Here is a 56,819-nt window from a genome sequence, read left to right as displayed (position 1 = left end):
CCAGGGCGGCCTCTCGCTGCCCGACCGCGACTATTACCTGAAAGAAGATGCTCGCTCGAAAGCCTTGCGCACGGCTTACGAGAATTATCTGGTGAACACCTTCAAAATGCTGGGCGACAACGAGGCCACGGCCAAGGCTAACGCCGCCACCGTGCAGCGCATCGAAACGCGCCTAGCCAAAGCCAGCAAAGGCCGCGTGGACCTGCGCGACCCCTACGCCAACTACAATAAGATGACGGTGGCTGAAGCCAACACCGCTTATCCCAACTTAGCTATTCCGATGATGCTGAAGGAAAACGGCCTCGGTGCAGCTAAAGAAGTGATTGTGGGCCAACCCGATTTCCTTAAGGAAGTTAGCAACATGCTGAAGGAGGAGTCCATTGCCGACCAGAAGCAGTACCTGCGCTGGCACCTGGTGAGCAGCGTGACGGCTGCTCTGCCCAAGGCGTACGGCGATGAAGCCTTCAAATTCAGCCAGACGCTGACCGGCGCCAAGAAGCAGCAGCCCCGCTGGAAGCGCATGCTGGCCTCTACGGACCGTGCGTTGGGCGAGGCCTTCGGCCAGCTCTACGTAGACAAGGCTTTCTCGCCCGCTGCCAAGGCCCGCGCCAAGCAGATGATTGAAAACCTGCGCGTAGCCTACGGCGAGCGCATTATGGCTACCGACTGGATGAGCGCCGCCACCAAGAAGGAAGCCCTGAAAAAGCTCAATGCCTTCGTGGTGAAAATTGGCTATCCTGACAAGTGGAAGGACTATTCGAGCCTGAACGTGAGCCGCGAGTCGTACCTGAACAACGTGCTGGCCGCCCGCGTGTGGGCCAACGAGGACCAGCTCAAGCACTTCGGCAAGCCAATTGACCGCAACGAGTGGGGCATGACACCGCCTACGGTGAATGCCTACTATAATCCCCCGATGAACGAAATCGTGTTCCCGGCCGGCATTCTGCAGCCCCCGTTCTTCGACCCCAAGGCCGATGACGCGGTGAACTACGGCGGCATTGGCGCCGTGATTGGCCACGAGATGACCCACGGCTTCGATGACCAGGGCCGGCAGTACGACGCCGAAGGAAACCTGAAAGATTGGTGGACCAAAGAGGACGCCGAGAAATTCAACGCCAAAGCGGCCGTTATTGGCAAGCAGTTCGATGCCTTCTCGCCCCTGGATTCGGTGCACGTGAACGGCAAACTAACCATGGGCGAGAACCTCGCCGACCTTGGCGGCCTCACCATTGCTTACCAGGCGTTTGAGAAGACTCCGCAGGCCAAAGCTGGTCAGAAAATCGACGGCTTTACACCGGAGCAGCGCTTCTTCCTGGCTTACGGCCAGATTTGGCGCACCAACGTCCGCGACGAGTACATCCGACAGCAGGTGCAGACCGACCCGCACTCGCCGGCCCAGTACCGTACCAACGGCCCGCTCATGAACATGCCGGAGTTCTACAAAGCCTTCGGCTGTCAGGACGGCAACAAGATGATGCGCGCCGCCGCTGACCGCTCTAAAATCTGGTAATCCGGACGGCTGCTGCACGCAGCAGAGTGTATAGAACGTCAGGCTGAAGTTTTTGCATCACCGCTACCGCAGGAGTAATTAGTAACTCTCGCAGTAGAGGTGATGCAAAAACTTCAGCCTGACGTTCTTTTTTATGCTTTCAGGAACAGTGAAGGCTTACCATGTGTAATTGCCAAAAATTCATTACTTCTTTTAGTTTGCTGCCTTTTTATGGCTGATTGTGCCGGTCGTAACTTGCAGCTATTAGCATTTGCCTCTTTTTATTGAACAGATGAATCAACATTCTTTTATGCGGGGTGCGGCTTTGTCGGCCGCCGTATTGGCCCTGACGGCTGGCGCGGTCCAGGCCCAAACCAAGATTAAAACGAAATCCAGCAGCGCGGGCAAGCAGAAGGTCGCCGTTTCGGCGCCCACCGGCGGCACCGGTATTTCCCTGGCCAACCTCGACCGCTCGGTATCCCCTTGTGATAACTTCTTTCAGTTTGCGTCGGGTACCTGGCTGAAAAACAACCCCATTCCAGCCGCCGAAACGCGCTGGGGTGCCTTTAACGAATTGGCCGACCGCAATCAGGCCATCGAGCGCCGCATTCTGGAAAAGGCGGCTAACGACCGAATGGCCCGGCCCGGCACCAACCTGCAAAAGGTGGGCGACTTCTACGCGGCAGCCATGGACAGCGTGGCCATCGAAAAAGCGGGCCTGAAATACCTCCAGCCTCGCCTCAACCAGATTGCGGCCATCAACGACCTGCCCACCATGCAGCACTACCTGGCCGACCCGCGCTCGTTCGGAACCGGCTGGTACGGCTTTGGCATCAGCCAGGACAGCAAGAACAGCACCCAGTACGCCGTGCGAATGGGCCAGGGCGGCCTCACGCTACCCGACCGCGACTACTACCTAAAGGATGACCCGCGCTCGAAAGCCATCCGGGCGGCCTACCAGACCTATCAGGTCAACGTCTTCAAAATGCTGGGCGATGACCAAGCCACGGCCGAGAAAAACGCGGCTGCTGTTACCCGCATCGAAACGCGGCTGGCCAAAGCCGCCCGTAGCCGCGTGGCCCTGCGCGACCGTGAGAGCAACTACAATAAGCTCACGGTAGAGCAAGCTGCCACCGACTATCCAAACCTGAACATTCCGTTGCTACTCAAGGACAGCGGCCTCAATGGGGTGAAGGAAATCATTGTGGGCCAGCCCGAATTCTTGAAAGAGGTCAGTGTTATGTTCAAGGAAGAGCCGTTGGCCGACCAGAAGCAGTACCTGCGCTGGCACCTGGTGTCGGGGGTGACGTCGGCGCTGCCCAAGGCGTATGGCGACGAGGCCTTCAAATTCAGCCAGACCCTAACCGGCGCCAAGCAGCAGCAGCCCCGCTGGAAGCGCGCCCTGCGTGCCACCGACGGCGCCCTAGGCGAGGCCTTCGGCCAATTGTACGTCGATGAAGCCTTTTCGCCCGAGGCCAAAGCCCGCGCCAAAGCCATGGTGGAAAACCTGCGCCAGGCCTACGCCGAGCGTATTCAGGCCACAGAATGGATGAGCGCGGCCACCAAAGCCGAAGCCCTGAAAAAGCTCAACGCCTTCGCCGTAAAAATCGGTTATCCCGACAAATGGAAGGATTATTCGGCCCTGAAAATCTCGCGCGAAAGCGCCCTGAGCAACCTCTTTGCCACGGCCGAATGGGCCAACCGCGACAACCTGAGCAAGTACGGCAAGCCCATTGACCGGGGCGAGTGGGGTATGACGCCGCCTACGGTGAACGCCTACTACAACTCCAGTATGAACGAGATTGTGTTCCCGGCCGGCATTCTGCAGCCCCCATTCTACGACCCCAAAGCGGATGACGCGGTGAACTACGGCGGCATCGGTGCCGTGATTGGCCACGAGATGACCCACGGCTTTGATGACCAGGGCCGCAAATCGGACGCCAGTGGCAACCTGCGCGACTGGTGGACCAAGGAAGATGCGGAGAAGTTCACGGCCAAAGCGGCCGTGGTAGGCAAGCAGTTCGACGCCTTCACCCCCCTGGATTCGGTGCACGTAAATGGTGCCCTGACTATGGGCGAGAACCTCGCCGACCTTGGCGGCCTCACCATTGCGCACCAGGCTTTTATGAAGACGGTACAGTACAAGGCTGGCAAGTCGATTGATGGCTTTACGCCGGAGCAGCGCTTCTTCCTAGGCTATGCCCAAATCTGGCGTTCGAACCAGCGCCCGGAGGCCCTGCGCCAGCAAATCCAGACCGACCCGCACTCGCCCGGCCAGTTCCGAACCAACGGCCCGCTGCAGAATATGCCGGAGTTCCACGCGGCCTTCGGCTGCAAGGAAGGCGACAAGATGGTGCGTCCTGCTGCCGACCGCGCTAAAATTTGGTAAGGCATTTGCATAGTCTGCCATGAATCGTGAGTGAGAGCCTATTCTCCCTCTGATAGAAGAAGGTCCGTTTCCTCTGGAAGCGGGCCTTTTTTGCGTGAATGGCTGAGCACGAAAGAGCCTTCTACGGTTCAGGTTGTGGGTTTTCGAGGTGGATTCTAGCTTTGAAGCCCCTTCATATATGCCTTGCTTCATGCACCACCTCGTCTATTCCAGCACTGCTGCCCCTCACCTGACCGAAGCTGATTTGCAGCAGCAACTGGTGCACTGGCGCACTACCAATGCCCGCCTGCACATCACCGGTCTGTTGCTTTATAGCGCTGAAGGTCAGGTAATGCAGGTGCTGGAAGGCGATGCCGATTTGGTGCATCGGCTTTACTCCATAATTGCTGCCGACATCCGCCACCGCGATGTGGTGACGCTGGCCGACGGCCCCGTTCCCGGCCGTGCCTTCGCCGATTGGTCGATGCAATTCCGCAGTGTGGCCCCCGCCGATTTTTCCCGCCTTGTGCCCCAGGCTGATGCAGCGCCGGAGCACGTTCGCAACCTGGTGCCGTTGTTAGAGGCCTTCATGGCGGAGGAGCCTTTGGGCTTTTAAGTTTGCCAGTCATTCGAAGTACCGCGAAGAGCCTGCTCACCGGTGCGCCATTGGTGAATTACGGCAAAATGTTCAAGCCTGAGCAGGTCCTTCGCGGTGTTTAACATGACTGGCAGGCTCAACACCAACCCTTCAAAGCTCACTTCACCACTTCTACTTTCATCGGAATATCCGTCACGGGCCACTTGTCGGATTCCACGGGCTCGTTGGCGATTTTATCGACTACATCCTGGCCTTCGATGACTTCGCCAAACACCGTGTACTTGCCGTCTAGAGAAGGCACGCCGCCTTCGGTAGCGTAGGCTTTTACCTGGGCCGGGGTGAGCTTGCGGCCGGCCATTGCCTGCGACTGATTGGGCGCTAGCTTTTCGCCTACTACAAAGTAAAAATCGGTGTTGGAAGACAGGTGGCCGGGGTTCTGCTCGTCGTCGTAGCGGGCCATGCCCAGGGCCCCTTTGTGGTGAAAGTGCCCGGACCGGAACTCCGGGGGCAAGCGGTAGCGCTTCAGCCGAATGGTGCGAGCCTCGTAGGTCTGCCCGCCCTGCACGGCAAAGTCCTTTACCACGCGGTTGAACATGGTCTCGTTGAATACTCCCTTGCGAGCCAGCAGCAGGAAATTGGCCTTGTGAATGGGCGTGTCATCGTACAGCTTCACCCGAATATTGCCCAGGCGGGTTTTCACGAGCACTTCGGAGCCGGGGTATTGCTGGCCGTAGGCTAGCAAAGCGGCCGGCGCGGTGCTGTCGGTAAGCGTGCCGAGGTCGGGGCCGGGAAGCACCGGGGCAGTTTTGGCGGGTACGGTGGCGGGCGGTGCCTGGTTGCAGGCGGCCAGCAGCGCCAGGAAAAGGAAGCGTTTCATGATACAAAATAAGCCCGGCTCCACCGTTTGGCGGGGCCGGGCTACGTTTGGAAATAGCTGGCGTTTCGTCGTCAGCGCCGTATGGGCTTCGTGCTGGCGTTATTGTTCGACGATGAGACGCCAGTTGTTGCGCCCTACTTGGGCCGGTAGGCTCTCAAATCCTTCTCCAGGCCCAGCTTCTTGGCGATATCGGCAAACATTTCGGGGTCGAAGTCGTCCTCGCCGGGTGAGTTGAGCTGTGGTTCTTCTTCCAGGACGGGGTAGGGGACGCCCTTTTTGGCGCCTTCAATCACCACCAGCTCCGACCCGTCTTCGGGGTGCTGGCCGTTCCAGATAAAGCCGGCTTCCTTGTAGGCATTGGGCGAGAAGGTGTAGAGCTCACGGTGCAGGCCGTGCTTCATAAACTCGCGGGCCTCGGGAAACATCTTGTTCGAGAGGTTGGGCACGGGCATAATTTTCTTCACGTCGACGCCGGTCAGTTTTTCCAGGGCCAGGGCGTAGGCATACACGTGCAAGCCGCCACGCACCAGCAGATAGCCCACCATGGTGCGGGCGCAGGGGTCGGTCACCATCTGGTACACCCGCATTTTGTTGGCGCGGGCGCCGCATTCCAGAAAGAAGTTGTGCAGCAGGTCGAGGCGCAGGTTACCCGAGCTAAACACGTTGTCGCCAGTCCAGGGCCGGCCCAGCGAATCCTGCGGCAGCGCAGCCTGGCCACTGGCAATGAAGTGGTGAGTGTTGCGGGCGTCGGCGGCGCCGGCCAGCGGGCCGGGTACGGGGTCAGTGCCACGCTTGCTGGTACCAGTCAGCAGCAGGTTGATGGCGTAGCTTACCGCTTCGATGTGCGAATACTCCTCGGCCGCAATGGCTGCCGTGAGCGAGTAGAACGGCCGCAGCCGGTCGCGTCCCCGGAAGTTGAATGACTGGAACGTGTAGTTCATCAGCGTACTCATCTCCCCAAACTTACCGCCCAGCAGCTCCTGCACAGCGGCAGCGTCATTGGCGGAGGGATTCTTGGGCTTTGGCAGGTCGAGAGCCAGCTCGTCGAGGCGCAGTATCATAAGCGGAAGAGTAAGGGGGTGAAAAATGAAATAGCCAGCCCCGCATTGCGCGGAACTGGCTATTCATACGGTCGTTTTTTTGGCGCGACTATTACCTAATTTATTGCCTCAACGGTAGTTAAAGGCACTTTTTGGTGCAAATTCCACGGCGCTTGTCCGCTAGCACTAGTTGCCCTTCTGCTTAACTTTTTCGCTGCCGTCCTTGCCTTTGGTCTTAACCTTGAGCTTATCGGTGGCGGGCTCGGCCGGAGTGGTGGGGGCGGTGGCCGGGGTAGGCTCGGGGTCTTCCACGGGCGTCACTTCCATGTCTTTGGCCGACTTTATCTGGTCGACTTCCTCCACCTTTTTTACCTTCTGCTGCGCCAGCAGCAGCTGGTCCTGCACGAGGGTCCCTTTCTTCCAGGCCGAAAGTTCGGTGCTGAGCTTTTCCTTTTCCTCCTTCGACGGTTTGCCGGGGTGCATTAGGGCGTTGAGGTCGGGTTTGCCCGCATCCTGCCAGGCCGAAAGCCAGAGCGACGACACCAGCGTGGGCGCACCCTTGAGGCGGTAGTCCACCATGCCGCCCACGGCTTTATTATACTCTTCGGCGTACTTATCGGAATAGCGGCGGGTGGTTTTGCCGTACTTGTGCGAGAACGTGAAGCGCACCTCCGGCTTCATGGTTTTATCAATCTTGGCGGCGCGGTCAAAGGTTTCGCCCAGGAAGCCGTAGCTCTTGCCAAGCGTCGTCCAGATTTCGTTCAGCGGGTCCTTGATGTACTTCGCCGATTCGCCATCGAGCTTGTATTCGGTGATGAATTTTTCCGGCAGCTGGCTTTCCCAGAGGCTGTGCAGGCCCTTTTGGTCCGTCAGCTGGCCGTCGTAGTTCACGGTGGTGTGCAGCGGCACAAAGGCATCGCCCACATAGTGGCTCAGCTCGGCCGAGTACTTAATGATGCCTACCGTGTCGCGCTGGCGGAAGGCCTCCGTCAGGTTGTCCTTCATTTCCATGATGACCCACGGCACGGTACCGTACTTCTTGAGCGTGTCGGCCGTGAATTTGGCCACGGCTTCGTCGTACTTGCGCGGCACCTTGCCGAAGGGGTCGTCTTCGGAGTAGTGGTCCATGTCGATGAAGTGCTTGGGGCCCTCGCTGGGGTCGTCATTGCGGCGCTCATCGGGCGCCGTGCACAGCCGCACAATTTCCGGCATGTTGCGGTAATAGAACCCTTGCATGGCCGAGGGCAGCTCATACACCGCAATCTGGGTGATGGTGCGGTGACCGAAGAAACCCCAGCCGCTGGCGGTGCCGTGGGCCAGAATGAGGGCCGCGAGCAGCAGCGGCAACAACGTTTTTTTCATGAATTCGGGAATGATTACAGCGCAAAGGACAGTTAACCTGCCCAAAGTTCGGCAATGGCCGCCACATTCAACTCACCCCTGCGTACCCGGCCGCGGCCGACTGTACCTTCGCTCCTCGTATCGTTGCTATGAACCTCGCTCATTTCTCCTGCCTGGCTCTTCTGAGCCTGCTAGCCGCCCCGGCCGCCGCCCAGATTTACACCATTCCGCCTGGAGCCTACCGTACGGCGGCCGCCTATCACCGTCGTCAGCCCCAGCCCGCTGGCTCCGATGCTACCTACCCCGACAAGCGCGGCAATGTGGTGGTCGTGGTGCCGCGCGGCGCGAAGAGCGTGAAGCTGCGCATTCCGCCGGACAGCGTGTGGGGCTACGTCTCGGATAAAGGCCGCACGTCTCGTATTTACCGCGGCCAGGACTACCGGGTGGAGTATGCCGATACGCTCAGCATCTACTCTCAAAGCTTTAATGCCGTAAATTCGCCTACGGGCGGGGCCAGCAGCACCGCCCCACAATATTACTTCAGCCGGGGCCTCACCGGGCTCTTGTTTCCCCTCACGCCGCGCTACCTGCGCGAGGCCTACCAAGCCAGTAATCCCGCCTTTGCCGAAGCCGTGGGCAAACTACGGATAGATAGAAGCCTAGGCGATTTCGACAAAAAAACCGGCCTCTTCCGCGTTACCACCATCTATCGAGAATCCTTGAAATAGCAGAAGGGTTGAGGGTTTTCGTAAGGGTTGAGTTTTGAGGGTTGAATGTTGAGTTTGCGAAGGACCTTCTCAGGCAAATTCAACCCTCAAAACTCAACCCCCAACACTTCTAAGCTGTACGGAGCCGGCCAAGGTTTTGCGGCGGTCGAGCAACTCGGCCAGTTTCTCGTAGATAAACTGCGCGGCCTGGGCCCGCAGCTTGTCGCTGGTGCCGCTGAACTGCTGGCGGTATTCGTAGGCGTGACCTCCCAGCAGGATGGTGACGAAGACCGTGCCTACGGGCTTGTCGGGCGTTTCGGCGCCGCCGGGGCCGCACAGGCCCGTCACGGCCACGCACACATCGGCGGCCGGTAGGTGGCGGTGCAGGCCCAGGGCCATTTCGTTGGTGGTTTGCTGGCTTTCGGCTGAGTATGTTGCTAGGGTTTCTTTTTTCACGCCCAGCAGCTTCTGCTTGGCTTCGATGTGGTAGGTGACCACCGAGCCGAGCAATACCTCGCTCACGCCGGTAGCGGGGGCCAGCTGTGACGCTACCAGCCCGCAGGTGCAGCTTTCAGCCAGGGCCAAGGTGAGCTTATGCTCCAGAAACTGCTGGACCAAGGCATTCAAATCGGGCGTTTTCATAGAATCAGGATGACGTGGCAGCCTTTGCATACGCCACCACCAACGGGCCGGGTTGCAGACGAGCTTTGCGTATTTCGTGGCTCGAACCGCCAAATTGCGTACTTTGGTAATGCAATCACCCTATCTATTCTGGTGAAAAAATGGCTACTCTGCGGCGGGCTGCTACTCGGCCGGGCGGTGTCGGTGCAGGCAGTGCCGCTGCCGCCCGCGCCTGATAGCTTGCGCGCCTTGCTGGGGCAGGCGCTGCCCGATACACCGGCCCGTACCGCTGCGCTGCTACGCGTGACGCGGGCCTACGCCCAGGCCGTGGACCCCCGTACCGTGCCCTACGCCCAGGCCGCCGCTGCCCAAGCCCGGCAGCTAGCCGATGCTATAAGCCAGGGCCGGGCCCTCGATGTCCTGGGCCGCTACTATTCCCAAACCTATGACGATGCCCGGGCGCTACCCCTATTGCGCCAGGCCGAGCCGCTGCTGGCCGAAGTGCCGCCCGCCGAGCGGGTCAGCCACCTGACGCACCTGGCCGATGCCTACGCGGCCCTGCGTAGGCCCGGCCCGGCCCGCAGCCTGTACGGCCGAGCCTATGCGCTGGTAGCAACGGTGCCCCCGGCGCAGCGTGGTGCTCTGCAAGCCGATTTGCTTAATTCGCTGGGGGCGCTGACGCTGGAAAATGAGCAGTACGACTCGGCTGCTTACTTTTTGTATGCGGCGCTACGGCGGCAGCAGCAATTGGGCCGGGTGCAGGCCGAGGCCGAAACCATGTTGAATGTGGCAGCCCTGCATTATTTCCGCAAGCAGTTTGGGCCAGCCACCCGCTTTGCCCGTCAGGCCCTGGCCCGCCAGCGCCAGCTGCACGATACCCTGGCCCTGGCCCAGACCTACAACTACCTGGGCACGCTAGCCCGCGAGCAGCCCGACAGTCTGCGCGCTGCTCTCACCTACTTCCGCGCTGCCGGCCGGCAGTGGCGCCGCAACCACCAGGAGGCGCAGCTCCAGCTTGTTTTCAATAACCTGGCCACCACCTACCGGCTGTTGAAGGAAGCCGATTCGACCGAGGTAAACTACCGGCGGGCCCTGGCCGTGCAGCAGCAACACAACCAGATTACCAGCATCGAGCTGGGCCGTACCCAAACCAACCTGGCGGGCCTGCTGGTCATTCAGCACCGGTTGGCCGAGGCACAGCAACTGGGCCGCTCGGCCTTGCAGCTGGCCGAGCACGACCACCAGCCCACCGATGCCATTGAGGCACTGGCCGTGCTGCGCGACGTGGCCCTGGCGCGCCACGATTACCCCACGGCCTACCACCTGCTCGAACGCCAGCAGGAACTGGGGCAGACCGAAAGCCGCCGCCAGAATGAGCGGCTGGTGGAGGAGCTGCGCGTGGGCTACGAAACCGAGCAGGCTGAACAGCAGGTGGCCCTCCTGACCCAGCAGCAGGAAGTGGCCCGGCTGCGCCAGCAGCGTACTACCGTTGCCACCATCGCTGCGCTGCTGCTGTTGGCTGGGGCAGCGGCCGGCGGCGTGTTGCTCTACCGGCGGCGCCAGCGGCGGCAGGAGCGGGCGTTGCGCCAGCGCCTGGCCGCCGACCTGCACGACGACGTGGGCTCGCTCCTGACCCAGGTGGCGCTGGAGGGTGCCCTGCTGCGTCATGAGCAGCCGACCCCAACGCAGCTCACCCGTGTCAACCGCCTGGTGGCGGCCTCGCAGCAGGCCGTGCGCCAGTTGCGCGACGTGGCCTGGAGCGTGGACTCGGCCAACAACTCATTTGCCGCCTTGCTCGAGCGCCTGCGCGACCACGCCCACGAAGTGCTGCCCCTGGCCGGGGTAGAGGTCGACTTTCAGCTGGAAACCGCTGCCCTGTCGGGCGAGCCGCTGAGCCTGGCGGCCCTGCAAGCGCTGTACCTCATCTACAAAGAGGCCTTGCACAACGTGGTGAAGCACGCCTGCCCGGTGGCCACCACCGTGGTCATCAGCCTGGGGCGCGAGGGGCAGAGCCTGCGGCTGGTGGTGGAAGACGATGGCCCCGGCCTGCCCACCGCCGGCCCCCGTGCCGCCGGGCACGGCCTGCTCAACATGCGCCGCCGGGCCGGGGAGCTGGGCGGCGAAGTGCGCTACGAGCCCGCCCCGGCGGGTGGCCTGCGCGTGGTGGTGCGCCTGCCCCTGGCCAGCCGGTTTCGGCGGGTGCGGTTGCCGTTAGGCAGGGCCCGGCACACCGGCCGAGCCTGACATGATTATGTCATTGCGGCCCAAAGCTCGGGGCCCGAGCTTTGGGCCGAATCACTGTTTCTTTCGCCCATGCTTGCCATTGCCATCATCGAAGACCAGGCCGCCATTCGCGAGTCGCTGGCCGAATACCTGGACGCCCAGCCGGAGTTTCGCTGCGTTCTCGCCGCCGAGTCGGTCGAGCGCTTTCTGGCCTGCATCGGTGATGTCAACCCCAGTCCCCGGCTGGTGCTTTCTGACATTGGCTTGCCGGGCGGCCGCTCGGGCATTGAGGGGCTGCCGCTCATTCGCCAGCGCCTGCCCCAGGCCGAAGTGGTGATGCTAAGTGTGTTTGTCGATGCCGAGCGGGTGTTTGAGGCCCTGCGCGCCGGGGCCGTGGGCTACCTCGAAAAGAGCACCATGCCCGAGCAGGTGAAAGAGGCGCTGCTACAGGTGGCGGCGGGCGGCTCGCCGATGTCGCCGGCCGTGGCCCGGCACGTGGTGCGCTACTTCCAGCCGCGCCGCCCCGACGAGGAGCTGCTAAGCCCGCGCGAGCAGCAGATTGTACGGGCCATCGAAGACGGGCTAAGCTACAAGCTTATTGCCGCCAAGCTGGGCATTAGTGTCGAGACCGTGCGCAACCACATCCGCCACGTCTACGCCAAGCTACAGGTCAATTCCAAGCTGGAAGCCCTGGCCGAGCTGCGCCGCCGCGGGCGCTGACCCAGCCAGCCCGGCATGACACGTTTATGTCATTGTGCTCCCTGGGCTCCGGGCCGTGCTTTGCTGAAAAATCATCCTTCAGCTATGAAAAAAGCATTTACCTCCTTCGGGTCCCGTGCGGCCCGGTGCGTATGGTCAGTCGGCGGCTTATTGGGCGCGGTGCTGCTGGGCGGGCCAGCCGGGGCCCAGTCGGTGGGCATTGGCACGACGACGCCCGACCCGGCGGCAGTGCTCGACATTTCTTCCACTGGCAAGGGACTGCTCATTCCGCGCCTCGATTCGGCCAGCCGCGTGGCCATTGCCAACCCACCCGATGGCCTGATGGTGTTCCAGACCAATTTCCGCAAGGGCTTCTGGTATGCGCTGAGCGGCATCTGGGTGTACATTCCGAACAGCATCTCGGTGCCCGGCGACAACCTGGGCAACCACCAGGCCACCCAGCCAATAACCTTCCAAACGCCCGACGGCGACAAGGTGCTCCTGAGCAACATGGGCGTCAACGGGTCCAAAATCAGCCACGGTGCTGGCTGGAGCTTCGACAGCTATGCCGGCCCGGGCCAGGGTAGCGCTGCGGCTCAGGGGCAGTTCCGTTTCCTGACCACTCCCGCTGCCGGCGGCTACGCCGAGCGCTTGCGCATCGCGCCCGGCGGCAACGTAGGCATCGGCACCAGCAACCCCAATTATGCGCTCGACGTGAACGGCACGGTCAACGCCGCGAACGCTCTGTTTGTGGATGGGGCCAGCCTGAACACGGGCCTGACGCGGGCGCTACGCTTTGGGGGCGGCGGCAGCGGCGAGGCCATTGCCTCGAATCGGCCGGCGGGCAGCGTAAACCGGTTCGGGCTTGATTTCTACACCAACAACTTGCCCCGCCTCAGTGTGGTGGTAAACGGCAACGTGGGCATTGGCACTCAGAATCCGAGTGCGCGTCTCGAAGTGAACGGGTCGGCTTACATCAACGCCGAAAACAGCGGCTTGGTAGTGGATGGGGGCGGCCAGCGCCGGGTGGGGCTAATGAAATACGCGGGCCGCGAGGGTGGCATCTGGCGGGCGGGCAATACAAGATTCGAAATCGGCCGCGTGAACGCCACCGACCTAACGGCTGCCAACGGCACCAATACCTTCGTTACGGACCTGTATGTGGCTGGCAACGGCAATGTGGGAGTGGGCAACACGGCGCCCCAGCAAAAGCTGGACGTGAGCGGCGACATCACCACCGAAAACCTGATACTGCGCAATTTCAACTCCAACCAATCCACGCTGCTCGCCATCCGGGGCAGCGACGGCCGCATTGGCCAGCCCTTAACAACGTCTGCGTCGTTTTCCCTGCCTGCTATAAGGTCAAGCTCGGTTGTTTTTAATCACAATCTAGGGTTTAGGCCAGTGCTGATGCTGAGTATAGAAACGAACGATACGCCAGAGGCCAACGGTTTTTTGAAGTCACCTATTTCGGTTTCCTATCAGCATATTGATAATAACAGCCTAAGAATCTACGTGTACAACTCGGATTCAAACGTGTTCAATACCTCGGATTTTGTGGTGCATGCAGTGGTGATACGATGAGCCGCTCGCAGCTCCGGTCGTAAGTTGCAGGCCCGTTTGGACCAAACCGGACGGGCCTGCTTTTTTCTACACTATGACCACGCAAGAAGAATTTGAAGCCGCCAGCCAGCGCGCCCAGCAACTGCCCAGCAAGCCCTCCAACACGGTGCTGCTCCAACTCTACGCCCTCTACAAGCAAGCCACCGAAGGCGACATCGCCGGCGACCGGCCCGGCGGCTTCGACTTCAAAGCCATTGCCAAATACGACGCCTGGAACGGCCTGAAGGGCACTAGCAAAGAGGCCGCCCGCCAGCAATACGTGGAGCTGGTGAGCGAGCTGGCGGGGTAGGGTGCCGCGCCGTATGAACGTCATGCCGAGCGCAGCGAAGCATCTTGCCCGCCACTACTAAATCTTTTGATTGGGATTAGTGGTGGCGGGCAAGATGCTTCGCTGCGCTCGGCATGACGTTTCTTTTTTTTCCTGACTACCCAATCCCACAATGGATATCTCCCGCAAGAAGCCGCCGTACCCCATCACGCCCGGCCTGCGCCAGTACCTGCGCGCCTACGACCGCGAAACCCAGCTGCCCGTCACCTACGCCGATTTGCGGCAGTTCACGGGCTCGTTTCCGCTGCTGGACCGGGCGGGGAAGGACACGCTGTGGCAAACGGTGTTCTTCGAGCCCCAGACGCTGCGCGAGCTCAGCCAGGGCCTCACCGAGGTGTATGCGCTGCTGAAAACGGCCGGCGACCTGTCGTTCTCGAAGCACCTGGTGGCCGACCGGGTGGATTACTGCGAGTTTGGCAACTCGCGGCCGTTTCGGGTGCGCATCGTGAACCAGCTCAACGACAACTACGACTACTTCTACGTGAAGCAGGCCGATGCCTCGCGCCTCTACGGCCTGGAGCTGGAGCACCTGCTCTCGCCCAACTCCATGAACTTTCTGGTGAGCGGCGACACGCTGATTGAGGAGCACATTGTGGGCATTCCCGGCGACGACTACATCCGGCACCACCTCAGCCTGCCCCACCTCAACCAGGTGCGCATTGCCAAGGAGTTTGTAAAGTTTAACGAGCGCTGCTTCGTGCGGCTGCTCGGCGATATGCGGGCCTACAACTACGTCATCGCCGTGACGCCCGACTTCGAAAACGAGCAGTACCGCGTCAAGGCCATCGACTTCGACCAGCAGAGCTACGAGGGCCGCCGGGTGATGTACCTGCCCCAGTTTTTCAAGGACAACGCGGCCGTGGTGGCCATGTGCGCCCGCCACCTCAAGCCCGAAGCCATTCGGCAGTACCAGACCGAGGAGCGCGCCCTCATGGCCCGCCGCGCCCGCGCCGAGCGCCACCGCCTGCGCGACCTGCTGGACGTGATGCGCCAGCACGACCTGGCCCCACCCGAAAAAGTAGCCCAGCTCAAGGCCGAGCTCAACCGCTACCACCGCACCACGGCCTTCGACAAGTGCGACTCGATGGGCGACGTGGTGCGCCAGAACCTGTGGCAGATGCTGGGCGCCAACGGTGCGTTTCGCCACGGCGGGTAGGGGCAATAGCATTACGTAATTACCAACCGATGAACCTTCCTCCCTTTCCGCGCTTTCCGGAGCTAACCTCAGGCGTTGTGACCCTGCGCCAGGTTTCGTCGGCGGATGCGTCCAGCCTGTTTGAAATTACCTTCTATGATGCCCGCCCGGCCCGCGATTTGGCGGAGGCGGCGGAAATGGAAGAAAAAATCAGCGCCGACTACCAGGCTGGCTCCGGCATCCAGTGGGTTATTGTCCGCACCGCAACGGCGGAGGTGGTCGGCACGGTAAGTTTCCACGGGGGCTTTGCCCACGGAATTGGTGAGCTGGGCTGCGTGCTAAAACCCGCCTACCGGGGCCAGGGCCTGATGAGCGAGGCAATAAAGCTGGCCATCGGGTTCGGCTTGCGCACCATGCACCTGACCCAAATAACCGCCATTACCACCCGGCAGAACGGCGCGGCCATCAACCTGCTCGAACGGTTGGGTTTTCGCAAAACGGCCGACCTCGCTGCTGATAACCTGGCCTATTGCTTTGCCTAACGCGGCCCGTTGCGCTGCCTCACGTGCACGGGGGCCTGCCTGTGCCTGGAAGCAAATGGGTAAACATCCTACCACGAAAACGCCCCGGCCGCACAAAGCAGCCGGGGCGTTTTACTGGCAAGCGCCTGCCGCCCTAGTTGGGCAGCCCAGGCTCCAGGGCCTCAATGGCCGCGACCAGGGCGGTGGCTTCGGCGCTGGTTTGGCGGGCCATTTCGAGCTTGAACTCGAGCACGATTTTGTCGTCGCTGCCGTGGGTTTCGCTTTGGTTCACGAGCTGGTTGCGGCGACGGATGAAGGTGCCCATGTCGTCTTCGGTGTCGCGCTTCTCCTTGCCTTCGGGCAGGGTGAGCAGGTCGGCTTGCGCAGTAGTGACCTTGGTGTTGAGCCGGGTGATTTCGGCCTTGCGGGCAACGGGGTCGCCGTAGGTCTGTAACGTGAACGCCAGGGCGCTCACGTCGGCTGCCGCTTCGTCGCGGCGCAGGCGCATCGGCACAAGCACTGCGGCGCAATCGGCCTTGGTTTCGAGCGCGGTGAGGGAATAGGTTCCGGCCATAAGTAAAAGGGGGGTTGACTAGTGAAGAAGCAAGGTATATGAATTTTTTTAAGCAGCATATTCGACGGCTATTTTGGCTAGTTCATCGGCCAATACATCCGCCTCGGCGCGCAAGCCGGCCAGCCGGGCGCGGAGCAGGGCCGTGGGCACGGGGCCGCTGCGCTCGTCCCATTCGGCGCGGGCCCCGTTGAGCAGCCGCGTGAGCTGCACCTGCTGGTCTTCGCGGGTACGGGGCGGCAGGGGCGGCTCCTCGGCTTCGACGGTGGCCAGCGTGGCGGGCAGGGCCTGGGCCGCTCCCAGGCGAGCGCGGGCAGCGGCGGCGCGGGCCGGCAGGTCGTAGGTGAGGCGCAGCTGCCCGCGCAGGGCCTGGGCCTGGCACTGGAGCAGGCGGTGGCGCAGGGGCTGCAAGTCGGGCGGCGGCAGGGACGTAGGCGGGGCCTGGCTGGCCGCCCGAATGGCCTGGAGGCGCGGTATGGCGTGGGCGGGCAGCAGGCGCACGCCGGTTTCGGCTTGGGCTACCTGCACTTGCAGCAGGCCCAGCAGGCGGGCCATGTCGGCTTGCGACAGGCCGAAGTAGGCCCGCATTTCGGCCAGCAGCCCCGTATTATTCGGCGAAACAATAGAAATCATGCAGTAGGGATAGCACCCTGACCCTGGTGCCTGGCTTAAAATGAGTTGGTAAGGTAGAGAGGGTTTGTTATTAACCTGCGCAGGGGTTGAAAATTAATAACCAGTGTGTGTTATTAATTTCTAGTTCCTCTTCGTTTTAATAACAACCCGAAAGCCCGTGCTACTTGCTCTTTATCTTTAGCCACATATTTTCATTTTTGCTTTTTCAGATGCGCACACTTACTCATTTCCATTCTACCCCACTGACCCGCCTGCTGGCGGCCCTATTGCTGGCCCTCTGGCTAGGTGCCCCGGCCCACGCCACCACCCCGCCACCCACCACCGGCCGCCCCCTGGCCGAAGCCCTCAACCCCGACGGCACCCTGCGGCCCGGTGCCAACGGCTCCTTCGATGCCCGGCAGTTCCGGATGGGCACCGCGCCGGATGGGCGGCCGGTGTTTCGGCCGGCTGGTACTACGGGGGCGGGGGATGAGCGGTGGGCCGATGGGTTTGGCCACCCCACCGGTACCGATACCGACGTGCGCGTCGTCGTGCGGGCCGGCAATGATATTTACATCGGTGGCAATTTCTCGGTGGTAGGCTCTGCCGCTGCTAGCCGGGTCGCTCGGTGGAATGGTAGTTCCTGGGCTAATCTAAGTTCGGGAGTAACCGGGGCCAACAGCGTGGTTTTCGCTTTGGCCGTAGCTCCTAATGGGGACTTGTATGCAGGTGGCCATTTCACCCAGGCTGGTGGAGTATTGGCTAACAATGTAGCCAAATGGAATGGTACTACATGGAGCGCATTGGGCACTAGCACAAGCAACGGGGTGAGTGCTGACGTAAAGGCACTGACCGTGGCCAGCAATGGAGACGTATATGTGGGTGGATATTTTAGTCACACAGGCGGGTCTCTTCAGACTGGAGTATCAGCTAGTAACATTGCCAAGTGGAATGGTACGGCTTGGAGCGCTTTGGGAACAGGTATAAATCAAGGCGTAAGCAGTACAGTCAATGCATTGGCTACAGCCGCTAACGGGGATTTGTATGTAGGAGGATTCTTCACTTTCGCTGGGGCTACTTCCGCTAGCGGCATCGCTAAATGGAACGGTACTACTTGGAGCGCTTTGGGTACAAGCGCTACCAGCCCGGTTGACCAAGTTTATGCGTTAGCCATTGCTGGTAATGGCGATGTGTACGTGGGCGCACAGGCTAGTTCCGCTAGTGGATTGGCGCTCAGTAGTGTATTCAAATGGGATGGTGCTTCCTGGAGCAGCTTGGCGATGGGGGGAGGAGCTACTTTTGCATTATCTATTGCCGCCAATGGCGATTTATATGTAGGTGGTCAGTTTAACCAGGCCGGAATGGTAACTGCCTATAACGTTGCTAAATGGAACGGCACGGCCTGGAGCGCGTTGGGCTCGCGCATCATCACCAGCTACTGCTTTGGCTTGGCGGTAGCCGCCAACGGCGATTTATACACTGGCGGGGCATTCAACCAGATAGGCGGATTTCCCTTTACCAACGTGATGCGGTGGAATGGCACCGCTTGGAACGGCCTCGGTGCCGGGAACGGAGTGAGCAGCCCGGTGTATGCGGTGGCCGTGGCGACCAATGGCAATGTGTACATAGGCGGGAGCTTTAAACAAGTGGGCGGGGTGCTAGCAAATTATGTAGCCCGGTGGGATGGCGTTGCGTGGAGTTCGCTCGGTACGGGCAGCGCCAATGGAGTTGGTTCTGCCAATGGCAACATCTCTTCCGTCTATTCGTTGGCCATCGCCAGTAACGGCGACGTGTATGTAGGAGGCTCTTTTGCGGAAGCCGGTGGAATCACGGCGAATAACGTGGCCAAGTGGAACGGAACCGTTTGGAGCAGCATGAACACGGGCACTACTACTGGCTTGAATGGTGATGTGCATGCGGTGGCGGTGGCGAGCAACGGCGACGTGTATGCCGGTGGCGATTTTAACTTCCGCCTTGGCTCAACCGTAATTCGCGGGGTAGCTCATTGGGCCGGAACAGCTTGGGGTGCCGTGGGTACAGGTACCGTTGGCAGCAGTATGGATGGTTCCGTTCAAGCCCTGGCTATTGCTGGCAACGGAGATGTGTATATAGGCGGAAACTTCACTCAGGTTGGCGGGATAACTGCCAATCGAATAGCAAAGTGGAATGGTACGGCTTGGAATTCATTGGGCACCGGCCCGGCCAATGGCATCACCAATTACGCAGCCAGTGTGTACGCTATTGCTCTTGCGAGCAACGGCGATGTTTATGTAGGCGGTGGTTTCACCCAGGCCGGCGGTATTTCTGCCAACCTCATAGCCAAGTGGAATGGCACAGTTTGGAGTGCTTTGGGGGGAGGCTTCGCCGGAAATGTAGGTTTTGTCAATAATTACGTCGCTACACTAGCCATAGCTGCCAACGGGGATTTGTATGCGGGCGGCATCTTCAACCTGTCTGGTACAACCGCCGTCAACTACGTGGGGCGATGGAATGGTACGGATTGGAGCAACCTTGGTACCAGCACTAACCTAAATGTTCTGGCAATGAGTTTTGGCCCAACTGGCAAATTGTGTATGGGCGGCGCTTTCTCCACTACCGGCGACGGCAGCAGAGTGATGGCCAATTTCGGCATCTACGACCCCGCCGCGCCGCTGGCCACGGCTGCCGCCAAAGCCATTCCCGTCGCGCAGCTCTTCCCCAACCCGGCCCACGGCACGGCCACGCTGCGCCTGCCCGCCGGCGCCCCCCGCCAGCCCCTGACGCTGAGCGACGCGTTGGGCCGGGTAGTGCGCCGCTACCCCGCCCCGGCCACCGCCGAGGCCGAGCTGGACCTGCGCGGCCTGCCCGCCGGCACCTACGTGGTGCGTTGCGGCGAGCTCACACAGCGCCTGGTGGTGGAGTAGAGGCGCTGGCAGTTCTGTTGCGCTCATTTAAGTAAAATATCTCCAATACCTCTTTCCATGACCCGATTCTTCCTCTATGCCCTGGTCTTGCTGCTGGGCCTGAACACGCCAGCGCTGGCCACGGCACCGCCCCCTGCTACGGGTCGCCCCCTGGCCGAGGCCCTCAACCCCGACGGCACGCTGCGCCCCGGCGCCAACGGCTCCTTCGATGCCCGGCAGTTCCGGATGCAGACCGCGCCGGATGGGCGGCCGGTGTTTCGGCCGGCCGGGACCACGGGGGCGGGGGATGAGCGGTGGCAGGACGGGTTTGGGGTACTGAATGGAACCGATGGGACAGTGCGTGCCGTGGTTCAGGCAGGAGCCGCTATCTACATCGGCGGCGATTTTACGGCTGTTGGAAGCATTGCGGCCCGCGGCATAGCCCGCTGGAACGGCACGGCCTGGAGCAGCCTAGGCACGGGCACCGCCAACGGCGTAAACGGCCCGGTTTATGCCTTGGCAGTGGCTGGCAACGGGGACGTGTACGCCGGTGGCTACTTCTCGCGGGCGGGTGGAGTATCGGCCACCAACGTAGCGAAGTGGAACGGCACGGCGTGGAGCAGAATGGGAGCAGGTATGTCTGGCGGGGCCACCAACGGCGTATTGGCGCTGGCCGTGACCGGCAGTGGGGACGTGTACGCCGGCGGCGATTTTAGGCTGGCCGGCGGAATAGCGGCCAACTACATCGCCAAGTGGAACGGCACGGCGTGGAGCAGCTTGGGCACCGGCGCCGATAATGGGACCAACTATTATGTGAAGGCCTTAGCAGTGGCGGGCAATGGGGATGTGTACATAGGCGGGCTATTCTCGCAGGCTGGCAGCGTAGCGGCCAACCGGGTAGCCAAGTGGAATGGCACGGCATGGAGCAGCATGGGCAACTGGTTTAACAGCACCGTCCATGCGTTGGTCGTAGCCGGCAACGGGGACGTGTATGCGGGCGGGGAATTCTGGCAAACTGGCGTGTCAACAGTCGCCAAATGGAACGGTACTGCTTGGAGTGCCTTGGGCAGCGGAACAAGCAACAGCGTTTACGCCTTGGCGGTGGCTGGCAATGGGGATGTGTACGTAGGCGGAACCTTCACACAGGCTGGCAGTGTGGCGGCCAACCGGGTAGCCAAGTGGAACGGCACCACTTGGAGCAGCCTGGGCACGGGCGCGGCCAACGGAGTGGCTGGTGATGTCAATGGGTTGGCGGTGGCCGGCAACGGGGACGTGTACGCGGGCGGACAATTCCCGCAAACCGGCGGCGTCGAAGTCAATTACATTGGCAAATGGAATGGCTCGGCCTGGAATGCCCTCAACACGGGTACTGCCAACGGAGTAGACGGTACCGTCTTAACGGTAGCGGTGGCCAGCAATGGCGACGCATTCATAGGGGGCACCTTTGCGCGGGTCGGCGGGATAGCGGCCAACAACGTCGCCAAGTGGAACGGCACGGCCTGGAGCAGCCTGGGCACGGGCACCGCCAACGGGGTGAATGGCTATGTTTACGCCCTGGCGGTGGCCGGCAATGGGGACGTATATGCCGGCGGCCTCTTCACGCAGGCCGGTGTAGCGTCGGCCTATTCAGTAGCCAAGTGGAACGGCACCACTTGGAGCAGCCTGGGCACCGGAATGTCCGCTAGTGTCAGGGCCCTGGCGGTGGCCAGCAATGGCGACGTGTACGCCGGCGGACAATTCACGCAAGCCGACAACGTAATAGCCTATTCTGTGGCCAAGTGGAACGGAACCACTTGGAGCAGCTTGGGCACGGGCGCGGCCAACGGACTACGAAACGCCACGGTACTCGCGCTGGTTGTAGCCGGCAATGGGGATGTGTACGTAGGCGGAACCTTCACACAGGCCGGTGGGATAGCGGCCAACAACGTGGCAAAATGGGACGGTACCGCCTGGAGCAACCTGGGCACGGGACTGGTGACTGGGGTGAGCAACGGCGCGGTGTATGCACTGGCCATAGCTGGCAACGGCGACGTATATGCAGGCGGTAACTTCTCGCAGGCCGGCAGCGTGATGGCCAATAGCATTGCCAAATGGAACGGTACAGCCTGGAGCAACCTGGGGCCTAACACCGCCGGATTAGGTGACAATGTCCTCGCGCTGGCGGTAGCCAGCAACGGGGACGTGTACGCAGGTGGTCAATTCACACAGGCTGGCGGAGCAGCGGTCAATTACGTTGGCAAGTGGAATGGCACGGCTTGGAGCAGCTTGGGCACGAGCACCAACGGCCAGGTAAATAAACTGGCTGTTGGACCAACCGGTAAGCTCTATGCTGGCGGCATCTTCACCTCCACCGGCGACTACAGCAAGGCCATGGTCCACTTCGCTATCTACGACCCCAACACCCCCCTGGGTACCACCGCTGCTAAAGCCGCCCCTGCCGCGCAGCTCTTTCCCAACCCGGCGCACGGCACGGCTACGCTGCGGCTGCCCGCCGGCGCCCCCCGCCTCCCGCTTATCCTCACCGATGCGCTGGGCCGCACGGTGCGCCGCTACCCCGCCCCGGCTGCTTCGGCGGATGCTGAGCTGGACCTGCGCGGCCTGCCCGCCGGTGCCTACGTGGTGCGCTGCGGCGAATTCACCCAGCGCCTGGTGGTGGAGTAGGGCACTTAACTTGACCGAAACGAAAAAGCCCGCTGGCCAAATTGGTCAGCGGGCTTTTTCGTTTGCGCTTCTACACACGAACCGGATGTGGCCAGCTTGTGCCTCCATATAAGAAACCTATCTTTCCATTCTTATTCACTTTTCCGGCCGACTACAGATGAAACGAAAGCTACTGCCCACCCTATTCGTCCTGCTATTGGTCCTGCTGGGCCCGGCCCGCGCCGCCACGCCACCGCCTGCTCCCGGCCACTCCCTGGCCGAAGCCCTCAATCCCGACGGCACGTTGCGCCCTGGCCTAAATGGCTCCTTCGATGTCCGGCAGTTCCGCGTGAGTACCGCGCCCGATGGCCGGCCGGTGTTTCGACCACTTGGTACGACCGGTGCCGGGGATGAGCGGTGGCAAAGTGGGTTTAGCCTGTTTAACGGGGCCGATACCGCCATAAAAACCATTGTGCAGTCGGGTACTGATATTTACGTTGGCGGCAGCTTTACCTCGGTGGGCGGCGTAAAGGCCAGCTACGTAGCCAAATGGGATGGTAGCGCTTGGAGTAGCCTGGGCACGGGCATGGCAAATGGTGGCGCAGAGGGCACGGTGATGACGTTGGCAGTAGCTGTCAATGGAGATGTGTACGCGGGGGGCGACTTTATCCAAGCCGGCGGCATCGCGGCCAACTACGTGGCCAAATGGAATGGTACCACCTGGAGCAGTTTAGGTACTGGTGCCGCCAATGGCGTAAATGGCAGCGTTTTGTCATTGGCCATCGCCGGAAATGGCGATGTACTGGTCGGGGGCGATTTTACCCAGGCCGGTGGGATATCTGCCGGGCACGTAGCCCGCTGGAACGGCAGTGTGTGGAGCACTTTGGGAACGGGTGCTTCCAATGGGGTAGATACGGGCGTAATGGCCCTGGCCGTGGCTGGCAACGGTGATATATATGTTGGCGGCTACCCTCGAATTGCCGGTTTAATAACGGTCAACAATGTAGCAAAGTGGAATGGCACCACCTGGAGCCCCCTGAATGGCGGCGTGAATGGTGACGTGAGGGTAATGACAGTAACCAGCAGTGGCGAGTTGTACGTCGGAGGGACGTTCTCACAAGCTGGCGGCACCGCTGCCAGCAACGTGGCCAAATGGAACGGTAGTGCCTGGAGCAGCTTGGGTACCGGCACGAATAACGGCGTGAATGGCGGCGTAATGGCCTTAGCTGTCGCTAGCAATGGCGATGTATATGTTGGCGGCAGCTTCTCGCAGGCGGGTGGCGCTGCTGCCAACCGCATAGCCCGCTGGAACACTACCACGTGGAGCACGCTGGGCACTGGTGCCACTAATGGAGCCAACAGCGATGTGTTTGCCCTGAAGCTAGGAAGCAATGGCGATGTATACATAGGCGGGGATTTTACTCAGGCCGGTGGTGCGGCTACCAGCTTCCTGACCAAATGGAATGGTACCGCCTGGAGCAGCTTGGGTAGCGCTGCTGTAAGCAACGGCCTGAACCGTCAAATTAATGCCTTGACAGTAGCCGCTAATGGGGATGTGTATGTGGGTGGATACTTCACCCAAGCCGGCGGAACCGCGGCCAACTACATCGCCAAATGGAATGGAACTACCTGGAGCAGCTTGGGCAGCGGTGTGGCCAATGGCTTGAACGGCGAGGTCTTTGCCCTGACAATAGGGAGCAACGGGGATGTATACGCCGGCGGCAACTTTACGCAAGCGGGTGGGCTTCCGGCCAATTATATAGCGCGATGGAACGGCAGCGCCTGGAGTAGTATGGGCACTGGCCCGTCCAATGGCGTGAACTATTTTGTCAGGACGCTGGCGGTGGCCAGCAACGGCGACTTATACGCAGGCGGCAACTTTTCCCAGGCCGGCGGCACCGCTGCCAACAATGTGGCCAAGTGGAATGGTACTACTTGGAGCAGCCTGGGTACAGGTACGGCAAATGGAGTCGATGTTGGCGTCATTGCTTTGGCTGTAGCCGGCAACAGCGAGGTGTATGTCGGCGGGTATTTCACCCAGGCTGGGGGCATCGCTGCTAACTATATAGCCAAGTGGAATGGCACAGCTTGGAGTAACCTAGGCACTGGCCTGAATAGTAACGTGCTGGGGCTGGCGGCGGCTGGCAACGGGAACGTGTATGTGAGTGGTAGCTTCACCCAGGCCGGTGGAATAGCCGCTAACAGGGTGGCCCGATGGGATGGCACCACTTGGAATAGCATGGGCACGGGCACGGCCAATGGAGTAAACAGTTATGTTGTGGCGCTGGCAACAGCCAGCAACGGCGATGTGTATGTAGGTAGCAGCTACTTAAGCCAGGCAGGTGGAATCCCAGTCAACCAAGTAGCCAAATGGAACGGCACCGCTTGGAGTCCATTAGGAACCGGGGTAAACCGGCAGGTCTACGCCTTGGCTACTGCCCCTACGGGAAAAATATACGTCGGAGGCGATTTTACAACGACCGGTGACGGCAGCAAGCTCATGGCCCGCTTTGCCATCTACGACCCCAACGCCCCGCTGGCCACCGCCGCTGCCAAAGCCACTCCTGCCGCGCAACTCTTTCCCAACCCGGCCCACGGCGCGGCCACCCTGCGCCTGCCCGCCGGCGCCCCGCGCCCGCCCCTGACGCTGACCGATGCGCTAGGCCGGGTGGTGCGCCGCTATCCTGCCTCGGCCACGGCCGAGGCCGAGTTAGACCTGCGCAGCCTGCCCGCCGGTACCTACGTGGTGCGCTGCGGGGCCTACTCCCAGCGCCTGGTAGTGGAGTAGGGGAATAAGGCTGGCTGCTAATTCGTTTTTCTTGGGGCTGCTTTCGGCGCCCTTCTCTTTTCCACAACAACAACTAATGAAAAAGAACCTATTGTGCTCCTTGCTTTCGCTGCTGCTGGTGCTGGGCCTGTACAGCCCGGCCCATGCCACGGCCCCGCCGACCACCGGCCGCCCCCTGGGCGAAGCCCTCAACCCCGACGGTACGCTGCGCCCCGGCCTAAACGGTTCCTTCGATGCCCGGCAGTTCCGCATGGGCACCGCACCCGATGGGCGGCCGGTGTTTCGACCACTTGGCACGACCGGGGCCGGGGATGAGCGCTGGGCCGATGGGTTTGGGCTGAATGGTGCTGATGGGGTGGTAATAGCCGTGGTGCGGGCGGGTACTGATATCTACATCGGGGGCCAGTTTACGGTCGTCGGTGGGGTAGAAGCGAACCGGATTGCCAAATGGAACGGGACGGCCTGGAGTAGCCTGGGCACGGGCAACAGCAACGGCGTAGGTGACCCCTTAAACAGCAACCTTTACGGCAGCAGCGTCAATGCGCTGGCGGTGGCCAGTAACGGGGATGTATACGTGGGCGGCAAATTCGACCAAGCTGGCGGAGCAGCAGCCAACAACGTGGCCAAATGGAACGGCAGTGCGTGGAGTAGCCTGGGCACGGGCGCCGGCAACGGCGTAGATAACCTCGTCAATGTGCTGGCCGTGTCGAGCAGCGGGGCGGTATATGTAGGCGGCGGTTTCACGCAGGCCGGCGGGCTGGCCGCAAACCGCGTGGCCAAATGGAACGGCACGGCCTGGAGCAGCTTGGGTACGGGCGCCAGCAACGGCGTGAACAGTGGCGTCAATGCGCTGGCGGTGGCCAGTAACGGGGATGTATATATAGGCGGTTATTTCTCCCAGGCTGGTGGAGTGACTGCCAATTCCGTTGCCAAATGGAACGGCACGGTGTGGAGCAGCCTGGGCACGGGTAATGGCGTGGACGGCCCGGTCATCGCGCTGGCCATGTCGAGCAGCGGGGAGGTATATATAGGCGGTTTTTTCTCCCAGGTTGATGGAGTGGCCGCCATCTGTGTAGCCAAATGGAATGGGACGGCGTGGAGCAGCCTGGGCACGGGCAACGGCGTAGGCGGCCCCGTCAATGCGCTGGCGGTGTCGGGTAGCGGGGAGGTGTACGTAGGTTATACCTTTATACAGGCTGGCGGGGTGAACACGAACCGCGTGGCCAAATGGAATGGCACGGCGTGGAGTACTTTGGGTACCACCGGCAACGGCGTGCCCGGCCTCGTTAGCGCGTTAGCTGTGGCGGGTAGTGGAGAAGTATACGTGGGCGGTTTTTTCTCCCAGGTTGATGGAGTGGTCGCAAGCCGCGTTGCCAAATGGAGCGGCACAGCCTGGAGCAGCCTGGGCACGGGCAACGGCGTGGACGACTTTATTACCGCGCTGGCGGTGGCAAGCAACGGGGAGGTATATGTAGGTGGTAATTTTATGCGGGTCGGCGGAGTAGCTGCCAATCACATTGCCAAATGGAATGGGACGGCCTGGAGCAGCCTAGGCACCGGCACGGGCAACGGCGTAGACGGCCTCGTTAGGGCACTAGCTGTGGCGAGTAGCGGGGAGGTATACGTGGGCGGCGATTTTATGTGGGCCGGCGGGGTGGCCGCGAACTACGTAGCCAAATGGAACGGGACGGCGTGGAGCAGCCTGGGCACGGGCGCCGGCAACGGCGTGGATTCGCGCGTCAGGGCGCTAGCTGTGGCGAGCAACGGGGAAGTATATGTGGGTGGCGATTTTGTTCAGGCCGGCGGGGCGACTGCCTCGCGCATTGCCAAATGGAATGGGACGGCCTGGAGCAGCCTGGGCACGGGCGCCAGCAACGGTGTGGATGACATCGTCAATGCGCTGGCAGTGTCGGGTAGTGGGGAGTTGTACGTGGGTGGCAATTTTATGTGGGCCGGCGGGGCGACTGCCTCGCGCATTGCCAAATGGAACGGGACGGCCTGGAGCAGCCTGGGCACGGGCGTCGGCAACGGCGTGAATTCGCGCGCGTACGCGCTAGCTGTGGCGAGTAGTGGGGAGGTATACGTGGGCGGCGATTTTATGCGGGCCGGCGGGGTGGCCGCGAACCGCGTAGCCAAATGGAACGGGACGGCGTGGAGCAGCCTGGGCATGGGCACCGACAACGGCGTAAGTGGCCCCAGCAGCTACGTTTATGCGCTGGCAGTTTCGAGCAGTGGGGAGGTGTATGTAGGCGGCACTTTCACCCAAGCCGGCGCGATAGCAACCAGTAACGTGGCCAGATGGAACGGGATGGAGTGGAATAATCTGGGCACGGGGCTGCACTCTCATTCCGGCAGCATGGCCTTGGGGTTCGCAGGCAAACTTTATGCAGGCGGCGCCTTCACGGGAACTGGCGATGGCAGCAAGGTTATGGCCTACTTCGGCATCTACGACCCCAATGCCCCGCTAGCTACGACAGTTGCCAAAGCCATTCCTGCCGCGCAGCTCTTTCCCAACCCGGCGCACGGCACGGCCACGCTACGCCTGCCCGCCGGCGCCCCCCGCCTCGCGCTCACCCTCACCGATGCCCTGGGCCGCACGGTGCGCCGCTACCCCGCCCCGGCCGCTTCGGCGGATGCTGAGCTGGACCTGCGCGGCCTGCCCGCCGGTGCCTACGTGGTGCGCTGCGGCGAGTATGCCCAGCGCCTGGTGGTGGAGTAGGACTTAACTTAACTCAATTGAAACAAAACGCCCGCTGACCAAAAATGGTCAGCGGGCGTTTTGTTTCAATTGAGAGTCGAGTCTATACGGCCGGTTTGGGCGCGGGCAGGTCGAACGCCGTGGCGTCGTGCTCGAAATGGCCTTTGTGCGAACCATCGCAGAACGGCTTCTGCTTCGACAGGCCGCAACGGCAGATGCTGATGCGCTGGCGGCCGCCGAGGCCGTAGGGCTGGCCCTGGGCGTCTACGAGTTCGATGTCTTCGCCCTCCACGCGGAGGGAGCCATTGGAAAGGACGGTAAGTTTAATCGACATGAGAATAGGGGGTAAGGGTTGAAAATTTTAGAGTGTTTTCCGCATCACGTAATCGTTCATGAAGTACGGCCCGATGGGCACATCCACTTCGCGTTGGCGGGCAAAGCCGCGTCGCTCGTAGAAGGCGATGGCGGGGTTGTAGCGGTTCACGTTCAGGTCCAGGAAACGGCCGCCGGCGGCGCGGGCGGCATTTTCTACCGCCTCAATAAGGTGCACGCCTAAGCGCTGGCCCTGCCGGGTGGGCAGCACATATATCTTGTGCAGCTTGTAGCCGGCTTCGCCGTTTTCCTCGGCGGGCAGGGGGCTGAAAGAGGCAAAGCCGGCGGGCTCGCCATCCACGCGCGCCACCAGAAACACGTGCTGTTGCTCGGCCATCTGGCGCCTAAGGGCCGCCGGCGAATAAATCACCCGGTACATGTATTCCAACTGCTCCTCCGAAATGATGAAGCGGTAGGTCGGCTCCCAGGTAGCCTCGGCGAGTTGAATAATGGTCGGAATGTCCTTGAGCGTGGCGGGCTCAATGCGCGGCGGCGCGGTAGGGGCGTCAGAAGTCATAAGCGGCAAAACACGAAATTGCGGCGAAAAAACCGAAACCGGTTCGTTCGACTTGATACGGTTGGCCCATTCCTTGCGTTTAAGGCCGCAAACCTTCGTTTTTTCTTTTTCCTGCCTATGAAATCTGCATGCATTCTTCTGCTCGCCGGCCTGCCCCTCGCCAGTTTTGCCCAAACCACCCAGGCCGAACTGCTCCGGCGTGGGGAGCTCACCGGTTCCCGGCCAGCGGCCACCCCCCAAAGCTCAGCCCGGCAAGCCGCCTCCCGCACTGCCGATACCGCTTCCGACCCCGTGCAGCAGCACCTGTTGCAAACCGACGTGAACCTGGCCCAGGCCCGTGCCGAAGAGCTGCCCAACCTCTACGAGCGGTTCATTGCCACCACCCGCGACGAGCGCCGCACCTGGACCTACCCGCAGTGGGACGCCGCCGGCCAGGTGCTGGCCCGCCTCAACCAGCGCTATGAGCACATCCGCACCGAGCTGCCCCTCGAAGAGCGCCTGCGCATCCGCTCCTTCCAGGGCGAGTTTCACACACTGAAAGGCGCCCGCAAAGTCAAGGAAAAACTCGACTAAGCTGGTCGTTCTTTTTGCTCACTGCTTTTGCAGCCAGCGGATGGCTTCGGTTTCACTGACAAACAGCGAAACATTAATCTGGCCGTACATCGCCTCCACAAACTCACTGCTTACCAGCTGGGCATTAAAGTCGGGGGAGAGAATGTAGGCAATGGCCCGAATGCCTGCCGCTACAGCCAATGGCCGCCACTCATATTGCAGCCAGGGCAAGGCTTCACTCCAGTCGCCGCCGGTGTCACGCTTGTCATTAAGCACGTGCCTAAACGGATGCTCTTCTATCTGCTGCATCGCAGCCGTCACCCCACGAATGATGGCTGCCGCAGTAAGGTGCCCATGCCAGCGGATGTATAGTATGGCATTCGTTGGCAAGAAATAATATTCTGCCAGCGGTGCCCCGTAGCTATCGGACAAAGTGGTGAGGTGGACGGCTTCAGCAGTCAGCATGTTAGATTATAATAGCATTATATAGTAAATATAAGGCTTAATTGCAGGCCTAAATGGTTGAGCCAATGCCCGGGCAGCTGTTACCTTTGGGGTTCTGCTTTTCTCTCGCTTTTTCGTTCGTAGCGCATGCACATTGCCATCGTCGGCAACATTGGAGCCGGCAAAACCACCCTGGCTCATAAGTTGGCCCAGCATTTTCGCTGGGAGGTTTTTCTGGAAGATGTGGACGATAATCCTTACCTGAAGGATTTTTACCACGATATGCCCCGCTGGGCCTTTCACCTCCAGGTATATTTCCTCAATGGGCGCTTTCGCCAAACGCAACGCATCAAGGAACTGCAAAAGGCTGGCAAAGGCATCATCCAGGACCGCACCATCTACGAAGACGCCCACATTTTTGCGGCCAACCTGCACGAGTCGGGCCTGCTCGAAACCCGCGACTACAACAACTACTACGCTTTGTTCGAATCGATGGTGGACCTCGTAGCCCCGCCCGACCTGCTACTCTACCTCCGCGCCGACCTGCCCAAGCTCATTGGTCAGATTGAGAAGCGCGGCCGCGACTACGAGAACACCATCAGCATCGAGTACCTCAAAAACCTCAACGAGCACTACGAGAAGTGGATAGGTGCCTATAGCGCCGGCCGCAGCCTCATCATCGACGTGAATGAGCTGGACTACGTGCGCCGCCCCGAAGACCTGGGTACCATCATCGAAAAGATTGACAGCACCCTATTTGGTTTGTTTTAGCGTTTGTGGCGCATACAAGCGCAAACCTTTGGCACCATACAGCCCCGGCCCCTCATGCAGCGCAAGCGAAGCATGAGGGGCCGGAAATTTTTTTAAGCAGCTTACGCCTGCAGCGGTCCTGCATCAGGAATAGCAGCATTGAAAAAATCGACCAGCGGCCGGGCCGCCGCAATGCCGGCCACTACCTGCTGCACAAAACCCGGTGCCAGCACTTCCGCATCAGTATAAAAACGGCCTATGCCGAAGGTCTTCAGGCGCAGCCAGGCCAAATCGGGGTCCGATGCTGCGTAGCCCCGCGGCGGGCGCGTGAGCTGTGGTCCGGTCCGGTCAAGGCCCATTGGGAAGTAGCGCACTAGCTCCGGCGCCTGCCGCAGCCGATGAAACTCGTCGCTGCTGTAATGAATTTCCTGCCGAATGGCTACTAGCAATTCTGGGGTAGGGTGGAAGGTACCCGCCCCCAGCCAGCTGCGCCCATCCGGCTGAATGGCCAGGAAATAGCCCGCCCGTGCCGCGTGACGCCCTCCGCGCTTCAGGCCCGCGCCCATGCGGCGCTTGTAAGGCTCGGGGTCGCGGTGGGCCCGGTCGTTTTTGTGCAGCCGAAACATGACGTCCGACGTGGTTAGGTTGGCTAAGTCGGGGTCGTTGGCAGCAGCCTGGGCCAGCACCTCGCGCACCAGCTCGGTGCAGGCAGCGCGGGCACGCTGGTATTCGGAGCGGTGGGCGGCCATCCACACCGTATTGTTATTGGCCGCGAGCTCAGCCAGGAAATGCAGCAGAAAATTCAGTTCCATAAAAAAGCAAAAACCGGGCAGTAGGCCCGGCCTTGCACAACGCACTGCCTGCGGGGAGAGTTGCCCCGACAAGTAGTCGGAGGTCCTACTTCCGACTCACGACGGTCAGTGCATCCCCCACACGCAGACGACCCCGGCCCGGCCCGGTCACGTTCTGGCCGAAAAGCGTACTGTTTTCGGCCTTGCGGTAGGTGGCCAGGGTGCGTAGTGGGTCGCCCACCGGGCTTTTGGTCGCGGTTTGCTGGTCGATGGTGGTGAGCACGCACCGCCCGCAGCCCCGCACCGCCCGAAACATTGTTTCACCAATCTGAAACTGCTCCCAATTGTCGTCCTCATACGCCTCGCCGCCCCCAAAAACCAAGTTGGGACGGAAGCGGTCCATGGGCACGGGCTGGGCCAAGCGGGTATTCAAATCCGCCAGCGCGGCCTCACCGGCCACCAGAAATGGGTAGCCGTCGGCAAAGCTCACCAGCTGGCCTTCAGGATTGAGTTCGGGCTCCACGTCGCGGCGCACCATGTCCGACATATACACGAGGCGGCACGACCGGTCCAGCGCCTCCGCAAACCATGCATCGGCTTCCTTCGCGCCGCGCCAGGCCCACAAAATATCATCCCACACTGTCACAAACAGCGTTTTATTCGGCGTGGCTTCGAAGGGAATAAAGAGCGGCAGCAGTTCAGGCCGTTGGCGGTGCGAAATCAGGAAGCCATTATAAGCCGGGGCCACCGTCAGCAGGGCCAGCTCGGGGTGCTGGCGTTGCGTCATGAAGCGGTTGCGCTCGTCAACCAGCAGCCAGCGGCGGTCGTGACGCAGGCCCCTGGCCGTCACGTCGGCTTCCGCCACGGCATACCCTCCGAGAGATTTAACAGGATAGATATACAGGCCAGTGAGAGTTAGGGACGCAGACATAACCACAAAAGTACCAGCTCCGGGCCAACCACACCATCTGCGGCTGGTTTTTACCGGGTACTATTCCACCACCAGCAGGTCGGTGGCCCGCACAAATGCTTCGCGCTGCTGCCACTGCACTCGGTACCAAATGTCCTGCCGTCCCAGCACGGGTAGGCGGTCGCCCATGGCGGCTGTGCTTAGCCAAGCTGCCCCCGCGCCAGGGCCGTCCATCAGCACTGCTCCCGAGCGCGCCACCAACCCGGCCGGGACCGGGCGCAGGAAGTGCAGGTAGGTCCCAAGCAGCGCCACGTACGCCAGATAGCCCACCCACGCTCCGCGGGGGCTCCGGCGCCACAGCAGCCACATGGCGCCCACCACTGCTCCTGCCAGCAGCACCTGCAAGCCCGAATAGAAATACCGCTGCACCTGCACACGCAGTTCCTGTTGCCAGGTAGTAGGGTAGCCTACCAGCCGGTGTTGCGTAGCCAAGCCAGCTAGCTGCCGCCACGTACGCACCCGCGGCTGCCTGGCCTGCGCCATGCTGAGGTAGAGCAGCGCTGCCGGGTAGTGTTCCAACTGCTGCTGGGCGTAGGCCATTTTGAGTAATAATTCGGGCGAAGCACGCCGTTGCTCCCATACCTGCCGCCGATAATCAGGAAAAGCTGCCGCATATTGCCCGGCCACAAACAAAGAATCGGCCCGCCCTAGGTTTGCAGCAGGCGCTGCAACTGGCAAAGAGAATTTTTTTTTAGCCGGGGAATTTGCACTCAAGCCCCAGAGAGGCAAGAAGATTAAGAAGAGAAAAAGGGTTCGCACAGTAAGGAAACAGACTTTTTTTTGAAGCCAGTGTTGTGTAGTTCGAAAGGCTATAGTACTTTTGTGCCACCAAAGAAGGAAACGCCCTTCCAAGGTGCAAGGTACCGATTCTGTAGCTCAGCTGGTAGAGCAGTACACTTTTAATGTACGGGTCCTGGGTTCGAATCCCAGCGGGATCACAGCAAAAAGCCCCATTCTGGAAACAGGATGGGGCTTTTTCGTTGGTTCCTATTGGTTTAGCTGCTGCCAAATACTGGCTTAGCTTCTTTCAAACGATGCTAAACGCACAAAGGCCCCGCAGAACCCTATGCTGCGAGGCCTTAATACTTACTGCTCCTTGCTACTTCAGCAGCTCATGCAGTACGGTTTGCATGGAGATGGTGCGGTTGCCGGCTTCCTGGATGATGAGCGAGCCGGGCGCGTCGAGCACGGCATCGGACACTTCCACGTTGCGGCGCACGGGCAGGCAGTGCAGGAACTTGGCGTTGCTGGTTAGGGCCATATGTTCGGGGGTGAGCATCCAAGCGGGGTCGTTTTGCAGCACCTGGCCGTAGTCGCGGTAACTGCTCCAGTTTTTGGCTTGCACGTAGTCGGCGCCTTCCAACGCTTTGCGCTGGTCGTACTCGATGCGGGCGCCTTTGGTGAATTTGGGGTCCAACTCGTAGCCCTCGGGGTGTGTGATGACGAAATCGACCCAGTCAATTTCTGAAAACCAGTCGCAGAAAGAGTTGGGTACGCACTGGGGCAGGGCACGCACGTGCGGGGCCCAGGTGAGCACCACTTTTACTTGCTTTTTTTTCTTGGTTTCGGCTACGGTAATCAGGTCGGCGAAGGACTGTAAGGGGTGCAGGGTGGCGCTTTCAAGGCTGATGACGGGCACGGTGGCGTATTGCAGAATCTTGTTGAACACGACCTCGCCGTAGTCCTCGGCCTTGTCTTTGAGGGTAGGGAAGGTGCGCACGCCCAGCACGTCGCAGTACTGGCTCATCACCGCAATGGCGTCCTTGATGTGCTCCTGCGTGCCGCCGTTCATCACCGCGCCATCGGCCATTTCCAGGGTCCAGGAGTCGGCGCCGGCGTTCAGTACCCAGGCTTGCGCGCCGAGGTTGTAGGCTGCTTTGACCGAGCTGAGGCGGGTGCGCAGGCTGGGGTTGAAGAAGATGAGGCCGACGGTTTTGTTGCGCCCGATGTGCTGGTAGCCGTAGGGGTTGGCTTTGATTTCCAGCGCTTGCTTTAGCAGGGCGTGGTAGTCGCCGGCATCGGCGAAGGAGGTGAAGTTTTTCATGAATAACCAGTGTAATGGTTTGTTTTTAATCGGGCGCTTGTGCTGCATGCGTGTCAGCAATAGCACCGGCTGCGTCGACTTTCTCTCAAAGGTACTGCGGGCACGAGGAGGCAATAAGCCATTATCCTGGACCAAATGCGTCATGGCAACATGCTGCCACTACCCAAACAGCTGATTTCAACCAAGCAGATGTACGCTCCGTACCCTGTAAGTTGCTTCAACTCAAATACCATCTTTTTATGTCTGCCCTGTTTTCCTGGAATAGCCTGTTGTTGACCGGACTGCTTACGGCCTCTCAGCTGACTGCCCACGCTCAGGTCGATTTGCAAACGTTCAGCGACGCAACTGTTCAAGCTGTCCTCACGGCCACGATGGTGAACGCCATCAAGCGCAGCAATACGACAAGCCGGCCTGCTACCAGCGCTGTCGCCACCAAACGGTTTGCTTACACGCCCACGGCAGTTCTCCGCCAGCAAACCGTGCAACAGCTAGCGGCCCGCCTCAAACCAAATAATCCAGCGGCCGCCAATTCATTGGCAACAGGTAAGGTCGATTATTCCACGATATACCGCAGTATCGTGCAGGGCACGTCGCTGCCCGAAAACGACGCTGCTGCTGCTCTAGCTAGCTATCTGATAACGGGCTACCTAATTATGAACGGCGTTCATGACGATAATGCCATCACGCCCAGTATGGCCCAGGGGGTGCGCACACAAATAGCAGGCATGTTGGCTAGTAATTCGCAGCTTGCGTCTCCCACGGCCGTCGCCAAGTTGGGCGAGGAAATGAAGCTCCAAACCGTGCTACTCACCGCCACTTGGCAGCAAAGTATCAAAAACAACAACGAAGCAGCGTTTCGCACCAGTACTGGTCAACTGTTTAGCAAGCAGTATGGCTTCGATATGACGAAGGTGCGGCCCACTGCCAAGGGCTTTGCACCGCGCTAAATAAGAAGAAGCGGAACCTAACTGCTTGGTAATTATTCGGTCAACTTAGGTAAATATTTATGTCCGACTACCACGCCCAAATTGCGCGCATCAAAAACAAGCTCCCTCAGGCGCAGGCAGCTGACCCAAACTACAAAGTGTTTGGAGCCGACGGGCATAAGTACCGGATAGCGAGCCCTGTTCCCACTAACGACTTGCTGGTTCTGGAGCAGCGCTACGGTATCCGCCTGCCGGACGACTACCGGCTTTTCATGCAGGAAATAGGCCCTGGCGCGGGCCCATTTTACGGATTGTACGACCCCCGGCAACACGCTGCTGATTTTTTTACTGACCCACAGGCCCTGCGGCAGCCAAGCCAGTGGAAGCCCGACATGAGCGAGGACGAATGGGCAGCCTTGACGCTGCCATTCGAGCTAGACGACATGAGCGATACCGACTTCGAAAAGGAAATCGATGCGCTATTTGCGGGCCTGCTGGCTTTGGGCACACAGGGCTGCACCTGTTATCATGCGCTGGTTGTAAGCGGTGAATATTGCGGCCGAGTAGTGAATCTGGACGAAGAGCGGAACCTGCCCAAGTTTGCTTATGAAAGCAATTTTCTGGACTGGTACGAGCGGTGGCTCGATGAAGTATTGGATGGCACTTTAATGGGCGAACGGGCCGGTTGGTTCGGCTACCGAAGAGGCGGAACTGAAGACGAATTAATGACAGGATTCCAGACCGCAACCGAATTTAAGCAGCAACGTGAGTTCCTGCTGGGCCTAACCCGTTTGCCATCCGTGAGTTCAGACACACTCAACCAGCTAAGCCAAACTGCTGCCAGTCCCGACCCAACATTGCGTCTGCAAGCCATACAGTGCCTCACCCAGTTTGATTATTCCCGCGCTCGGCCATTTTTGCAAGCGCTTTGGCCTACTAATCCTTTAAACGTTGCAAAGTATGTTTATTGGTATGCTAAGGAGCATGCCGAGGACTGGGTGCCCGAAATAAGGACAGTTTTTACCACCGCCAATCCCGACCCTGAATTGTTTGATTTTGCTTCCTATCTGGCCAAAATCTGTGCTACCGATTTGACGCCGTTAATAATGCCTTTTATAAATCATTCTGATTCACGACTGAATAAACAGGCTATTTATATCATTCAAAAAATAGCCGAAAAGCAGTCCGGTAATCAGGAATGAATTAATCAGATTGTAGAGCGCTAAAAAGCAAAAGAGGCATCTGAATTCAGATGCCTCTTTTGCTTTTTACATGGCCTTATACTCGTTCCAGCTCTTAATCTTCAAGTCTTTCATTTCCAGCGAGCAGAAGGCCTGAATAAATGCCTTCGCCAGCCGTGCATTGGTCAGCAAGCCCACGCCAAAATCGACGGCGGTGCGGCGGATTTTGTAGTCATTATCCAACTCGCCTTTTGACAGGTTTTTGGGTATGTTAATGACTAGGTCGATTTTCTTTTCTTTCAGGTACGTCAGTACATTCGGCTCCTGCAGTTCATCGGGCCAGAAGAGCAGGCTGCTGGGAATGCCATTTTCGGCGAAGAAGCGGTGCGTGCCCTGGGTGGCGTACACGGTGTAGCCCTTTTTGATGAGCAGCGCGGCGGGCGCGAGCAGGGCCACTTTGGAGATGATGGGACCGCCGGAAATGAGCACCGATTTCTGCGGGATTTTGTAGCCCACGCTCAGCATCGATTTCAGCAGGGCTTCCTCAGCGGTGTCGCCCAGGCAGCCTACTTCGCCGGTGCTCACCATGTCGACGCGCAGCACCGGGTCGGCGCCGGGCAGGCGGGTAAAGGAGAACTGCGGGGCCTTCACGCCCACGAAGGGCAGGTCGTAGACCCGCTCGCTTTCGTCGCGTTCTACCTTCTTGCCGAGCAGTACCTGGGTCGCCTTTTTGATGAGGTTGTTGCCCGATACTTTCGACACGAACGGGTAGCTGCGCGAGGCGCGGATGTTGCACTCAATCACCCGGATTTCGCCGTTTTTCTCCAGGAACTGGATGTTGAGCGGGCCGCTGATTTCGTAGCGCTTGGCAATTTTTTCGGCGATGATTTTCAGCTTGCGGATAGTGCCCACGTACACCCGTTGGGGCGGGTAGTACATGGTAGCATCACCGGAGTGCACGCCGGCAAATTCCACGTGCTCCGAGATGGCATAGCTCACGATTTCGCCGTGGTCGGCCACCGCGTCGAGCTCGATTTCTTTGGCTTCCTGGATGAATTCCGATACCACCACCGGGTATTCGGAGCTTACTTCCACAGCGGTTTGCAGGAAGGCTTCTAGCTCGAAATTGTTAGAGACCACGTTCATGGCGGCGCCCGATAGCACGTAGCTCGGCCGGATGAGCACCGGGAAGCCGACTTCGCGCACGAACTCATTCATGGCTTCCAGTGAGGTCAGTTCCTTCCAGCGCGGCTGCGCGATGCCCAGTTCGTCCATGATGCTGGAGAACTTGTGGCGGTTTTCGGCCTCGTCGATGCGGGCCGGGGCCGTGCCCAGGATGGGGGCTTTGGCCTCGGCCAGACGGGTGGCAAGGTTGTTGGGAATCTGGCCGCCGGTGGAGAGAATCACGCCCTCCGGCTGCTCAAAATCCAGGATGTCCATCACCCGCTCGAAGCTCAGCTCCTCGAAATACAGCCGGTCCGAAACGTCGTAGTCGGTCGATACGGTTTCGGGGTTGTAGTTGATGATGATGGTTTTGTAGCCTTCCTCGGCGGCGGTTTGCACGGCGTTCACGCCGCACCAGTCAAACTCGACCGACGAGCCGATGCGGTACACACCCGAGCCCAGCACCACCACCGATTTATCGGTTTCGGGCTCCAGGTCGTTTTCGGTGCCGTGGTAGGTGCTGTAGAGGTAGTTGGTTTTGGCCGGGAATTCGGCCGCCAGCGTGTCAATCTGCTTGATGACCGGCAGCACGCCCAAGGCCTTGCGGCGGGCGCGCACCAGCAGCTCGTCGGCTTTGGTGCCGTGCATGGCGTCGCCTTCGCCGAGCAGCTTCACGGCAATCTGCTGGTCCGAGAAACCGGCTTTTTTTACCTCGCGCAGCAGGCTGGTTTCTAAACCATCCAGGCCGTTGGCACGGCCTTCGGCGAGCTGGTTGCCGAGCCGGAAAATGGTGGACAGGCGCTGCAAAAACCAGTGGTCAATCTTGGTCAGCTCGTGGACTTGGTCCAGCGTGTAACCGGCCTCGAATGCCAGGTTGATGGCGAAAATACGTTCCTCGTTAGGCTCGCTCAGCAGCTGGTCGATGGTGGTGGTGTCCACGGTTTCGGGCTTGTTGGCCACGAAGCCGCGCTTGCCGGTGTCCAGCATCCGCAGGCCTTTCTGAATGGCTTCCTCGAATGATTTGCCAATGGCCATCACCTCGCCCACACTCTTCATGGCGCTGCCAATCTGCCGGTTCACGCCCTCGAATTTGCCCAGGTCCCAGCGTGGTAGCTTCACCACCACGTAGTCCAGCGCCGGCTCGAAAAAGGCCGACGTGGTCTGCGTCACGCTGTTTTTCAGCTCCGATAACGAGTAGCCCAAACTCAGCTTGGCCGCCACAAACGCCAGCGGGTAGCCCGTAGCTTTTGAGGCCAGCGCCGAGGAACGGGAGAGGCGCGCGTTCACCTCAATCACGCGGTAATCCTCCGAAACGGGGTCGAGGGCGTACTGAATGTTGCACTCGCCCACGATGCCCAGGTGGCGAATGGTCTTGATGCCGATGCTGCGCAGCTTGTGGTATTCGCGGTTGCTGAGCGTCTGCGACGGAGCTACCACGATGCTCTCGCCGGTGTGAATGCCGATGGGGTCGAAGTTTTCCATGTTGCAGACCGTGATGCAGTTATCGTACTGGTCGCGCACCACTTCGTACTCCACTTCCTTCCAGCCCTTCAAGGATTCTTCCACTAGAATCTGGTCGGACGTGGTGAAGGATTTTTGGGCCAGGGTCCGCAGCTCGTCCATGTTGTTGGCGAAGCCGCTGCCCAGGCCGCCCAGCGCAAACGCCGCCCGCACGATGATGGGAAAGCCGATTTTCTCGCCGGCCGCCAGGGCGTCCTCCATCGTCGTCACGGCCACGCTACGGGCCGTAAACACGCCAATCTGGTCGAGCTTGTCCTTGAAAATATCCCGGTCCTCGGTGTCGATGATGCTCTGCACTGGCGTGCCCAGCACCTTCACGCCGTATTTTTCAAACACGCCGCCGCGGTACAGGGCCACGGCGCAGTTCAGCGCCGTCTGGCCACCAAAGGCCACCAGGATGCCATCGGGCTGCTCCTTTTTGATGACTTCCTCCACGAAGAAGGGCGTCACGGGCAAGAAATACACATCGTCGGCAATGTTGTCCGACGTTTGCACGGTGGCAATGTTGGGGTTGATGAGGATGGTGCGAATACCTTCCTCTTTCAGCGCCTTGAGGGCCTGGGAGCCGGAATAATCGAACTCGCCGGCCTCGCCAATTTTAAGCGCGCCGGAACCGAGGATGAGAACTTTGTTGGGTTTGTTCATTCTAAGGATTAGGTAACAGACCGTTTGGTATGGCCGTGTTAAAAGGCAGTCGTGCAGGGCCTGCAGAAGCTTAGTGCTTGCGTAGCAGACCAGAATTTAATTGGTGTAGAGGGTATCGCTTTTCACGATTTCCCACTTGCCGGACGGCCGTTTGGTAGTCCAGATTTTTATGGCTGCGTCGGCTTGCTCACCATCTAATAAAAAGCGGAAAATGAGAGTGTCTTTCGTCGCGCTCATGTCCTCGACCTTGAAATTTTTGGCGGTTATTGTGCCTGTTCTACTGGTTATTCTGGGAGAAACCCGGGCCGAATTCATAGCTTCATTAATGATGTTACCCGGTTCCCCCAGCACCGCTTTCAGTACCGTTTGCTGCCCCATGTTCTTGATAAAGTAGAACGCTGCGAAAGCCAGTGCGCCCACCAGCAAGTACCCCCAGTATTGGAATCCTTGGCTTTTAGGTTGCATGAGAACAGTGCGTTAGATACTAGTGAACAAGCTTTTGAAAAACCAGATTAACGGTTTTTATAATCTGCCACCGCCGTCAAAAAGTCATCAAACAGATACTCCGTATCCTCCGGCCCGCCGGCAGCTTCGGGGTGAAACTGCGTGGAGAAGAACGGCTTGGTTTTGTGCTTGATGCCTTCGCAGGTGCCGTCGTTCAGGTTTTCGAAGAGCATGGTCCACTCGGCGGGGAGCGTGGCGGTATCTACCGCAAAGCCGTGGTTTTGGCTGGTGATGAAGCTGCGCTTGGTGCCGGTGAGCAGCACAGGCTGATTGTGGCTGCGGTGGCCGTATTTCAGCTTGAAGGTATCGGCGCCCGCGGCCAGGCTCATGAGCTGGTTGCCGAGGCAGATGCCGAAAATAGGTTTGTCCTGCTGCAAGGCCGTTTGCAGGTGGCCGATGGTGGCCTCGCACATCTTGGGGTCGCCGGGGCCATTGCTCAGGAACAGGCCGTCGTAGTCGATTTTGGTAAAATCGTAGTCCCAGGGCACGCGAATCAGCTCCACGTCGCGTTCCAGGAAGCAGCGGATGATGTTGGTTTTGGTGCCGCAGTCCACCAGCACGATTTTATGCTGGCCGCTGCCGTAGTGCTGCACCTCGGGCTGGCTGACCTGGGCCACCAAGTTGTCCTGGTTGGGGTCGTGCAGCTCAATGTCTTCCCCGGCCACGATTTTACCCAGCATGGCGCCTTTCTCGCGCAGCTTCTTGGTGAGCATACGGGTATCGACGCCGAAAATGCCGGGGATGTTGTACTCGGCCAGCCAGTCGCCGAGGCTTTTGGCGGCGTTCCAGTGGCTGTGCTCCTCGGAGTAGTAATTGACTACGAGGCCAGCAATATGGATTTTGTCCGACTCGAAAATCTTCGAAATCGACTCGTACAGTTCTTCGCCGGGCACCCCGTAGTTGCCCACCATCGGGTAGGTGAGCACCAAAATCTGGCCGGCGAAGGATGGGTCGGTGAGGTTTTCGGGGTAGCCGGTCATGGCCGTGCTGAATACTACTTCGCCCGCCACTGAGGTGAACGCGCCGAAGGAAGTGCCCTCGATTTCAGTGCCGTCTTCGAGGATGAGTTTGACCTGTTTCGTATTTTCCAAGGTAGGGGTGTATATTAAAAAAACGGCTGAATGCGAAGCGCTTCAGCCGTTTTCCTATTGTTGATATTTTACTGACCGTACGCTGTCGTTAAGCAGCTTTACTAGTATCATGCTGCCATCGGTATCAGGTAGCTCATAGGCCATTACCAGCAAGGAATCTGCCTTTGATTTTTCCCAATAAGTGGAATCAGGCGTTGATAAAGCATTCAAAACCTGCTGCCGCGTCATGCCTTTTTTCGCCTGGCTTACCTGGCTTATGCGATTGAGAGCGTCATAAGCCTTAGTGAAATATTTCAAATAAAGCCCGTATCCGACCGACAAGCAGCAGCAGATAATGATGACCATGGTTGAGGCTTTCATCGGGGCGGGGGCCTAAATCAAATTCGATTTCGCGCCACAAAGATGCGGCAGCGTGGCAAAAAAATTAGTCAAGTGCCGAGGCTTGTTGGATAATTTCTACTGATTTTTCCGTCAGCGCATACAGCGCCTGCAGAAACCGGTCAACCTCTACCTTGCTGATATTCAATGGCGGTAGCAGCCGGAGTACCGTGGGGTCGGAGGCGTTGCCCACAAAAATGTGATGTTCCGATAGCAGCTTGTCGCGCACGTCTTTGATGGGGAAGTCGTACTTGATGCCCACCATCAGGCCCCGGCCGCGGATTTCTTCGGCGCCGGCGTGGGCCAGCAACTCGGTGCGGAGGTAGTCGCCCAGCTCGGTGGCGTGGGCCAGCAGGTTTTCATCTTCAATGACTTCGAGTACGGCTAGCGCGGCGGCGCAGGCCAGATGGTTGCCGCCAAACGTAGTGCCCAGCAGGCCATAAGAGGCTTTCAACTCCGGCGCAATCAGGATGCCGCCGATGGGGAAGCCGTTGCCCATGCCCTTGGCCACGGAAATGATGTCGGGCTGGATGCCGGCGTGCTGGTGCGCGAAAAACTTGCCGCTACGGCCGTAGCCGCTCTGCACCTCATCGGCAATCAGGATGATGCCGTACTGCTTGCACAGCGTCGCCAAGCCTTGCAGAAAACTATCGGAAGGCATGATGATGCCGCCCACGCCCTGAATGGGTTCGATGATGACGGCGCACACGTCGCCACCTTGCAGCGTGGTTTCTACCGCCGTCAAATCGTATTCCAGAAAGCTGATGGCGTGGCCTGCGTTGAAGGGCGCCACGATTTTCGGGTTATCGGTAGCGGCCACCGCGCCGCTGGTGCGGCCGTGAAACGCGCCTTTGAACGCTACCACGCGGGTTTTGCCGGTGTGGAAGGAAGCCAGCTTCAGCGCATTCTCGTTGGCCTCGGCGCCCGAGTTGCATAGAAACAGTGCGTAGTCCTCGTAGCTCGACACCTGGCCCAGCTTGTGCGCCAGCTGCGTCTGAATCGGAATTTGCACCGAGTTGGAGTAAAAGCCGATGTTTTGCAGCTGCTCGGTGAGGCGCTGCACGTAGTGCGGGTGGCTGTGGCCGATGGAAATAACGGCGTGGCCGCCGTAGAAATCCAAGTATTCCTGGCCCTGGTCGTCCCACAGCTTCGCACCTAAGCCCTTCACGGGCGTGATGTTGACGAGGGGATAAACGTTGAAAAGCTCCATGGTTTTTGGTGGTGTCAGAGCGTAGTTGAAATAAATAAGCGCGTCATGTTGAGCGCAGTCGAAGCATCTCTACTGCTTCGTTGGAGTTAAGCTTAGTACCGTTATTTGCTCTGCTACTATGCTATGCGAGCCAGCAGAGGAAGAAAAAGAGCAATTTATTGCGTTGTCAGCCTGCTCGAACTCCACCTCAAAAAGGACTGGAGTATGGTCAAACGTTAGGAATGTATCCTTCACGTTTTTGAATTGTAGTTCTATACTGCAAGGCCTGAATTGCTTGTATTGACCTTGTTCATCAAGCTCATTGATGAATTCAGCCGTCTCAATCAGAAAGGTGACCGTGCTTTTTGAAGAGCAGACCGAAAGACTGATTCTTTCAAGTGTGGCATCATGAAAACTTGGCCAGTATCCGAAATGCAGAATGACCGTCTCTGCATTACCTATCCTAGAAATCGTTAAGTTCTCAGTTGTCGCCATGACTTAATTGTTCGGTAGAGATGCTTCGACTGCGCTCAGCATGACGTTTTAGGTTGCTACAAAAGCCCGGCCTTCAAATTCAGCCCCGTCGTTTCCGGCAGCCCGAACAGCAGGTTCATATTCTGCACTGCCTGGCCCGAGGCGCCTTTCACCAGATTATCAATCACCGAGGTAATTAATAGCTGCTTGCCCTGCTTCTGCACGTGCAGCAGGCATTTATTGGTATTCACCACCTGCTTGAGGTGAATTTCCTTGTCCGAAACCGTGGTGAATGGCGCGTCCGCGTAAAACTGCTTGTACAGCTCCCGCGCCTCGTCCTGCGTCAAATCCGACGGCGTGTACACGCTGGCGAAAATGCCCCGCGAGAAATTACCGCGGTAGGGGATGAAGTGCATCTCGGCGTCCGACTGCGGCTGCAGCTGTGCCAGGCTCTCACCGATTTCGCCGAGGTGTTGGTGTGTGAAGGGCTTGTAGATGGACACGTTATTGGTGCGCCACGAGAAATGCACCGTTTCCGACAGGCTCTGGCCCGCGCCGGTCGAGCCGGTAATGGCCGACACGTGGATGTCGTCGGTGAGCTTGCCGGCTTTCGCCAGCGGCAGCAGCGCTAGTTGAATGGCAGTAGCAAAGCAGCCGGGATTAGCAATGCTCTGGGCCTGCTGGATGCGGCTTTTGTTCAGTTCCGGCAGGCCGTACACAAACTCGCGGCCTGCAAATTCGGCATCCGCGTTCAGGCGGAAGTCGTTGCTCAGGTCGATAATATGCGTGGTTTCGGGCAGGGCGTTTTTCTGCAGCCAAGCTTTGGAATTGCCGTGGCCGAGGCACAGAAATACCACGTCTTCATCGCCCGCTAACTCAGCGGAAAAAGCCAGGTCGGTTTCGCCCACCAAATCATCGTGCACCCGGTACACCGAGGCGCCCGCGTTTGAAGAACTCACGATGCCGCCCAACTCCACGAACTCGTGGTGCAGCAGAATGCGGATGAGCTCGCCGGCCGTGTAGCCGGCGCCGCCCACAATGCCGGCCTTAATTTTCATCGTGCAGGCTGTTGCTAATCTTCAGCTGGTTGCCAAAAATCTTGATGAAACCACGAGCGTCGCGGGAATCCCAGGCGTTGTTTTCCTCACCGTAGGTCGCCACTTTCGACTGCATCATGTCGTATTTCGATTCCACGCCAAGCAGGTCGAATTGGTAAGGTTTGAGTTGCACGAATACCTTGCCCGAAACGTGATTCTGCGACGACTCCAGGAAGGCCTCCATATCGCGCATCACCGGGTCGAGGTATTGCGCTTCGTGTAGCAGCGTGCCGTACCAGTTGGCTATGTAGTCCTTATGCAGCAGCTGCCAGCGGGTGCTAGTATGCTTCTCCAGCAAGTGGTGCGCCTTGATGAGGATGAGCGGCGCGGGGGCCTCAAAGCCCACGCGGCCCTTGATGCCCAGAATGGTATCGCCCACGTGAATGTCGCGGCCCACGGCAAAGGCCGCGCCCAGCTCGTTCAGCTTCTGAATCAGGGCTACCGGCTCCAACGATTCGCCATTCAGCGCCACGGGCTCGCCTTTTTCAAAGGTGATTTCCACACGCTCGGAATCCTGGCGCTGCAGCTGCGATGGGTAGGCGCTTTCGGGCAGTGCCTCGTGCGAAGTCAGCGTTTCAACGCCCCCCACGCTGGTGCCCCAGATGCCTTTATTAATCGAATACTTCGCCTTTTCCCAGCTCATTTCGAAGCCCTGTTTCTGCAGATACTCAATCTCGGCCTGGCGCGACAGTTTCAGGTCGCGGATGGGCGTCAGAATCTCCGTTTTGGGCGCAATCACGGCAAAAGCCACGTCGAAACGCACTTGGTCATTGCCGGCACCGGTGCTGCCATGCACGATATAATCAGCCTCGTTGGCGCGGGCGTATTCGGCAATGGCCAGCGACTGAAACATGCGCTCGGCGCTTACGCTCAGCGGGTAAGTATCGTTCTTCAACACGTTGCCAAACAGCAGGTAGCGCAGGCAGTCCTGATAAAAGCGCGTGGTAACGTCAATTACCTCGTGTTTCACCGAGCCCAGTTCGTAGGCACGCTTCTCGATGGCGGCCAATTCCTCGGCCGTAAATCCGCCGGAATTAACAATGACGGTGTGCACTTCCAGGTCAAGGTCGCGCGACAAATACACAGCGCAAAACGAGGTGTCGAGGCCGCCGCTATAGGCGAGAATGGCTTTTTTCTTCATTGTCTAGGATGCAGAATCAGTTGCAGAGGAGGGGATAGGCGCAGGGGCGGTGCCAATGGGCAGCGGCGGCGTGAGATGAGACGCAAAATCGGGTACCTGCACTTGCACGAGCTTGTCGGCCGCATCGTAGAGCATGCCGGTACAGAGGCACATCTTGCGCTCGTTCTCCATTAGGATGCCGTAGTTTTTGCAGCTTTTGCAGCCCTTCCAGAAATCTTCGCTGGTAGTCAGCTCAGAAAAAGTAACCGGCTCGTAGCCCAAGTCCGTGTTGATTTTCATCACGGCCAGGCTGGTCGTGATACCGAAAATCTTGGCCTGTGGGTACTTGGTGCGCGAGAGTTCGAACACCGCCTGCTTGATAGCCCGGCCCACGCCACCTTTGCGAATTCCGGCGTTAACAATCAGGCCGGAGTTTACAACAAAGGTCTTGTCGTCAAAGGTTTCGATGTAGCAAAAGCCCGCCAGCTCGTCATCCACGAAGGCGATAATGCCGTCGCCACTAGCCATCTTTTTGGCCACGTAGGCGGGCTCACGCTTGGCAATACCCGTACCTCGCGTTTTGGCCGACTCAACGTACCATTGGCATAATAAGTCAGCGTACTGTGCGTCCGCCTCCGTTGCAACCCGAATTGTCATTGTTACTTAAAAACTTAGGGATAGATGCGTGGCTGTCCGGAAACCCGTTGCTTTTTATACGGGGAAATCCTGCTAAAGCCCAAACCTGTCTGTAAGTTGAGCGGATACTAGCCCGGCTCAAAGGGGCTGGCCAAGGGGCCAACATGCGGCTGCTGAAGCCGCTAGGGTCGTCGCACCAGTGCGCAAGTCGTTTGGCACACGCCGACCACGCTGGGCCGAGGGGCCAGAGCGAGAATCAAAAACGTGGAAACGGGGAAGGGCATGGCGGAAACTAAGTCGATTCGGCGCTTTAACGAAGCAGCGAACCAAGTGGTTCAATTCTGCCGCAAAGGTAAAAGCCCCTACTTTTGCCCACAACATTTCTCGCATTATTTTTGAATGAAGCGCCGGCCGGCCCTGGTTTTGCGCGATAGGTGAAGCAGTGATGAAGCCCGAATTACACGTATTTAAAATAGGCGGCGGTATAATTGACAACGAGCCGGACTTGCAGGAATTTATCCGGCTGTTTGCCGAAATAAGCGGCCCGAAAATTCTCGTGCACGGTGGCGGTAAAGGCGCCAGCGAAATGATGAAACACCTGGGAATTGCCCCACAAATGGTGAACGGTCGCCGCATTACCGATGCCGCCACGCTCGAGTTGGTGACCATGTTCTACGCCGGCAAAACCAACAAGCATATTGTGGTGGCGTTGCAAAGCTATGGGGTCAACGCCCTAGGGGTAAGTGGTGCCGACGGCAACGTGATTCAGGCGGTGAAGCGGCCGGTGCGGGAAATTGACTACGGTTTTGTGGGTGATTTGAGCGAAGCCAGCGTGAATACGGACCTGATTCATCAATTCCTGACGCTGGGGCTGACGCCGGTATTTTGCCCGATTAACCACGACGGCCACGGGCAATTACTAAATACCAATGCCGATACTATTGCCGCTTCCGTTGCAAAAGCGTTAAGTAAGCAATACGCAGTAGCACTACATTTTTGCTTTGAAAAGCGTGGCGTGCTGACCGATGTGAATGATGATGCATCGATAATTGCTAGTATTACGCTGGCTGATTATGCATCATTAAAAGAAAGCGGCATCATTGCCGATGGCATGCTACCGAAATTAGAAAATGCTTTTGACGCCCTGCAGTTCGGCGTAGAAAAAGTAATTATTGAACACGCGCTGCACATCAATGACCAGTTGAAAACAACGGTATGCCTGAATTAATAGAGCAGCTGAGCGATGATGCCGTTAAGCTATTACTTCAGCTGATAGGAACGCCTTCTATTTCGCGGGAGGAGGCTGACACGGCCACGATGATTGAAGCGTTCCTGGTGGCGCACGGCGTCACGGCACACCGCCGGCAGAACAACGTGTGGGCCGTTTCAGCGCACTTTGACGTAAATAAACCTACGATTCTGCTCAACTCGCACCATGATACGGTGAAAGCCGGAGAGGGCTGGAAATATGGCCCATTTAGTCCAACGTTGGAAGGGGAAAAGTTGATTGGATTAGGTAGCAATGATGCGGGCGCATCGGTGGTGAGCCTGCTGGTAACGTTTCTCTATTTTCAAGGCAAATCAAATGGCTTCAATTTAATTTGCGCAATTACCGCCGAAGAGGAAATATCGGGTATTAACGGCATCCGTAGTATCCTGCCGGAGTTGGGTAAAATTGATTTTGGAATTGTGGGCGAGCCCACGGGTATGAATCTGGCCATCGCCGAAAAAGGGCTGATTGTGCTGGACGCAACGGCGCATGGCAAAACCGGCCACGCCGCCCGTGAGGAAGGTGAAAATGCCCTCTACAAAGCCCTGGATGATATTCAATGGCTGCGGCAGTACCAGTTTCCACAGGTTTCATCATTGCTGGGACCGGTGAAAACGACCGTGACGCAAATAAGCGCCGGTACGCAGCATAACGTGGTGCCCGACCGTTGCCAATTCGTGATTGATGTGCGGACAAACGAACTGTACCAGAATCAGGAAATTATTGATTTCCTGCGGACGAAATTACAGTCGGAAATTGTGCCGCGCTCCACACATTTAAATTCTTCCCGCATTAGCGAAACCCACCCGCTGATTCGCAAAGGCCTGGCGATGGGCAAGAAAGCTTACGGTTCGCCCACGCTGTCGGACCAGTCGATGATGCCCTTTGAAACCCTAAAAATGGGGCCCGGCGAAAGTGCGCGCTCGCATACGCCGAATGAGTTTATTCTGGTGAGCGAAATACGAGCGGGTATTCGGGATTATATCGAGCTATTGAGTGGATTGGAATTGTAGGTCGCTTTCAGAGAATTAATTACTATAAATAAGCCCCTCCTGCTGAGCACTGTCGAAGCATCTTAACGCCGTTGCAGTGATTGATTTACTGTTGTGGTAGAAATGCTTTTGCAAGCTCAGCAGGAGGGGCTTTCGGCTTCCCTAATTAAGCATTCTCCAGCGCGGAAATATCAATTTTATTCATCTGCATGAGGGCTCCTATTCTGCGTTTGGCTTGCTCTGGGTCAGGGCTGCTCAGGAGTTTGCCGAGGTTAGACGGAGTAATTTGCCATGATAAACCGAACGGGTCTTTCAGCCAGCCGCATTGGCCGGGCTTTCCGCCGTTGGCGGTGAGGTTTTCCCAGAGGTAGTCGATTTCAGCCTGGTTTTCGCAGCCCACGGCGAGCGAAATCCCATCGGTGAAGGTGAAATGCGGGCCGCCATTCATGGCTACATACCGCTGGCCGGCTAATTCAAATTCAACCGTCATCACGGTGCCGCCAGGCATGTGCGAGCCCTCAGCGTAATAGGTGGTGCCGAGAATGGCAGAATCCTTGAAAAGGTCCGTGTAGAGCTTAATGGCGGTTTCGGCCTGGTCGTTGAAGGTGAGGAAGGTGGTAATTTTCTGCATCTTTTTTCCAGTGATAAGGTTCCCCAAAAATAGTGTTTTACCACAGCTGGCGTGCTGGAAAATTACGGCAACTTGCGGGGGCATTTGCGCCAAGTTTTTGCTGGCTTAACAGGGTGCTGTGCTAGTTAGGCGGCATGCAACTACTGGTGGTGGCGCTACCTTTGCCAGTATGAAAATCTGGGAAAAAGGCATTGCCGTTGATAAAAAAATTGAGCAGTTCACCGTGGGGCACGACCGGGAGCTAGACCTCTACTTAGCCAAGTTCGACGTGCAGGCTTCCAAGGCGCAGGCCAACATGCTGGCCAAGGTCGGCTTGCTCAGCGCAGATGAAAACCAGCAGCTTCAGCAGGGACTACGCGAATTGGCGGCTGAGATTGAGGCTGGTACTTTTACCATTGGCGAGGAGTTTGAAGACGTGCACTCCAAGATTGAGTATTACCTGACGGAGAAATTTGGCGACGCGGGCAAGAAAATCCACACGGCGCGCTCGCGCAACGACCAGGTTTTGACGGCCATTCAGCTGTTCATTAAAGACTATACTGAGCGGACGGCTGCCCAGATGCTAGCCCTGGCTGAGGTGATGCTGCAAAAGGCCGAGGCGCACAAAAACGACTTATTGCCGGGCTACACGCACTTTCAGGCGGCTATGCCGAGTAGTTTCGGGCTGTGGTTTTCGGCCTATGCCGAGCATTTGCTGCTGGATTTGGCGCTATTTGAGGCCGCGCATACGGTGGCCGACCAGAACCCGCTAGGCTCCGGTGCGGGCTTTGGCAGCAGCTTCCCGATTGACCGGGAGATGACAACGCGGGAAATGCATTTCGGCAGCGTGGCGGTGAGTAGCGTCGGCGCACAGATGCTGCGCGGCAAAACCGAAAAAAACCTGGCTTTTGCCATTGCGGGCGCGGCTGGTACGCTGGGCAAGCTGGCGTATGATTTGGTGATGTACAACAGCCAGGATTTAGGCTTTGTAAACCTGCCGAAGGAGTTTACGACGGGCTCCAGCATCATGCCGCACAAGAAAAATCCCGATGTATTTGAGCTGGTGCGCGGCCATGCCAACCGCCTTCAGGCGCTGCCCAATGACATTATACTGGCCACCAGCAACCTGCCCAGCGGCTACCACCGCGACTTCCAACTGCTGAAGGAACTGTTATTCGGACCAATGATGCAGTTCGCCGATTTGCTGGATATGCTACTGTTTGCGCTGCCCGAAATTAAAATTAAGCCCGGCGTAATTGAGCAGGTGAAATATGACCCTATTTTCTCAGTCGAAAATATCAACCAGCTGATTATTGCCGGGGTGCCGTTCCGGGATGCGTACCAGCAGGTGGGCCGGGCGGTGGAAGACGGTAGCTATGTGCCGCACCGCGAGTTTCAGACCACGCATTTGGGCAGTATTCACAACCTGGGACTAGCCGAAATTGGGGCTAAAGTGGCGCGCTGGAAAAGCCAAAGCGCGTTGTTTAAGCTGGCAAAGTAGCGGTCTGTCTTTATCGTTCTGGGCATTCCGCGCAGGCTGACAGATTTCTAAAGCAGTTTCCTGAAAGAGCAGGGGCGGTACCTAGCGTGTCGGCCCTGCTTTTTTTATGCCCAGACCAGTACCACGGTGCCGGCCAGAATCAGCCCTGCGCCTAGCGCGCCGCGTGCCGAAATGGTTTCGTCCAGAAACACGACGGCCAGCAACAGCGACAGGGCTACGCTGAGCTTATCAACCGGTGCCACCCGGCTCACGGGGCCCAACTTGAGAGCACGGAAATAGCACAGCCACGAAGCGCCCGTGGCCAGGCCCGATAGGACCAGGAAAATCCAGGTGCGTTGCGAGAGCGCCGGCAGGCCCGCCGTGGCACCACGTGCGATGGCAATGCCCCAGGCTAGTAGCAGGATAACAACGGTACGAATGGCCGTGGCCAAATCGGAGTCGACGCCTTTGATGCCGATTTTGGCAAAAAGCGCTGTGAGGGCTGCGAAGAAAGCCGAGAGCAGAGCGTAGGGAATCCACATGATGGGGGAGGGACGGGTGAAAGCAAAAGGCCGTTGCCAGAACGTACGCCGAAAGCCGCAAACTGGCTGCGAATGCCTCGGATTGGTCGATGTTAGTTGCCGATTGGGATGGCTAAAAGCGTGGTTTGGGACGAAATAGGGGAGGACGTTAGGGCAGGGTTGCAACCAGAGTTCGGGCCAGCGACCTCTTCTAGGCACATTTCACACATTCACTTTCTATATGAAGAAAACACGCTTGCTGGCAGTGCTGCTGCTTATTATGACTGTTTTGGGTAGTTGCACCAAAGAGTCAACCGATGTCGATTACGTTGTTGGGGCCTGGGAAAGCCGTTCGCAGTTTGAAGGCCTGGCCCGGAGTGCAGCGGTGAGTTTCGTAATCAATGGCAAGGGCTACGTGGGCTTGGGTACCGACGGCTCCGACAAGTACAAGGACTTTTGGGAATACACGCCGGCTACCAATACCTGGCGGCAAATAGCCGACTTCCCCGGTGTGGGCCGCTACCAGGCCGTGGCCTTCGCGGCTAATGGCAAAGGCTACGTGGGCACTGGCTACGATGGCCTGAACCGGCTAAAAGACTTCTGGGAATATGACCCCAGCACCAATACCTGGGCCCAGAAAGCCGACTTTGCAGGTAGTGCCCGCTACGGAGCCGTGGCCTTCGCCATCAACGACAAGGGCTACGTGGGCACCGGCTATGATGGCAACTACAAGAAAGACTTCTGGCAGTACGACCCGCTGGCCGATGCCTGGACCCAGAAGCCTAGTTTTGGCGGCAATAAGCGGTTGGGAGCCAGTGCCTTTGTTGTGAACAATGAAGGCTACATCTGCACTGGGCTTGATAATGGCACCTACCAGACCGATAACTGGAGCTACAACCCCAGCACCGAAACTTGGGCCGAGCACCGCCCCCTCATTCTCAACGATGATAACGTGGCTGGCGACAACTACAACTTCAGCGCTGTGCCTCGCGCCTATGGCGTAGCGTTCAGCATTGGCAATACGGGGTTTGTGGCTTTGGGTAGCAAGGACTCGCAACTAACCAACTGCTGGGCCTACAGCCCCACCGACGACAACTGGTACCAGAAAACCGACTTTGGCGGCTCCTCACGCACTTCGGCGGTAGCATTTGGGTTGGGCGACTATGGCTATATCGGCCTGGGTGCCAACGGCAGCACACGCTACGACGACCTTTGGATACTGGAGCCCAACGCCGATGTGGACTAAGCCTGCATGGGGTGCTCGCCTGGCCCAATGGCTGAAAGTGAGCCTATTGGTTGCTGCTGTTACGGCCTGCGACCCGGCCGGCAACATCACCATCGATGTGCCGCAGGTAAGCCCGAGCGGAAGCGGCTACTACGTAGACACGCTTACGGTGCGACTGGCTACGGTGTGGCACGATTCGGTGGCCACGTCTGCCAGCGACGACTTGCTGGTGGGCCGCTACCACGACCCACGCCTGGGCACCATCACGGCGCGCAGCTACTTCCGGGTGGGCCTAGCGGCAGCCTACGCGCCTGGTAGCACCGAAGTGTTCGATTCGCTGGTGCTGGAACTCAAGCCCGATGCCTACCGCTATGGCGACACCACTCGCCAGCAAACGGTAGAAGTGCATCGCCTGCGCGACCAGTTCGAAGATGCCAAGACCTACTATGCATTCAATCAACTGAGCTACGATGCGACGGTGCTCAACCAAGGTACCAGCGCGCGGCCCATCTACGCCCGACCCAGCCTGCGCACCCTGCGCCTGCGCTTGGCCGATGCCCTAGGCCGGGAACTGCTGAGCGGAGGTCAGGCCGGCCGTCTCACCACCGAAGCCGAGGTAAACTACCTGCTAGCCGGCCTAGTGCTAACACCGGGAGCCAATGACGATGCCGCTCTGCTGCGCACCCAGGTCAGTGCCGAAGGAGGCGCTTTGCATCTCTACACCCACGACCCTGCCGCCCCGCTCTCGGCCATCGCGCAGGAGTTCACGCTGGCCGCTGGCACCAAGCACTTTTACCAGGTAACGGCCGACCGCACGGGCACGTTGCTCACACCCCTCACCACGCCGCTGCAATCCCTTGATGTGGCTCAAACTGCACAGGAAGCCTATATCGATGGGGTACTGGGCCTGCAAACCAAGGTGGAAATCCCTTATCTGACCGACCTGCGGACCTTTGGTTCAACGCTAACCATCGTGCAGGCCTACCTCACGGCGGAGGTGGTGCCGGGCAGCAGCACCCGCTACCTAGGCCCGCCCACCAACTTGGCGGTGTACCTCAGCGGCCGGGGCAATCAGCAGGGGCTGGCATTAGGCAGTAGCACAACGGGCACGGTGGTCAGTGTGCCGTTTCAGAGCGGTACGTCGGCCCTTACTGGCCTGGAAACGGGTCGCTACAGTCTGTCGGTGACCGAATATTGCCAGGCGGTAGCCAACCGTACCCTCGACAACAATGGCTTGCTGCTGGCGTCGGCCACGCCCACCGCACCGGAGCGCGTGGTGCTGGGCGGCCCCAGGCGCTCGGAGAACCGCCTGAAGCTTACGCTGTATTTTATGAATAAATAATCGATTGATAACGAAGGGTTGGGCCCGGCCTGGTTGCTACAAAACAGCAATCGGGCCGGGCATGTGCGTTATGGCCGTCACTAATTGAGTGGTTTTGCTGTTAAAGGCATTATGCCTACTTCGCCTACCCGCCGCCCCGACCTGCTGCGCCTCGACTACGACACCTACCGCGCCCTACCCGCTATTGCCAATTCTGACCTATCACGCCTGCGCGATGCCCTTGACGGCCGCGCCCCGCGCCCCCAAACCAGTTCCAATGAAGGCGCTCTGAGCTTCGGCACCGCCTTTCACACGGCCCTGCTGGAACCGGCCGATTACGTGCCCGGCCAGCCCGGCCTCAACGACACATTGGTGTGGTGGCTGGTGGATGGCGTGAAGATGAATACCCAACTAAATACGCTGCTCGACCAAGGCACGTCCGAAGTAAGTGCCCTGTTTACCGAGCCCGAAACCGACACGCTGTGCAAGCTGCGCGCTGACTTGGTGGTGAACCAGCCCGACGAGCCCTTCACCATCATCGACTTCAAAACCACCAACGCCCGCGACGCCGACCATTTCCTCTGGCAATGCTCGGCCTACGACTATGACCGTCAGGCTGCCTTTTACACCGATGCCCTGCAAGCTGACCGCTTCCTATTAGTAGGGGTGCAAAAAATAGAGCCATTCGGCGTCTTTACCATCGACGTGAGCGAGCAAATGCTGGCCGAGGGCCGCCAGAAATACCAGCGCCTACTGCGCCTGCTCAAAGCGCCCGCCACCGCGCCCGCTTACCGCGCCGAAGCTGTTCAGGCCGCCGTGAATGCGCTGGGGCTGGGAAGCAGCGACACAGAAAGCTGAGCCGGGAAAGCCCGGGACGACCGTGGTATTATGACGCTCTGATTGATAAGGTGATATCTATCATTTCGGGATGTTTGCTACTGTTGCCCTGCGCATTCGGTTATACGACTTTGGTATATTGATATCGGGTCGGATAATGTCAGTTGGACGGCTTGTACCAATGACGTATTTACATAAGGCGTTGGTCAAGTACCGCTAAACGCACCCATCGAAACGCGAGAGGCAACGAAGGCCCTTTGAAGCAGTAGTTGTCAGATAGGATAGACTCGTAAAAAATGCCCTTCTCACTTGTGAGAAGGGCATTTTTTGTATCACATAAAAACTACTTACTAATTAGTAAGTAAGCTGTATATTTGTGGCCCAATGACTACGCCAACGCCTATTGCCGCCTTCGTCCCCGATACTCGCACACGCATCCTCGACTTAGCGGAGGTACTGTTGCTGGAGCGGGGTTTTAATGCCTTCAGCTACCAACACCTGGCCAAAGAGCTAGGTGTGAAGCCCGCAGCCATTCACTACCATTTTCCCAGCAAAGACGACCTGGGCACTGCGCTAGTGGCGCGCCAGCTGCGCCGCCTGCGCAAGTGGCGCGACCTGCCGCGCGTGGCCGACCTACCGCCCCAGAAGCAGTTCGAAGCCCTGCTGGCCGTGTATGACAACCACCTCGGACACGACCGCCGCGTGTGCCTTTTCGGCTCGCTAGCCGCTGATTTCCGGACCCTGCCTGCACCCATGCAAGCCGAGCTGCGCACCTTCAACCGCGAGCTAACGGAGTGGCTGGCCCAGGTGCTGGCTGTGGGCCGGGCCACGGGTTCGTTGCGCTTCGTGGGCAGCCCTGCGGCGAAGGCTGCGCAGGTGCTCACCACGCTGGCGGGAGCCCTGCAAGTAGCCCGCGTGCACGATGAAACACCCTTTCAGGTGATAGTGGGCCAGCTGCGGCTGGAGCTGTTTGCCTGATTTCTAGCTGGAGTATTCCACGTCAAGGCTTTACTAAATCAGTAGAAGTTTTTTCAGCAACCAAAGCGCCCGCTGTTACATGACCAACATCTATTCGCCCGCCCACGAGTTTTTTATGGCTAGTCCCGAACCGATTGCTGTTGCTCCGAAAATTCGCTATCCCTCGCCGCCGGCCGGCTTGCGGTGGCTGCGCTTGCAGCTGAAGGGCCTTTGGGCCGTAGCCCCGACCTTGGCATTTAGGCAGGCTTGGAAGCTTTTCTGCACGCCGCGCCGCCTGCCTGCCAAGGATTGGGAAGCGCCCGCGCTGGCTACTGCACGCCGTCGGACCGTTGACTACCAAACCAGTCCTGTGGCCGTATACGAATGGGGAGCAATAGCCGCGCCGGCTGTGCTGCTGGTGCACGGCTGGGAGCACCGGGCCAGCTTCTGGCGGGCTTGGGTGCCGCCGCTGCTGGCGGCGGGCTACCGCGTGGTGGCTCTGGATGGGCCCGCGCACGGCGCGTCGGGCGGGCGGCAAACCACGCTAATCGATTTCGGTGGAGCTGTGCAGTCCGTAGTGGATACGCTGGGCGAGGTGCGGGCCATGGTAGCCCATTCCTTCGGGGCGGCTTCGGTGGCGGGCCTACCGGTGCGGCTGCCCTTGGGTGCGGCCCTGCCGCGCCTCGTGCTGATAAGCGCGCCCGTAAGCCCACGGGCTGTGGCCGGGCGCTTCGCCGAATTTTTATCCTTGCCTCCGGCATTGGTTGAGCGCTTTGCTGATTACATCCAGCAAACCACTGGCCGGTCCGCCGACTCGTTTGCCGCCGCAGTAGCGGGACCCGCCAGCGGTGCCGAAAAAGTATTGATTGTGCACGACAAAGGCGACGAAATCATTCCCTTTGCCGAAGGCCAACAGATTGCTGCCGCCTGGCCTAATGCCGTGCTGCACCCCACAAATGGCCTGGGTCACAACCGTATTTTGCGCGATTTGGGCGTGATTACCAACACCATCAATTTTATCATGGGCTAAATATCAGTGCGAAATAGCCGAATCGGGCGGTAGTTTGTTGAGAAAGGAATTTCAACCCTAATTTCTTTTCTCATGGTAAAAGTTGCCTTGCTGGTTCGCCTCGAAGTGAAGCCCGGCCACGAACAAACCGTTGCCGATTTCCTGGCTGGTGCCCTGCCCATTGTAGAGGCCGAGCCCGCTACGACTACCTGGTACGCCCTGCGTCTGGGCCCATCGACCTTCGGTATTTTCGACACCTTCCCCGACGAAGCTGGTCGCAAAGCCCACCTCGCGGGGCAAGTAGCGGCTGCCTTGGGCACGCACGCCGATTTGTGGGCCAGTCCTCCCCACATCGAAATGGTGGATATTCTGGCATCAAAAGGCGCATAAGTAGCCCGACACCAATCGTCCTGCTGAGCGAAGTCGACGCATCTTCACCAGGCAACTCAGGTTGATTAGCTGCCTGGTGA

51 protein-coding genes and 1 tRNA gene (1 of these 52 running past the window's edge) are annotated in these 56,819 nt (G+C 59.0%); 28 read left to right on the top strand and 24 right to left on the bottom strand.

What is annotated here, in order from left to right; genetic code table 11:
• From J4E00_RS09970 to J4E00_RS09960, 3 genes are all read left to right on the top strand, one after another.
• A protein-coding gene (locus tag J4E00_RS09970; protein ID WP_208175009.1) for a M13 family metallopeptidase crosses the window boundary here: on the top strand, positions 1-1,510 show its 3' portion. The gene continues 551 nt to the left of window position 1, outside the view; only the last 1,510 of its 2,061 coding nucleotides appear in the window; its start codon lies beyond the left edge, outside the window; it ends in the stop codon at positions 1,508-1,510.
• A gap of 271 nt (positions 1,511-1,781) precedes the next feature.
• A complete protein-coding gene (locus J4E00_RS09965; protein ID WP_236049691.1) occupies positions 1,782-3,878 on the top strand; it encodes a M13 family metallopeptidase in 2,097 nt (698 codons plus the stop codon).
• Positions 3,879-4,068: 190 nt separating this feature from the next.
• Positions 4,069-4,473 carry a BLUF domain-containing protein gene (locus J4E00_RS09960; protein WP_208175008.1) on the top strand — a complete coding sequence of 135 codons (405 nt, stop codon included), beginning with the start codon at positions 4,069-4,071 and terminating at the stop codon, positions 4,471-4,473.
• Between the two features lie 139 nt (positions 4,474-4,612).
• Here J4E00_RS09960 and J4E00_RS09955 read toward each other — a convergent pair whose 3' ends face one another.
• The 3 genes from J4E00_RS09955 to J4E00_RS09945 all read right to left on the bottom strand — a co-directional run bounded on the left by J4E00_RS09955 (position 4,613) and on the right by J4E00_RS09945 (position 7,734).
• Positions 4,613-5,332 (bottom strand): peptidylprolyl isomerase, encoded by a 720-nt coding sequence (locus J4E00_RS09955; RefSeq protein WP_208175007.1) that lies wholly within the window; start codon positions 5,330-5,332, stop codon positions 4,613-4,615.
• A gap of 134 nt (positions 5,333-5,466) precedes the next feature.
• Complete coding sequence (locus J4E00_RS09950) at positions 5,467-6,393, bottom strand: manganese catalase family protein (protein WP_208175006.1); 927 nt, start codon at positions 6,391-6,393, stop codon at positions 5,467-5,469.
• Positions 6,394-6,558: 165 nt separating this feature from the next.
• Positions 6,559-7,734, bottom strand: a complete 1,176-nt coding sequence (locus J4E00_RS09945) for a zinc dependent phospholipase C family protein (protein WP_208175005.1) — start codon at positions 7,732-7,734, stop codon at positions 6,559-6,561.
• Between the two features lie 128 nt (positions 7,735-7,862).
• Here J4E00_RS09945 and J4E00_RS09940 point away from each other — a divergent pair, with 128 nt between their 5' ends.
• Entirely contained in the window at positions 7,863-8,441 is a 579-nt protein-coding gene (locus J4E00_RS09940) for a hypothetical protein (protein ID WP_208175004.1), read from the top strand.
• A gap of 93 nt (positions 8,442-8,534) precedes the next feature.
• On the opposite strand, the gene J4E00_RS09935 is transcribed toward J4E00_RS09940, so the two are convergent.
• Positions 8,535-9,062 (bottom strand): CinA family protein, encoded by a 528-nt coding sequence (locus J4E00_RS09935; protein ID WP_208175003.1) that lies wholly within the window; start codon positions 9,060-9,062, stop codon positions 8,535-8,537.
• Between the two features lie 132 nt (positions 9,063-9,194).
• Here J4E00_RS09935 and J4E00_RS09930 point away from each other — a divergent pair, with 132 nt between their 5' ends.
• From J4E00_RS09930 to J4E00_RS09905, 6 genes are all read left to right on the top strand, one after another.
• Positions 9,195-11,285, top strand: coding sequence for an ATP-binding protein (locus J4E00_RS09930; protein ID WP_208175002.1), 2,091 nt, complete (start codon positions 9,195-9,197; stop codon positions 11,283-11,285).
• A gap of 69 nt (positions 11,286-11,354) precedes the next feature.
• Positions 11,355-11,984, top strand: coding sequence for a response regulator (locus J4E00_RS09925; RefSeq protein ID WP_208175001.1), 630 nt, complete (start codon positions 11,355-11,357; stop codon positions 11,982-11,984).
• An 84-nt stretch (positions 11,985-12,068) separates the two neighbouring features.
• Positions 12,069-13,547: a hypothetical protein gene (locus J4E00_RS09920; protein WP_208175000.1), complete on the top strand. Its 1,479-nt coding sequence runs from the start codon at positions 12,069-12,071 to the stop codon at positions 13,545-13,547.
• Between the two features lie 73 nt (positions 13,548-13,620).
• Positions 13,621-13,875: an acyl-CoA-binding protein gene (locus tag J4E00_RS09915; RefSeq protein ID WP_208174999.1), complete on the top strand. Its 255-nt coding sequence runs from the start codon at positions 13,621-13,623 to the stop codon at positions 13,873-13,875.
• A gap of 151 nt (positions 13,876-14,026) precedes the next feature.
• Positions 14,027-15,070 (top strand): hypothetical protein, encoded by a 1,044-nt coding sequence (locus J4E00_RS09910; RefSeq protein WP_208174998.1) that lies wholly within the window; start codon positions 14,027-14,029, stop codon positions 15,068-15,070.
• Positions 15,071-15,099: 29 nt separating this feature from the next.
• Positions 15,100-15,591 carry a GNAT family N-acetyltransferase gene (locus J4E00_RS09905; RefSeq protein WP_208174997.1) on the top strand — a complete coding sequence of 164 codons (492 nt, stop codon included), beginning with the start codon at positions 15,100-15,102 and terminating at the stop codon, positions 15,589-15,591.
• A 133-nt stretch (positions 15,592-15,724) separates the two neighbouring features.
• Here J4E00_RS09905 and J4E00_RS09900 read toward each other — a convergent pair whose 3' ends face one another.
• Positions 15,725-16,144 (bottom strand): hypothetical protein, encoded by a 420-nt coding sequence (locus J4E00_RS09900; RefSeq protein ID WP_208174996.1) that lies wholly within the window; start codon positions 16,142-16,144, stop codon positions 15,725-15,727.
• 48 nt (positions 16,145-16,192) lie between these two features.
• On the bottom strand, positions 16,193-16,774 hold the full coding sequence (locus tag J4E00_RS09895) for a helix-turn-helix domain-containing protein (protein WP_208174995.1): 582 nt from the start codon (positions 16,772-16,774) through the stop codon (positions 16,193-16,195).
• A gap of 209 nt (positions 16,775-16,983) precedes the next feature.
• Between J4E00_RS09895 and J4E00_RS09890 the strand changes: the two genes are divergently transcribed.
• From J4E00_RS09890 to J4E00_RS09875, 4 genes are all read left to right on the top strand, one after another.
• Positions 16,984-19,656: a T9SS type A sorting domain-containing protein gene (locus tag J4E00_RS09890; RefSeq protein ID WP_208174994.1), complete on the top strand. Its 2,673-nt coding sequence runs from the start codon at positions 16,984-16,986 to the stop codon at positions 19,654-19,656.
• Between the two features lie 57 nt (positions 19,657-19,713).
• Positions 19,714-22,296, top strand: coding sequence for a hypothetical protein (locus J4E00_RS09885; protein ID WP_208174993.1), 2,583 nt, complete (start codon positions 19,714-19,716; stop codon positions 22,294-22,296).
• A 157-nt stretch (positions 22,297-22,453) separates the two neighbouring features.
• On the top strand, positions 22,454-25,063 hold the full coding sequence (locus tag J4E00_RS09880) for a T9SS type A sorting domain-containing protein (protein WP_208174992.1): 2,610 nt from the start codon (positions 22,454-22,456) through the stop codon (positions 25,061-25,063).
• A gap of 76 nt (positions 25,064-25,139) precedes the next feature.
• A complete protein-coding gene (locus J4E00_RS09875) occupies positions 25,140-27,782 on the top strand; it encodes a hypothetical protein (protein WP_208174991.1) in 2,643 nt (880 codons plus the stop codon).
• 82 nt (positions 27,783-27,864) lie between these two features.
• On the opposite strand, the gene J4E00_RS09870 is transcribed toward J4E00_RS09875, so the two are convergent.
• Together J4E00_RS09870 and J4E00_RS09865 are read right to left on the bottom strand one after the other, a co-directional pair.
• Complete coding sequence (locus J4E00_RS09870; protein ID WP_208174990.1) at positions 27,865-28,095, bottom strand: CDGSH iron-sulfur domain-containing protein; 231 nt, start codon at positions 28,093-28,095, stop codon at positions 27,865-27,867.
• A 27-nt stretch (positions 28,096-28,122) separates the two neighbouring features.
• Positions 28,123-28,650, bottom strand: a complete 528-nt coding sequence (locus tag J4E00_RS09865) for a GNAT family N-acetyltransferase (protein WP_208174989.1) — start codon at positions 28,648-28,650, stop codon at positions 28,123-28,125.
• Between the two features lie 117 nt (positions 28,651-28,767).
• Between J4E00_RS09865 and J4E00_RS09860 the strand changes: the two genes are divergently transcribed.
• A complete protein-coding gene (locus J4E00_RS09860) occupies positions 28,768-29,223 on the top strand; it encodes a hypothetical protein (protein ID WP_208174988.1) in 456 nt (151 codons plus the stop codon).
• 18 nt (positions 29,224-29,241) lie between these two features.
• Here J4E00_RS09860 and J4E00_RS09855 read toward each other — a convergent pair whose 3' ends face one another.
• Positions 29,242-29,667, bottom strand: coding sequence for an STAS/SEC14 domain-containing protein (locus J4E00_RS09855; RefSeq protein WP_208174987.1), 426 nt, complete (start codon positions 29,665-29,667; stop codon positions 29,242-29,244).
• A gap of 126 nt (positions 29,668-29,793) precedes the next feature.
• Between J4E00_RS09855 and J4E00_RS09850 the strand changes: the two genes are divergently transcribed.
• A complete protein-coding gene (locus tag J4E00_RS09850) occupies positions 29,794-30,417 on the top strand; it encodes a deoxynucleoside kinase (RefSeq protein ID WP_208174986.1) in 624 nt (207 codons plus the stop codon).
• Between the two features lie 101 nt (positions 30,418-30,518).
• Here the strand turns inward: J4E00_RS09850 and J4E00_RS09845 are convergent, their stop codons facing one another.
• The 3 genes from J4E00_RS09845 to J4E00_RS09835 form a co-directional block, all read right to left on the bottom strand.
• Positions 30,519-31,208, bottom strand: a complete 690-nt coding sequence (locus J4E00_RS09845; RefSeq protein WP_208174985.1) for a DUF2461 domain-containing protein — start codon at positions 31,206-31,208, stop codon at positions 30,519-30,521.
• Between the two features lie 85 nt (positions 31,209-31,293).
• Positions 31,294-32,118: an MOSC domain-containing protein gene (locus J4E00_RS09840; protein ID WP_208174984.1), complete on the bottom strand. Its 825-nt coding sequence runs from the start codon at positions 32,116-32,118 to the stop codon at positions 31,294-31,296.
• Positions 32,119-32,178: 60 nt separating this feature from the next.
• Positions 32,179-32,835: a hypothetical protein gene (locus tag J4E00_RS09835; RefSeq protein ID WP_208174983.1), complete on the bottom strand. Its 657-nt coding sequence runs from the start codon at positions 32,833-32,835 to the stop codon at positions 32,179-32,181.
• 187 nt (positions 32,836-33,022) lie between these two features.
• Between J4E00_RS09835 and J4E00_RS09830 the strand changes: the two genes are divergently transcribed.
• Positions 33,023-33,095 (top strand) — tRNA-Lys (locus J4E00_RS09830).
• 161 nt (positions 33,096-33,256) lie between these two features.
• On the opposite strand, the gene J4E00_RS09825 is transcribed toward J4E00_RS09830, so the two are convergent.
• Positions 33,257-34,201 carry an acetylornithine carbamoyltransferase gene (locus tag J4E00_RS09825; RefSeq protein WP_208174982.1) on the bottom strand — a complete coding sequence of 315 codons (945 nt, stop codon included), beginning with the start codon at positions 34,199-34,201 and terminating at the stop codon, positions 33,257-33,259.
• Positions 34,202-34,440: 239 nt separating this feature from the next.
• Here J4E00_RS09825 and J4E00_RS09820 point away from each other — a divergent pair, with 239 nt between their 5' ends.
• Positions 34,441-35,148 carry a hypothetical protein gene (locus tag J4E00_RS09820; protein ID WP_208174981.1) on the top strand — a complete coding sequence of 236 codons (708 nt, stop codon included), beginning with the start codon at positions 34,441-34,443 and terminating at the stop codon, positions 35,146-35,148.
• A 59-nt stretch (positions 35,149-35,207) separates the two neighbouring features.
• Entirely contained in the window at positions 35,208-36,329 is a 1,122-nt protein-coding gene (locus J4E00_RS09815) for an SMI1/KNR4 family protein (protein WP_208174980.1), read from the top strand.
• Between the two features lie 66 nt (positions 36,330-36,395).
• On the opposite strand, the gene carB is transcribed toward J4E00_RS09815, so the two are convergent.
• From carB to J4E00_RS09770, 9 genes are all read right to left on the bottom strand, one after another.
• The gene (gene carB / locus J4E00_RS09810) at positions 36,396-39,638 is read right to left on the bottom strand and encodes a carbamoyl-phosphate synthase (glutamine-hydrolyzing) large subunit (protein WP_208174979.1); all 3,243 of its coding nucleotides are present in this window, start codon (positions 39,636-39,638) and stop codon (positions 36,396-36,398) included.
• Between the two features lie 96 nt (positions 39,639-39,734).
• A complete protein-coding gene (locus J4E00_RS09805) occupies positions 39,735-40,103 on the bottom strand; it encodes a hypothetical protein (RefSeq protein WP_208174978.1) in 369 nt (122 codons plus the stop codon).
• A gap of 47 nt (positions 40,104-40,150) precedes the next feature.
• Positions 40,151-41,233, bottom strand: coding sequence for a glutamine-hydrolyzing carbamoyl-phosphate synthase small subunit (carA, locus tag J4E00_RS09800; RefSeq protein ID WP_208174977.1), 1,083 nt, complete (start codon positions 41,231-41,233; stop codon positions 40,151-40,153).
• Positions 41,234-41,287: 54 nt separating this feature from the next.
• Positions 41,288-41,593: a hypothetical protein gene (locus J4E00_RS09795; protein ID WP_208174976.1), complete on the bottom strand. Its 306-nt coding sequence runs from the start codon at positions 41,591-41,593 to the stop codon at positions 41,288-41,290.
• 64 nt (positions 41,594-41,657) lie between these two features.
• Positions 41,658-42,821 (bottom strand): aspartate aminotransferase family protein, encoded by a 1,164-nt coding sequence (locus tag J4E00_RS09790; RefSeq protein WP_208174975.1) that lies wholly within the window; start codon positions 42,819-42,821, stop codon positions 41,658-41,660.
• Between the two features lie 69 nt (positions 42,822-42,890).
• Positions 42,891-43,295 carry an Imm50 family immunity protein gene (locus J4E00_RS09785; RefSeq protein WP_208174974.1) on the bottom strand — a complete coding sequence of 135 codons (405 nt, stop codon included), beginning with the start codon at positions 43,293-43,295 and terminating at the stop codon, positions 42,891-42,893.
• Between the two features lie 56 nt (positions 43,296-43,351).
• Positions 43,352-44,332 carry an N-acetyl-gamma-glutamyl-phosphate reductase gene (gene argC, locus J4E00_RS09780; protein WP_208174973.1) on the bottom strand — a complete coding sequence of 327 codons (981 nt, stop codon included), beginning with the start codon at positions 44,330-44,332 and terminating at the stop codon, positions 43,352-43,354.
• Positions 44,322-45,512 carry an argininosuccinate synthase gene (argG, locus tag J4E00_RS09775; protein ID WP_208174972.1) on the bottom strand — a complete coding sequence of 397 codons (1,191 nt, stop codon included), beginning with the start codon at positions 45,510-45,512 and terminating at the stop codon, positions 44,322-44,324. Before argG ends, argC begins: the two co-directional genes overlap by 11 nt.
• A gap of 3 nt (positions 45,513-45,515) precedes the next feature.
• Positions 45,516-46,148: a GNAT family N-acetyltransferase gene (locus J4E00_RS09770; RefSeq protein ID WP_208174971.1), complete on the bottom strand. Its 633-nt coding sequence runs from the start codon at positions 46,146-46,148 to the stop codon at positions 45,516-45,518.
• A 424-nt stretch (positions 46,149-46,572) separates the two neighbouring features.
• Here J4E00_RS09770 and argB point away from each other — a divergent pair, with 424 nt between their 5' ends.
• Positions 46,573-47,355 carry an acetylglutamate kinase gene (argB, locus tag J4E00_RS09765; RefSeq protein WP_208174970.1) on the top strand — a complete coding sequence of 261 codons (783 nt, stop codon included), beginning with the start codon at positions 46,573-46,575 and terminating at the stop codon, positions 47,353-47,355.
• An 89-nt stretch (positions 47,356-47,444) separates the two neighbouring features.
• Positions 47,445-48,410, top strand: coding sequence for a M20 family metallo-hydrolase (locus J4E00_RS09760; RefSeq protein WP_317196607.1), 966 nt, complete (start codon positions 47,445-47,447; stop codon positions 48,408-48,410).
• Positions 48,411-48,555: 145 nt separating this feature from the next.
• Here the strand turns inward: J4E00_RS09760 and J4E00_RS09755 are convergent, their stop codons facing one another.
• On the bottom strand, positions 48,556-49,020 hold the full coding sequence (locus tag J4E00_RS09755; protein WP_208174968.1) for a VOC family protein: 465 nt from the start codon (positions 49,018-49,020) through the stop codon (positions 48,556-48,558).
• 169 nt (positions 49,021-49,189) lie between these two features.
• Between J4E00_RS09755 and argH the strand changes: the two genes are divergently transcribed.
• The gene (gene argH, locus J4E00_RS09750; protein ID WP_208174967.1) at positions 49,190-50,500 is read left to right on the top strand and encodes an argininosuccinate lyase; all 1,311 of its coding nucleotides are present in this window, start codon (positions 49,190-49,192) and stop codon (positions 50,498-50,500) included.
• A 104-nt stretch (positions 50,501-50,604) separates the two neighbouring features.
• Here argH and J4E00_RS09745 read toward each other — a convergent pair whose 3' ends face one another.
• Positions 50,605-51,021 carry an EamA family transporter gene (locus J4E00_RS09745; protein ID WP_208174966.1) on the bottom strand — a complete coding sequence of 139 codons (417 nt, stop codon included), beginning with the start codon at positions 51,019-51,021 and terminating at the stop codon, positions 50,605-50,607.
• Positions 51,022-51,241: 220 nt separating this feature from the next.
• Here J4E00_RS09745 and J4E00_RS09740 point away from each other — a divergent pair, with 220 nt between their 5' ends.
• The 6 genes from J4E00_RS09740 to J4E00_RS09715 all read left to right on the top strand — a co-directional run bounded on the left by J4E00_RS09740 (position 51,242) and on the right by J4E00_RS09715 (position 56,739).
• Positions 51,242-52,246, top strand: a complete 1,005-nt coding sequence (locus tag J4E00_RS09740) for a Kelch repeat-containing protein (RefSeq protein ID WP_213017937.1) — start codon at positions 51,242-51,244, stop codon at positions 52,244-52,246.
• Positions 52,236-53,567: a DUF4270 family protein gene (locus tag J4E00_RS09735; protein ID WP_208174965.1), complete on the top strand. Its 1,332-nt coding sequence runs from the start codon at positions 52,236-52,238 to the stop codon at positions 53,565-53,567. Before J4E00_RS09740 ends, J4E00_RS09735 begins: the two co-directional genes overlap by 11 nt.
• Before the next feature lie 111 nt (positions 53,568-53,678).
• Positions 53,679-54,404: a PD-(D/E)XK nuclease-like domain-containing protein gene (locus tag J4E00_RS09730; RefSeq protein ID WP_208174964.1), complete on the top strand. Its 726-nt coding sequence runs from the start codon at positions 53,679-53,681 to the stop codon at positions 54,402-54,404.
• A 363-nt stretch (positions 54,405-54,767) separates the two neighbouring features.
• Complete coding sequence (locus J4E00_RS09725; RefSeq protein WP_208174963.1) at positions 54,768-55,361, top strand: TetR/AcrR family transcriptional regulator; 594 nt, start codon at positions 54,768-54,770, stop codon at positions 55,359-55,361.
• Between the two features lie 79 nt (positions 55,362-55,440).
• Positions 55,441-56,370, top strand: a complete 930-nt coding sequence (locus tag J4E00_RS09720; protein WP_208174962.1) for an alpha/beta fold hydrolase — start codon at positions 55,441-55,443, stop codon at positions 56,368-56,370.
• 72 nt (positions 56,371-56,442) lie between these two features.
• Positions 56,443-56,739: a putative quinol monooxygenase gene (locus J4E00_RS09715; protein WP_070730927.1), complete on the top strand. Its 297-nt coding sequence runs from the start codon at positions 56,443-56,445 to the stop codon at positions 56,737-56,739.
• The last annotated feature ends 80 nt before the right edge of the window (positions 56,740-56,819 follow it).

This window comes from Hymenobacter negativus (assembly GCF_017571495.1).
Classification (GTDB): Bacteria; Bacteroidota; Bacteroidia; order Cytophagales; family Hymenobacteraceae; genus Hymenobacter; species Hymenobacter negativus.
The sequence above is the reverse complement of the archived record's forward strand: the minus strand, read 5'-3'. Positions and strand labels throughout refer to the sequence as shown.

Bases quoted from the DNA above. Each gene is read 5' to 3' on its own strand.
- J4E00_RS09965 (WP_236049691.1), top strand. From the start codon at position 1,782: ATGAATCAACATTCTTTTATGCGGGGTGCGGCTTTGTCGGCCGCCGTA.
- J4E00_RS09960 (WP_208175008.1), top strand. From the start codon at position 4,069: ATGCACCACCTCGTCTATTCCAGCACTGCTGCCCCTCACCTGACCGAA.
- J4E00_RS09955 (WP_208175007.1), bottom strand. From the start codon at position 5,332: ATGAAACGCTTCCTTTTCCTGGCGCTGCTGGCCGCCTGCAACCAGGCA.
- J4E00_RS09950 (WP_208175006.1), bottom strand. From the start codon at position 6,393: ATGATACTGCGCCTCGACGAGCTGGCTCTCGACCTGCCAAAGCCCAAG.
- J4E00_RS09945 (WP_208175005.1), bottom strand. From the start codon at position 7,734: ATGAAAAAAACGTTGTTGCCGCTGCTGCTCGCGGCCCTCATTCTGGCC.
- J4E00_RS09940 (WP_208175004.1), top strand. From the start codon at position 7,863: ATGAACCTCGCTCATTTCTCCTGCCTGGCTCTTCTGAGCCTGCTAGCC.
- J4E00_RS09935 (WP_208175003.1), bottom strand. From the start codon at position 9,062: ATGAAAACGCCCGATTTGAATGCCTTGGTCCAGCAGTTTCTGGAGCAT.
- J4E00_RS09925 (WP_208175001.1), top strand. From the start codon at position 11,355: ATGCTTGCCATTGCCATCATCGAAGACCAGGCCGCCATTCGCGAGTCG.
- J4E00_RS09920 (WP_208175000.1), top strand. From the start codon at position 12,069: ATGAAAAAAGCATTTACCTCCTTCGGGTCCCGTGCGGCCCGGTGCGTA.
- J4E00_RS09915 (WP_208174999.1), top strand. From the start codon at position 13,621: ATGACCACGCAAGAAGAATTTGAAGCCGCCAGCCAGCGCGCCCAGCAA.
- J4E00_RS09910 (WP_208174998.1), top strand. From the start codon at position 14,027: ATGGATATCTCCCGCAAGAAGCCGCCGTACCCCATCACGCCCGGCCTG.
- J4E00_RS09905 (WP_208174997.1), top strand. From the start codon at position 15,100: ATGAACCTTCCTCCCTTTCCGCGCTTTCCGGAGCTAACCTCAGGCGTT.
- J4E00_RS09900 (WP_208174996.1), bottom strand. From the start codon at position 16,144: ATGGCCGGAACCTATTCCCTCACCGCGCTCGAAACCAAGGCCGATTGC.
- J4E00_RS09895 (WP_208174995.1), bottom strand. From the start codon at position 16,774: ATGATTTCTATTGTTTCGCCGAATAATACGGGGCTGCTGGCCGAAATG.
- J4E00_RS09890 (WP_208174994.1), top strand. From the start codon at position 16,984: ATGCGCACACTTACTCATTTCCATTCTACCCCACTGACCCGCCTGCTG.
- J4E00_RS09885 (WP_208174993.1), top strand. From the start codon at position 19,714: ATGACCCGATTCTTCCTCTATGCCCTGGTCTTGCTGCTGGGCCTGAAC.
- J4E00_RS09880 (WP_208174992.1), top strand. From the start codon at position 22,454: ATGAAACGAAAGCTACTGCCCACCCTATTCGTCCTGCTATTGGTCCTG.
- J4E00_RS09875 (WP_208174991.1), top strand. From the start codon at position 25,140: ATGAAAAAGAACCTATTGTGCTCCTTGCTTTCGCTGCTGCTGGTGCTG.
- J4E00_RS09870 (WP_208174990.1), bottom strand. From the start codon at position 28,095: ATGTCGATTAAACTTACCGTCCTTTCCAATGGCTCCCTCCGCGTGGAG.
- J4E00_RS09865 (WP_208174989.1), bottom strand. From the start codon at position 28,650: ATGACTTCTGACGCCCCTACCGCGCCGCCGCGCATTGAGCCCGCCACG.
- J4E00_RS09860 (WP_208174988.1), top strand. From the start codon at position 28,768: ATGAAATCTGCATGCATTCTTCTGCTCGCCGGCCTGCCCCTCGCCAGT.
- J4E00_RS09855 (WP_208174987.1), bottom strand. From the start codon at position 29,667: ATGCTGACTGCTGAAGCCGTCCACCTCACCACTTTGTCCGATAGCTAC.
- J4E00_RS09850 (WP_208174986.1), top strand. From the start codon at position 29,794: ATGCACATTGCCATCGTCGGCAACATTGGAGCCGGCAAAACCACCCTG.
- J4E00_RS09845 (WP_208174985.1), bottom strand. From the start codon at position 31,208: ATGGAACTGAATTTTCTGCTGCATTTCCTGGCTGAGCTCGCGGCCAAT.
- J4E00_RS09840 (WP_208174984.1), bottom strand. From the start codon at position 32,118: ATGTCTGCGTCCCTAACTCTCACTGGCCTGTATATCTATCCTGTTAAA.
- J4E00_RS09825 (WP_208174982.1), bottom strand. From the start codon at position 34,201: ATGAAAAACTTCACCTCCTTCGCCGATGCCGGCGACTACCACGCCCTG.
- J4E00_RS09820 (WP_208174981.1), top strand. From the start codon at position 34,441: ATGTCTGCCCTGTTTTCCTGGAATAGCCTGTTGTTGACCGGACTGCTT.
- J4E00_RS09815 (WP_208174980.1), top strand. From the start codon at position 35,208: ATGTCCGACTACCACGCCCAAATTGCGCGCATCAAAAACAAGCTCCCT.
- carB (WP_208174979.1), bottom strand. From the start codon at position 39,638: ATGAACAAACCCAACAAAGTTCTCATCCTCGGTTCCGGCGCGCTTAAA.
- J4E00_RS09805 (WP_208174978.1), bottom strand. From the start codon at position 40,103: ATGCAACCTAAAAGCCAAGGATTCCAATACTGGGGGTACTTGCTGGTG.
- J4E00_RS09795 (WP_208174976.1), bottom strand. From the start codon at position 41,593: ATGAAAGCCTCAACCATGGTCATCATTATCTGCTGCTGCTTGTCGGTC.
- J4E00_RS09790 (WP_208174975.1), bottom strand. From the start codon at position 42,821: ATGGAGCTTTTCAACGTTTATCCCCTCGTCAACATCACGCCCGTGAAG.
- J4E00_RS09785 (WP_208174974.1), bottom strand. From the start codon at position 43,295: ATGGCGACAACTGAGAACTTAACGATTTCTAGGATAGGTAATGCAGAG.
- argC (WP_208174973.1), bottom strand. From the start codon at position 44,332: ATGAAAATTAAGGCCGGCATTGTGGGCGGCGCCGGCTACACGGCCGGC.
- argG (WP_208174972.1), bottom strand. From the start codon at position 45,512: ATGAAGAAAAAAGCCATTCTCGCCTATAGCGGCGGCCTCGACACCTCG.
- J4E00_RS09770 (WP_208174971.1), bottom strand. From the start codon at position 46,148: ATGACAATTCGGGTTGCAACGGAGGCGGACGCACAGTACGCTGACTTA.
- argB (WP_208174970.1), top strand. From the start codon at position 46,573: ATGAAGCCCGAATTACACGTATTTAAAATAGGCGGCGGTATAATTGAC.
- J4E00_RS09760 (WP_317196607.1), top strand. From the start codon at position 47,445: ATGATTGAAGCGTTCCTGGTGGCGCACGGCGTCACGGCACACCGCCGG.
- J4E00_RS09755 (WP_208174968.1), bottom strand. From the start codon at position 49,020: ATGCAGAAAATTACCACCTTCCTCACCTTCAACGACCAGGCCGAAACC.
- argH (WP_208174967.1), top strand. From the start codon at position 49,190: ATGAAAATCTGGGAAAAAGGCATTGCCGTTGATAAAAAAATTGAGCAG.
- J4E00_RS09745 (WP_208174966.1), bottom strand. From the start codon at position 51,021: ATGTGGATTCCCTACGCTCTGCTCTCGGCTTTCTTCGCAGCCCTCACA.
- J4E00_RS09740 (WP_213017937.1), top strand. From the start codon at position 51,242: ATGAAGAAAACACGCTTGCTGGCAGTGCTGCTGCTTATTATGACTGTT.
- J4E00_RS09735 (WP_208174965.1), top strand. From the start codon at position 52,236: ATGTGGACTAAGCCTGCATGGGGTGCTCGCCTGGCCCAATGGCTGAAA.
- J4E00_RS09730 (WP_208174964.1), top strand. From the start codon at position 53,679: ATGCCTACTTCGCCTACCCGCCGCCCCGACCTGCTGCGCCTCGACTAC.
- J4E00_RS09725 (WP_208174963.1), top strand. From the start codon at position 54,768: ATGACTACGCCAACGCCTATTGCCGCCTTCGTCCCCGATACTCGCACA.
- J4E00_RS09720 (WP_208174962.1), top strand. From the start codon at position 55,441: ATGACCAACATCTATTCGCCCGCCCACGAGTTTTTTATGGCTAGTCCC.
- J4E00_RS09715 (WP_070730927.1), top strand. From the start codon at position 56,443: ATGGTAAAAGTTGCCTTGCTGGTTCGCCTCGAAGTGAAGCCCGGCCAC.